A 50,697-nucleotide genomic window follows, 5' to 3' on the forward strand; every position below is an offset into this window, starting at 1 on the left:
TCATAAGATAGCCTTTACAATCTAACCTATATCGGAAAGGCCCTAATAAATACAAGAAAGAGGTGTGTTTATGTCTAGGAGCATCCAATGGAATGTAGTGGCATATATGATTATCGCGGCGCTGCTTGCGTCGTTCGTCCTTTCTTTTAACCATACGTTTAGCTTGTGGAGTAGCCGATCCGCCGATACGATATTCCAGCAGAAGTACATTTCGAATAAACCGATGATGATGGAACACGTAGTGCCCTCCTCGATTATCCCCAAATCGGCGTTTCAGCCGGTTACCGTCGTGAAGAAAGCGATGCCGACTCCGGCTATCGCTGCTCCGATCCCCGCCACTGAAAAGAAGAAGCCTGTCGCTATTGCGAGTGCAAAGCCCCTTTATACATATAAAGTAACGTCATTTTATCTCAATGTCCGTTCAGAACCGAATGCGGATTCCAAAATCATGTATGAGGTCAAGCAAGGAACACAGCTGATTGTGTTGTCAAAGGATGATGCCGGCTGGCTGCTGCTAAAGAGCGGTGGTTATGTCCATGGCGGATATGCAACAGTGATTGGCATGAAGCAAACGCCGGCAGAAGTAACCATCGAATCTGCTGAACCTGCTGAACCTGCTGTCTCTGCTGAATCTGCGGTAACCTCGGCAGTTACTTCAACTAAAGCTCTGCAGAGCAAGTCGCTACAGATGGATGTTAGACCCAAAGTACATACGATGAACGTTAAGGTGAGCAGCATTGAAGAACAAGATAAAATGTCATCCGTAGATACGAGTATTGCGGAGGATGATAACGGGAATCCGGTTAAACCGACTTCCAGTGTGAATACGGACTCTGGCCTATCCTCGAAGCAGATTGCACAGCTGCTGAAAGGGACGAAGTTATCGGGCCAAGGGCTGGAGCAAGCGGTACTCAGCATCGAGGAGGAGTATGGCATTAACGCCTTCTTCACGATTGCGGTTATGAAGCTCGAGAGCGGCAACGGGAAGAGCAGGCTGGCGAGGACCAAGAACAACTTGTTCGGCTTGAATGCAACTTCCAGCAATCCGTATCGAAAGGCGTCTTACTTCGAAACGAAAGGGGATTGCGTTAAGAAATTTGGACAACTATTATCGGACAATTATGTGGAGCGGGGCTATACGACGATTGAGAAGGTGGCGAGGAAATATTGTCCCGTAAATTCGAAATGGGCGTCACATGTCCGAAGTATCATGCGAAGCGATTTCAGTAAACTTGCATAATCGAATGGGTGTAATCGGCGGTTGACATTCATAAACTTCTCATGTAACATTCCAAGAAGTGAAACACAAACCGCATACGAAATTCGTATAACCTCACATCAGGGTGGGGGTTTCTACGGGAAGCCTTAACTTCCTAACTACGAATACGGAATTATCTTCATTGATAATTTTGTATTTGCGGTTAGGAATTTTTTATTGCTCGGAGGGGGCAGCTTAGATATGAAATACTTGTTGTCTGTTTTTCTAGGTGCGGTTAGCTACGGCATTCTATCCACAATTGTGGTTCATGCGTATGATGCAGGCTACGATCTCGGTGAAGTCGTCGGGACGCAGCTGTTGATCGGATTTATACTATCATGGCTTATGGTTCTGTATATGAAGGCAAGGAATAAGCGCCAAGTGGCAAAAGAATCTGGTGCGATAAGAGAGAAAAGCCTTACGTGGAAGCAGCGCTTCATGCTGATGTCCGCAGGTATTCCAACCGCACTGACTGGCTTGCTGTATTACCAGTCGCTTCGATACATTCCGAACTCGCTTGCGATCGTGCTGCTGTTTCAATTTACGTGGATGGGTGTTCTTATTCAAGCGATCAGCTCACGTAAACGGCCAAACGGCATTATGCTGCTGACGCTCGCCATCTTGTTCGGCGGGACGTTGCTTGCTGCCGGTATTATGGAGCAAGGCATGGCGGACTTCGACATGACTGGTGTCGTGCTCGGATTGCTTGCAGCTGTGAGCTATTCGTTGTTTATTCTGTTCAGCGGCAAAGCGGTGCCATCCGTACATCCGGCCTACCGCAGTGCATGGATGATTACGGGCGGACTTATCTTCGTTTTCATTCTCTTCCCGCCAACATTCTTGTTTAACGGTGTTATCTGGAGCAGTTTGCTCTTATTCGGTTTCCTGCTCGGTTTGTTCGGCGCATTCATTCCACCCGTGCTGTTCGCCATCGGCGTGCCGCATATCGGCGGCGGCATGGCAGGCATTGTCGGCGCTGCCGAGCTGCCTGTAGCTGTTATGCTCTCAGCAGTCGTGCTGCATGAGCATGTGAGCATGCTTCAGTGGGCAGGGGTTGTGCTCGTCCTGCTCGGTGTTGCGCTCCCAGAGCTTATGAGAAGCATTTCTGGCGGCGGACCGAGAATGAGCCGCAGAACGCGTCTGACGGAAGCGACATCAACGATTCATTAGCATAAGTGAAGCCCGATTCCGATTGTTGCGGAGCCGGGCTTCTTTTTGTCAGTTGTGAATTAGTTTATTCGTTCTCTTCGAATGCATCTGCCGCACTTGCAGCAGCCTGATTCGCGCCATTACTGTTCTCGAACGCTTCTGCAGCTTCTTCAGCAGAGAATTCCGTGTCAGCCTCGCCAGCTACGGGTAGCTTGTTAAGTTCTGTGGATTGGACTTCTGCTTTCGATACACCATTACGCTGTTTAGCCATGTGTATTAGAACCTCCTGCTTCATGTAAGTTTTTTAACAAGCGTTATCGTGCCCGGTATTGGGGTAAGAATATACATTTTGAATTTGTAAATTTTTCCTTGACCCATTTTCCTCTTAACGCATATAATCTTGAACAGGAATAAATGGAGAGGAGAGATGCTGCTTGATTACGAAGAAGCAAAGATGCAACCGTCCAGCAGCGGCAATACGTTCTTTCCTCCAATATTTCGTTCAATGTATTCGCGAAACACTAAAGCCTATGTGCTTTAGTGTTTTATTTTTTTAAGGGGGCTGATGTGCTGATGAGCAAGTACAAGCGCGTGTTAATCAAGCTAAGCGGCGGGGCAATTGCAGGCGAGAGTGCGTTCGGATTCGATCCGGAGCGTATGGAGCACATCGCAAACGAGATTATGTCGGTGGTGGAAAAAGGGATCGAGGTATGCCTCGTCATCGGCGGTGGCAACATATTCCGTGGGAACATGGCTTCACTATGGGGAATTGAGCGCGCCGAGGCAGACAACATCGGGACGCTCGCCACCGTCGTGAACAGCTTAATGCTTCGCGGGGTTCTCAAGGCAAAAGGCAGCCATGAAGTCCGCGTCATGACAGCTATTCCGCTGACATCCGTCGCTGAGCCTTACATTCGGCTGCGAGCCGTTCATCATCTCGAGAAAGGGTATATTGTCATCTTCGCCGGCGGCAATGGCCAGCCGTACGTGACGACGGACTACCCGTCTGTCCAGCGGGCGATAGAAGTTAGCTGCGATGCGCTGCTTGTCGCAAAGCAAGGCGTGGACGGTGTTTTCAGCTCCGATCCGAAGAGAGATGTCAATGCGCGGAAGTTCCGGTCGCTGCATTACAACGATGTGCTGAAGCACGATTTGCGCATTATGGATCAGGCAGCGTTCATTTTGGCGCGGGACTACGAATTACCGATTCATGTGTTCAACTTCGATGAGCCTGGCACCATGAGCGCGATCTGCGAGGGAAAGCATCGGGGAACAGTCATAAGCAGCGAATCGGTGCTCGCGTATGAAACGGTTGAGAAAGAGGCAGAACGCAATAAAGCACCGTCCTGATGAGGACGATGCTTTAGAGTTACATAGGTTGATCGCAACTTTTGACCAATGAAGTTCGCAGTACTGATTGATTAGAGGCTAGCAGCTCTTTCCATCATTATTATTCGCTGGCACATTATCGCTATTCTGCGACAACCGTTCGCCGTATTGATCTAACCGACCGGGATGCGAGGCAGGACCTTTATTCTTCGGCTTGCTGTTTCTTCCTGTCATGAGCTTCTCACCTCCGTCCTCCATAACATGAACGGGGAGAGAGGATTTCATGCGAGCTGAAATAACGTAAGGAAGGCGAGAGGACCTGTTTAACCCATATCAACCATAGGCGTTTGTTGCGCGTCTGCAGAGTTCGATACCTTCGGACGCTTCAGCGTCATAGCAAGTATCAAGCCGAAGATGGCGAGCCCCGCCAGTGCAAGATACGTATCATGAAAAGCATGCGACATCGCGTCTGGCATCGGCTTCTCGCCAGCAGCAGCATGATGATTAGTGCGGCTAACAATTAATGTCGTTAATCCTGCCACTGAGAACGAAGTGACGACCTGCTGCGCAGCGCTAGTCAGCGAAGTGACTCGGCTAACGAGATTGCTTGGCGCAGATTGTATCAGATGCGTGTTCAGCGCCAGGAATGAGAGCCCCATGCCCATGCCTAGCAATGCGCGTGGCAAGAGGAACATAATTGCGTTGTCGCTCGGATCGATGCGCGAGATGAGATAGGCGCCGACGGTTACGATCGTTAAGCCGGTAAGGACGAGCGGCCTAGCGCCGATGCGGTCATACAACCGTCCGCCGATAGGCATGAACAAGCCAGCGGCAATCGCTTGCGGCAGCGTCCACATGCCGGCATGGAAGGCGGTCATGCCCATCAGTTTCTGCATGAAGAACGGGACGGTGAATATAATGCCGAACATAACGAATTGCAGCACCCACTGCACAATAATGCCGCGCGTGAAGAGCGGGGAACGGAAGACGCGAAGCTCGAGCAGCGGCTCTTTCTTCCGAAGCAGCTCGACGATAATGAATCCGATGAGCGAAGCGCCCCCGACAACGAGGCCGATTATCGTTTTGTCCGACGACCAGCTCGTTGAGCCTTCACTAAGACCATAGGACAAGCCAGAGAAGGCGAGAGGTCCAAGAATAATGCCCAATATGTCCAGCGACGTGGACGCCTTCCTCGGCAGCTTTGGCAGAAGCAAGCCGACTAGAATGACACCGAGGATGCCGACAGGGAGATTAATGAGGAAGATCCATTCCCATTTGACATAGTCGACCAAATAGCCGGAAATAATCGGACCAAGCGCTGGGGCGAGGAGAATTGGCATGCCCATAAGGCCCATAATCGAGCCGGCTTTCTCTGGCGGGCTTAGCCGATACGTCATGGCGAATGCGATCGGAGTAACCATACCGCCGCCAAGACCCTGAAGGACGCGGTATGTAATGAGCTGATCGACTGTCGTCGCTGTTGCGCACAGCACCGATCCGATCGTGAACAGGACGAGGGACAGGAGGAATACTTCCTTCGAGCCGAACCGGTCGGTCATCCATCCAGCGAGCGGGATGACAGCCGCCTGTGCAAGCGCATAGCCGGTTACGGTCCACTGCACCATTGTCAGCGTGCTGTGGAAGTCATCCACGAGTACTGGAATGGCGACGTTAACCGCAGTGCTGTCGAGAATAACCATGAAGATTCCCACGATAATTGCGATGAGCGGGCCTACAAGTTGACGCATCGAAGTAAATGGCAATTCTGGAGCTTCAGATTGCATAGGTAATTACAGCCTCCTCAAGTATATCTGTCTTATCTTTCCACTTTACTGAAGTCAGGAGCACCATGTCAAAGAGATTTAACGAACAGTCTGGAATGGCGGAATAAGCCACTATAGACATAACGGGTGGGGATGCTTAGCCGATCAAGTTCAGTATTTCACACCGACCACGCTCAGGAAAAATAAGGGAAAGAATCAGTGAGAGCGGAAAAAAACTCTCTCAACACAAGCCGAGCACCAATGAACAAACAAGAGCGGGAAAACTCTCTCAGCGTCCAAACGCGGGCAATTTCACTAGAAAGCATCACTGAGAGCGGAAAAAAGCTCTCTCAAAACAAATCGAGCCCTCAATGAACAATCAAGAGCGGGAAAAGCCTCTGTCACCGGACAAACTCTGGCTCTTGCGTTTGGGCTGCGCCACACCAAGTTGCCGATTTAGGCATTTCTATAGCTGAGAGTGCTGAATCTGCACTCTCGGAACTTCAAACGGCCGATCATAGTGCTGAGAGTGATTATTATGCACTCACAGAGCTTCAATCGTCCGATTTTCGCACTGAGAGATCAAATCTGCACTCTCATATGTTGTTTAGTATGGAGAGAGCCGCTAACCGCGCAAAAAAACCCGCCGTTTAATAAAACGCGGGTTCCTCTACATCTTTATTCCTCACTATTGCTGTCGCTATCACTATGGCTGCGGAAGGCTTGATTATAGCATCTTCTGCATACCGGCTTATAGTCCTCGTTGCCGCCGATTTGGATCTGTTGCCCTGCATTTACTGGCTGGCCGTCGCGGAACCGGATAACCATCGTAGCTTTGCGGTCGCAGTACCAGCAGATCGTCTTAATCTCTTCGATCTTGTCCGCTTGCACAAGCAGATTGTAGCTGCCTTCGAACAGCTGGTTCTGGAAGTCGTTTTTCAGCCCGAAAGCCATAACCGGAATGTTCAATTCATCAACAACTTGCGTCAGCTGGATAATATGATGTTTCTTCAGAAATTGAGCTTCATCAATAAGGACGCAGTAAATTTGCTTCGGTCCAGAAGTGGAGAGATGTGACTTCACGCTTTCATACAGATTCGTCTGCTCATCAACCGGAATGGCCGCCCGCTCGAATCCGACCCGGGAGCCGACAAGCTCTGCGCCGTCTCTTGCGCTGAATGATGGAGAATAGATGAGGACCCTTTTGCCTTGCTCCTCGTAGTTATGTGCCACTTTAATAATTTCGAACGATTTGCCGCTGTTCATAGTTCCATATTTGTAATAGAGCTGTGCCACGAATGAATCTCCTCCAAGCTATATCATCTATACTCTTTTAACATATTCGAGTGCTTGTGACAAGGAAATGATCTGGACAAAAAAAGGCGCTTAGGAGCAGTCGGCTAGTCCTTAAATGAGAGGATTGTTTTGTTGTTGTTTTAACATGTGGATTTTCGGTAACGGCTTGACCCGCTTCTTGCCGTACCTTCGTTTAAGATTTCTTAATAGATAGACGAGGATCTCAAGATTTCTTTCAATATTGTTAGCGGAGAGTTAAATCTTGCAGCGAAGGATTGAATTGTATTTACGTGCAAGTTATGCTGAACAAAGCAACATGAACTAATATTAAAACCACAATAAACCAAACACCTCGAAGGAGGCATTAACATGGAAAATATGGTATTGATCGACCGCAGCAAGCCTATGTACAAAGGCAATCTTCATCTTCATACCACATGGTCGGACGGAAGGCTGCCAGCGGCTAAAGTCGTCGAGGCGTTTAAGTCGAAAGGCTATCATTTCATCTGTATGAGCGATCACGATATCTACACACGAACAGATGAGTTCGATACCTCCAATTTCATACGATTCCAGGTATGGAACGAGGTGAGCTGAACCCCGTGCGAGAAAAAGATCCCGGTTACCATTTTGGCGCGATTGATGATCCGACGGAAGAGCCGGAGCTTGAGCGTTACGAGCATTTGCAGCAATTCCCGGTGCCGATTCCGTGGGCTGGGGACCATTCGCCTCAGCTGATGATTGATGAATTGCGCGCGTATGGCAACCTCGTTATTTTCAACCATCCAGAGTGGCATCTTACGAGATTCGAAGACATGGTGAAATACGATAACTTCTTCGCGATTGAAATCTACAACCATGCAACGGAGTGGTCGACGGTCAGCTCATACGGCGCAGCATACTGGGATCATGCCCTTCAGAATGGCAAACGAGTCTACGGAATCGCAGCGGAAGGCGTTCCCGCAACGTGGTCCATTCCTCGGCCACTTCGATACCGCCGCTCCGATGACGGAAGCGTCTATGAATATTGAAGAAGACATGACTTATATTCGCGTAGAATGTATCGACTTTGAAGGCAATGTGGCATGGACGAATCCAGTGTTCGTTGCCGACTTGCTTGCAGAATAAGAGACGGATAACTATGACGACGATCATCTATCTAGACGGCAGCAGATGCAAGTTCAAAGGTAATTTGCACACGCACTCCACACGCAGTGACGGCCAATATCCGCAGGAAACTGTCATTGAAGCTTATAAGTCACGCGGTTACAACTTCATCTGTCTAAGCGATCATGAAATCTATTGGAAGTCGGACGCGTTCGACGACGAGCAGTTTATTATGCTGGATGGTTATGAAATGGCTTGCGAGATGAGCTGGCGGGAGACAGGGCAGCAGTACCATATCCACGGACTTCTGGACCGATCGCTCGGCTCGGGTAATGAATTCGAGCACGATGAAGAGCATGTCAAGCCGGATTACGTCAATCTAGCAACGATACAAGAACTGATTGATGAGATGAAGGAGAAAGGCAATCTCGTCATCATGAATCATCCGGTCTGGTCGCGGAATAAAGAAGAGGATCTGCTTCAGCTAGATGGCTATTTTGCAGTTGAAATCTACAATCACCAATCCGAGCTGGACGAAGCGGTCGGCTACGGCGTGCATCACTGGGACTATCTGCTTAAGCGCGGACGCAAAGTGTTCGCAGTAGCGGCAGACGATGCGCATGGCGGACCGATGCATTCGCCGATCTCCGAATTTTTTGGCGGCTGGATCTCCGTGGAAGCAGATGAGTTAAAGCAGCAATCGGTTATTGATGCGATGAAACAAGGGCGATACTACTCGTCAAATGGGCCGGAGATCTACGACATGCGCGTGGAAGACGGCTACCTGAAGGTCGAATGCTCACCGGTTAAGTTCATCAAGTTCATTACACATCCGTTTAACGGACGCAATGTGTTCAATCGGGACGCCTCGCCGGTAACTAGCGCTGCGTTTCGAGTAGATGGGGAAGAAAGCTACATTCGTGTGGAATGTGTTGACTTTGAAGGGAATGTCGCTTGGTCTAATCCCATCTTTCCAGGTGAATGGAAGGTCAGCTCGAAGCAATGACACTCAATAGGAGGTCGCACAGATGGAAATGAAATCATACATGCGAACAGAAGGGGATATTAATTTATCCCCGGAGCGCCAGCTATGGCAGGATCGGCATTTGAGTGAGGATACGTTTGACATCTTGGAGGAAGACAGCCGCTATTTCATTCATCAGTCGATGTCGACGCCATGTCTGAATGTCATTGTGAATGCAGAAGGTATCTATCTGGAAGATCAGGATGGACGCAAATATATGGATTTCCACGGTAACAGCGTTCACCAAGTAGGCTATAAGAATCGTTACGTGCTGGATGCCGTCATGAAACAGCTCGAGGAGCTGCCGTTCCTGCCGCGCCGCTACACGAATCCGGTAGCGATCAAGCTGGCGAAGAAGCTGGCAGAGCTTGCTCCAGGTGACTTGAATAAGGTGCTGTTCACACCTGGCGGCACGAGTGCGATCGGCATGGCACTCAAGCTGGCACGCAAGGCGAGCGGCAAATTCAAGACAATCTCCACATGGGATTCATTCCACGGAGCGAGCCTGGATGCGATTTCGGTCGGAGGAGAAGGGGTGTTCCGCAATCATATCGGCCCACTCCTGCCGGGCACAGAGCATATGATGCCGTTCAATTCCTACCGCTGCATGATGGGTGACTGCGACAGCTGTGGACTGAAATGCCTCGATTACTTGGAATTTATGCTGGAACGCGAAGCCGATGTCGGCGCGATTATCCTGGAGCCGATTCGCAGCACCGATGTGCAAATTCCACCTATCGCTTACTTCAAGCGACTTCGTGAATTGTGTGACCGCTACGGCGTGCTGCTCATATTGGATGAAATTCCGACCGCCTTCGGACGGACCGGCACCATGTTCGTGCATGAGCATTATGATATCATTCCAGATATCGTCGTTATCGGCAAAGGCTTCGGCGGCGGCGTCTTCCCAATGGCAGGGATCATCGTCCGCGAAGGGCTTGATGTCGCTCAAGAGATATCGCTTGGTCATTATACGCATGAGAAGAGCTCGGTCGGCTGCGCGGCTGCACTGGCAACGATCGAATACATCGAGAACAACGGGCTGCTCGAGCATGCTCAGCAGATGGAGCTGTTCCTAAAGGAAAAGCTCTCCGAAATGATGGCGAAGTATGAAGTGATCGGTGACATGCGCGTGAAGGGGATGCTAGCTGCGATTGAGCTGGTGACCTGTCGTACGACCAAAGCGAAAGCAGTAGAAGGCGCCGAGAAAGTGATGTATATCTGCATGGAGCGAGGGCTCAGCTTCAAAGTGTCGAATGGCAATGTGCTCACGCTTGTTCCGCCGCTCATTACAACCAAGGAGCAGCTGGAGTGGGCACTGGAGCAGATCGAAGAGGCGATATCAGCAGTATTTTCGAATAATGTCACATAAAACAATATTAATCATCAACAACAACACAAAACATTAACGTTGATTTAGAAGGACAGTATGACTAGCCAGCCATATCCTGCTATAATTAATGCAATGAAGAATTAACAAGGGGGTTAAAGCTTGTCCCTTGCAGGTGAAGAGCGGAAGAGAAGAATTATAGCAATGCTTAGTGAGCATGGCAAAGTCAATGTAAGCGAGCTGTCTCGGCATTTCGAAGTGTCGACGGAGACGATTCGCCGCGATCTTGATGAGCTGGAGAAGGACAATAAGCTGAAGAAGGTCTACGGCGGCGCCGTTAAGAATAAAGCAGATATCGAGCTCGCTTACTCAGAGCGAGAGATTATTCACGCTGAAGAGAAGCGGATTATCGGCGCATTGGCGGCGAACTTAATCGATGATAACGACGTTATCGTCATCGACGAAGGCAGCACTGCGATGCAGTTGCTCCATTGCCTCGAAGGCAAGCGGAACTTGACGATCTTCGTCTGTTCGTTTCCGACGCTAACACTGCTGATTGACTATTATAATCGTGGCTCGTTTGAAGGCAAAATCATTTTTATCGGCGGTGAAGTGAATCCGAAGCATCTGCGTGTCTCAGGACCGATCGCTGAGAAAATCATGGAGGACTTCTACGTAAACAAGTCTTTCATCTCCGTGGACGGCGTGTCGCTGGAGAATGGCCTCACTAGCTACGATTATGATCGTGCGCTGTTCACTCGCAAGCTGATCCGCAGTGCAGAGACTGTCATTGCGCTGGCGGACGAGTCCAAGATTGGCAAGAGGACGGTCGCGAAGATCGCTGAGCTAGGTCAAATCGGATATGTCGTCTCGAATATTGCTCCGCCTAGCGGTTGGCGGCAAGGGCTGCAAGATTTAGGCATATCGTGGATCCACCCGGAATAGAGATAGATATCGTTAGAACGGATTCAAGCTCCCTGTGTGCTAGCTGTTTAAGCACAGAGAGCTTTTTTTGCATTTGCTATGTATTTCGGTAATCAGGATTGGACTTTTTCGGCTTTATCTGACTCCAAAACCGTTCGAACAGCTCGACAGTCACAAAGTCAGGTTGGCGTATCATGAGGTGTACCAGTCATCATCCTAATAAGTAAAGCTTGTTGTTACACCAATTATAGAACAAATGTTCGCATATAACAATCTCAACCACGTTGTTTATCATATCCTAGTGCATTAAAAAAACAAGCTGTCGGTGCATCGGCAGCTTGCTTCAAAATTAACATGGAATTGTGAGTGCTTTAAGTGTTCGCCTATCTGTTTACAATTTGTTCTTAAGATCCATAAAGTACTTGAATACAACTCCGAATGCGCCGACGTAGTACGCGGTTAACATGATCCAACCCGAAGTGTCGAAGGAAGCATCCATGTTCGCCATTAAGAACAATGGGAGCACATAGTACATCATGTCTTTCAGATACATTGTGAACATGTCGCTAGTCATGCTGCCTGCCATCAGTCCTTTGTAGAGACCAAGCAAGAAGTTCAGACCCATCATGCCAAGAACAACCCACATCGAATATTGCATCCAATCTGTAAGTGCAAATGTCATTTAGAATCACCTCCCCCTGAGGAAGAGTGTTAATGCATACGTTATCATATGTGGGATAGTCCGAACGGGTACGGGACAACGTCCTAAATGCTGGAAAAAGAAACTTTGTACAGGCAATCGTCGTATAAGCTTTCAAATCACTTGAAGAGGTGGGGGCAGAAAATGGAATCGAACAAAATCATTTCAGCTTTATGTTATTTCAGCATCTTCTTCGCGGGCTTCATCGTACCGGTTGTCATCTACTTTGTAACGAACGATTATGAAGTGAAGCAGCACGCCAAGCGCGCTTTATTCTCCCATCTCATCCCTTTGATCGCGTTGCCGCTGTTCTTTGTTTCGATTTTCGGAGGACATGTTGGGTCGATATTGTTCGTTGGACTAATAGCGGCACTATTAGGCTTTACAGTTGTGATCTGGAATGTGGTGATGGGCATTCGCGTGCTCAGTCGGTAATTCAAGATATACAAATGGAGGAAAATGACAGAAGTTGACGAATACTATCGAAGCACGTCACTTTATGAGGAACGCATAGGAGGACTAGAGCATGGCAAACCTATTAGGCGGGTTGTTTGGCAACTATTCAGAAGTATCCGTACCCGAGTTAACGAATCAATATGGCGTGTACTTAATGCCGAATGAAAAAATCCAAATGGGCTTTAAGCTTGTTCGGGACTCGTTCATCATTACAGATGAGCGCCTTATCTTCATTGATCATCAAGGGGTTACGGGGAAGAAGACGCGAGTCGCTTCAATCCATCTGGATTCCATCATTGATGTGACGATGGAGACCGGGGGCACGGGCTTCGATGATAGCGAATTGACGATACATTACATCACTTCGCCATATTACAAAACAAACAATTTGCAAGTCTCCAGCTATAAGTTCGAGTTCGGCAAGAAGTTTAATTTGCAGCCGATCTATGTGAATTTCCTAACACTCGCGCACCAAAACCACAAACGTTTAAACGGTTAATAAGGAGCAAGAGCAGCATCATGGCAGAACAAACTTTACTAGAAGCGTTTCATGCAGCACCATATCCAGTTACAGGTAACAGCAAATGGAATGTCAATCAATTGCTTGAGGCTTTCCAGTCCGTAGATGGGGAGCAGGACAGTGATATTTATGGAACAGGCCGGATTATCGAGGAGTTCCAAGCGAAAATAGCTACATATCTAGGTAAGCCATCGGCGGTTTTCTTCCCGAGTGGAACAATGGCGCAGCAGATCGCACTTCGTATTTGGAGTGATGGCGCGGGCAATAAGAAAGTAGCCTATCATCCGCTGTGCCACCTGGAGATCCATGAACAGAACGGCATTCGCGAGCTGCATCATCTGGAGCCGGTGCTTATAGCCGATAAGAGCAGAACGATAGGACTTGCAGACATTCAGCAGCTGGATGAGAAAGCAGCTTGCATACTGCTGGAGCTTCCGCAGCGTGAAATTGGAGGCACTTTGCTGCCGTTCAGCGAGCTTGAAGCGATCTCGGCTTATTGCCGCGAACGTGGAATTAAGCTGCATCTGGATGGAGCGCGGTTATTCGAAGTGCTGCCATATTATAAGCGTACCGCAGCCGAAATCTGCCAGTTGTTCGACAGCGTCTACGTCTCGTTCTACAAAGGCATCGGCGGCATTGCAGGCGCCATTCTCGCAGGTGACGAGTCATTCACGGCCGAGTCGAAAATATGGAAAAGACGCCATGGCGGCGATCTGATCAGCTTATATCCGTACATCATCAGCAGCGATTATTATTTCGAGCAGCGTCTGCCGAAGATGGAGCAGTACTACCTCGCCGCAGTTGAGCTTGCTGAGCTGTATAACAGCTGCCAGCATATCGAGACGAAGCCGCAGGTGCCGGTCTCGAACATGTTCCATGTTCATGCCGCAGTGCCGAAGGAGAAGCTGGAGCAATTGTTCAAAGCGATCTATGCGGAGACAGGCGTCGGTCTAACACGCTATATTCGTGAAGTGGACGAGAATAACAGCTACTACGAAGTTAGTCTCGGTGACCGCTATTTGGACTTGCCGAAGGGCAAAATCCGTGAGGCGTTGCAGCTGTTGGATATGCGACTAGCAGAGTCGAAGCAGTAATCGTTGATTGAGACATGTGATCAAGAAGAGTAGGGCTGTCCCAAAAGTCACGAAAGTGACAGAGGGATGGCCTTATTCTTTTTTGTGCACAAATCGGCTCATTTCGCTAATAATGCTCGCCAATAATCCGCCAAATGAAGTCCACAAAACCAACTACATTTTCTCATCCTCCGTTCTTGCGCCGCTCGGAAGTGGCTTCCTTATCAAATTTTGGATAAATAGGACTTAAGAAACAGGAATTTCCTTATAAATGTCGAATCATGTGATGCTGTGGTCATGCCTAGCCAATCATACCTATACCACGGATGGAGGATTCTACATGTTTTGTGTACAATGCGGAAACCGCCTGCTGGAGGAAAGCAGGTTTTGCAGCAAATGCGGTAATCCGGTTCCAGCGAGTGAACCGATACCGCCTGAGGTGCTTGAAGAGCTGTCATCGGGCGAGAGTGAGGCAGCAGCGTCACTTGCAATTGCGAGTCCAGCTTATGAGGATCAACCCAAAATTGAAGAGGCGGATGCGCCTGTCGAACGGAAACAAGCGACTATAGCCAAATCGCGTACAGTGCTGTGGGTGCTGCTTCCAATACTGAGCTTCCTGCTCGTCTCGATCGGAATCGCAGGGGACTACTTGTATCAGCAGCATATTACGAAACAGGTTGATGCGATGATCCGAACAGCGGAGCAGCTGTCTTTGGATGGCAAGTATGCCGAAGGCCAGCAACAGATCGAGCTTGCATTGAAGAAGCGCCCCTCCCATCCGGTGCTGCTGAATGATCAAGCTGTTTTGGCTGATGTTCAGAAGCTGGTTGGAACCATGCAATCTATGGACCGCCAAGCGGAAGCAAAGCAATATGAGCAAGCGCTCAAGGCAGTCTCGGAACTGAAGAAGACTATTGCCTCGCGTAGTGGCGCGGTGTATACACGACTTGCCGGCCAAGCTTCACTCAAGGAAGAGACGGTTACCGTTTTGCAGGTGTCTGACCGCCTTGCGAAGCGGAAAACAGTGACTGAGCTTGTGCCGCTGCTTGCGGATCTCAAGCCATACTCTGGGGACGCAGCGAAGAAGGCAGTACAGCAAGTGAAGCAGAAAATCGTCGACCTCTCCTATGAGAAAGCGTCAAAGGAGCTGCAAGCGAAGAACTTTGAACAAGCGCTGCAAACTGTCGATGGCGCGCTCAAGCAAGACGCCCAAAATGCGAAGCTGCTCTCGCTGCAGAAGATGATAAATACAAAGCAGAAGGCATTCGAGGAAGCGGAGCAGCAGCGAATTCAGAAGGCGATTGAGGCATCGACGAAGGAGGATGTGCGCAATCGGACAGAAGGTGTCCAATTGGTAGATATCCACACCGGCGTTGATGATTACGGCAACTTCGTAGTAAGCGGTACGGTTAAGAACGTCGCGACAAGATCTGTCAACTACGTGACTGTTTATTACGACATCCTCGACAATTGGGGGAATATCCTCTACAGCGATACGCTGTATGTAACGCCATACGATTTGCCAATAGGCGAGCAGGGCAGCTTCACGAATAGCTATTATAATGACGGCTCATTAACATCGGTGAACGTAACTCGCATCGAATGGCAGTTGGAATAGGAGGGGCATGCAACATGAGACTAAGAAGCTGGTTATCGTTATCAATATCTGTGTTTATCTTACTGGGAGGCACAGCAGCCGTATATATGCTGGACCAGAGATGGGACAACCCTGTTGTGGAAGCGGCGTCGGCGCTGGGCAAGCCGGGGGCGAATCCTTCTGCGGCTCAAGTGAAGCATAGTTTAAAAGAATTGATCCAAGAGGATCAGAAGAAGGTCGTCTCCATCGAGGTGAACGTGGAGGAAGGCAAGGCAACCGGCTCGGGCTTTATCTATAATGACAAAGGCGATATCGTCACCAACGCGCACGTGGTCGAGGATGCGACCGGAATTACGGTCAAAGCCTCCGACGGTAGTTTGTATGTGGGCAAGTTAATCGGGATTAATCCAGATAAGGATATCGCGCTGCTTCGTGCCGATGGGCTTGCAGGCCGAGAGCCGCTTGCGATCGATGCGGAGACGAATGTCGACATCGGCGATGAAGTGATGGCTTTCGGCAGCCCGCTCGGGCTCGACAATACTGTGACGACGGGCATCATAAGCGGAGTCGACCGGGATTTCGAGATTGAAGAGACGAAGTATAAGGGGCTTTATCAAATTTCCGCGCCGATTACGCATGGTAATAGCGGAGGACCGCTTGTCCTGCAGGCAAGCGGCAAAGTGATCGGAATTAATACGGCTGTCCAAGAGCAGGGGGCGATCGGATTCAGCATCCCAATCGGGCAAGTCAATGCGCTGCTCGAAGCGTGGAGCCAGCATCCCGATGAGGAGTTGGCGAAACAGTCAACTGCGACTTCGGGTGCGGGCGACACAGATAACGAAGCGTATACGAAGGAAACGATGTCGGATGGAGCGGATTATATCGTCCAACGATTTTATGAGAGTATTGGAAGCAAGGACTACGTGAACGCGTACAGCTTGCTCGGTAGCGATTGGCAAACGAAGACGGATTACGAAGCTTTCCGAAAAGGCTACCTGTACACGCTCGAAGTCTACATAAAGAATATATCGGTTTCATCGGCTGACTCGCAATCCGCGATCGTCGATGTCATTATTGAAGCGACGGAAGATAAGCAGGGCAGCGATGTTGTTGTCAACTCCTACAGCGTTCAATACACAGTTAAACCAGAGAATGGGTTGCTGAAAATCATTTCTGGAAAAGGGAAGAAACTATAAAATAAATCATTCGCAGACCGCCACTAGTTGGCGGTCTGCTTGCATTTTACGAATAATTTCCAGCTCGAATTGGCACAATGAGGAAACGGATGGAACGATCCTGAACACGAAGGATGGTGGAGCGACTGTGGAATTCTTTTTTCGTTTATTCAAGTTATTAACTCACCGCCAAATCATCATAGAGAGACAGTCTAGAGAAGACCATACGCCGGATCGCGGCACAGTTGAATCAAGCTTGAAGGCAAATCTGGTTCAATTGCAGACGATCTTCAGTAAAGCGCCAGATCTGATTATAAGGACGTTTATCTATAAACAAACCGGACAAAAGGCGGCACTCGTCTATCTATGCGGCCTCGTTGACAAAAATTCGATCAACAACAATGTGCTCTACCAGCTCATGTTCGAGCCGATTGTGGGTGACGAGCAAATAAACCATTTGCCCATTACGATCGGCGATCTGAAGTCGACGACGCAGTGGAGCAACATTGAGCTCATGCTGCTTGAAGGGCATAGCATTCTGTTTCTGGATGGCACTGAGCTGGCGTATTCACTTGACACACAAGGCTGGCCGCAGCGTGCAATTTCCGATTCGCAGATCGAAGCATCGCTGAAAGGAGCGCATCAAGGCTTCATCGAATCTGGCTGGCAGAATGTTGCTTTGCTGCGCCGCATGATTAGCACGAGAGAATTGAAGATGATTGAGCTTTATGTCGGCAGCCGGGTGCGCAGCAAAGTGACGATCCTTTATTTAGAAGATGTGACTTTGCCGCAACTCGTCAAAGAGATGGAGAAACGATTAAGGTCATTAAACATCGATTGCATCCTCAATACAGGTGAGCTTGCGGAATATATTGAAGATCGGCCGTTCTCGCTGCTGCCGCAGCTCATTACAACGGAGCGTCCAGATACTGCAGCATCGCAGCTGCTTCAAGGGCGAATATGCGTTGTCGTTGACCGATCATCGAGCGTGCTGATCGCCCCGGTCGGCATTGCTGCCTTCTTCCAAGGTATTGATGACTACAGCACGCGCTGGCCGGTTGCATCCTTCATGCGAATATTGCGAGTCATCGCTTGTTTTGTCGCTGCTTTTCTGCCAGGAATCTATATCGCTTGTATTTCGTTCAATGTGGAGGTAATTCCGCTAGATCTGATTCTGTCGATTGGTCAGTTTCGGGCAGCCGTTCCTTTCCCCCCATTGGTTGAAGCACTCTTAATGGAGCTCATGCTTGAGATGCTGCGTGAAGCCGGTATTCGACTGCCTGCGCCTGTCGGTCAAACAGTCGGCATTGTCGGAGGTATTGTCATTGGGCAAGCCGCGGTCCAGGCAGGGATCGTAAGCAACCTGATGGTCGTTGTCGTATCGTCAACCGCGGTAGCTTCCTTCATTTTGCCGAACTACGATATGGCTGCCGCAATTCGGCTCATCCGTTTTCCAGTCATGCTCATTGCATCCTTGTTTGGAATTATTGGAATCGTCGTTTGCTTCATGACACTGGTTATACATCTCATTCAGCTGCGTTCGCTTGGCGAATCTTACAGCTCGCCGATCGCGCCAATGCGCATTAGTGACTGGAAGGACGTGTTCATCCGGCTGCCGTTATGGAACATGAAGAAACGGCCGGAAAGCGTCCGATCGCAGCAGAAGACGAGAATTGGACCCAAACATCAGCTTAAAGGTGATGATGATTAGATGGATGCAGCACTGAAACCAAGTAAAAGCACTCAAATTACGACGCTGCAGTTTATTCTCATTATTCACAGTATGCAGCTCGGGGTCGGCATCCTCTCTTTGCCGAAGGATCTTGCCGATATTAGCGGTACGGACGGCTGGATCGCGATTATTTTAGGCTGGCTTCTCTCAACATCAGCCAGCTTAATCATGGTATTGATTATGAAGAGGTATCCGAACGGCACCATTATCGAGCTGATCGAGCATTTTTTTGGCAAATGGATCGGGAAGCTTGCTATGGTGGTGTATGGCATCTATTTCCTCTTATACGCTTACCTAATCTTTGACCGTATGGTACTGCTAACTCAAAGTTGGATTATGCAGCAGACTCCAACCTGGGTAGTGATGCTGCTCTTCGTCATACCTGCTTATATGCTGATCAAAGGTGGCGTTCGAGATCTCGGACGCTTTGCGGAAATTACGTTTCTTGTCTCCATTTGGATGGTGTTCGTCATTTCCACTTTGTTTAATGATGGCAATCGGCTGCACTTGCTGCCTGTACTCAAGGAAGGCTGGATGCCGGTCATTCGTTCGGTCAACACGACAATCGTCTCCTTCCTCGGATTCGAGTGTATCTACTTCATATATCCGTATCTCGAGAAGAAGCAATCAGCTACCAAGGGTGTTATCATAGCCAATTCGTTCACGATGCTTGTCTATCTCTTCATAACTATTATTTGTTTTCTTGTGTTTAGCCCCGATGAGATTACCTATTTCAATGACACCGTCATCTCTGCTGTGAAGATTATCGAATTTCGATTCATTGAACGCTTCGATCTCGTGATGTTGTCCTGTTACTTAATGGTCATTGCGAAGACATGGATTACGGCACTCTATATGTCGGTTTATTGTTCAAGCAGGTTGCTTATCGGAAAATACTATGTGCATGCCGGATTGCTATTGGTAGCAATGGTTGCGTACAACTACGTTTGGAATGGTGGCTGGGTTGCGAGTATAGATGCGACTGCCATGTTTAGCAAACTTGGACTTTGGGTTGCTTTTATATCACCCGTTTTCATATGGCTGATTGTTCTTATTATGTCGCAATTTAAGAGGTGGCAGAATTGAGTCATATAAAGAGGACGGCACTACTGCTGATTACGGTTAGCCTGCTGCTTACTAGCTGCAAGGACCGGCTAGATCTTGAGAATGTCACGCTCGTCCTTATGGAAGGTATTGACCTCGATAAAGACAACAACCTGCTTATCTATATGTCCAGTCCGGTTTTCAGCAAGGAAGCGAAGAAGAAGAATGAGGAGACGGTTGTAAAGGCGATGTCGCCTCGGGATGCTCGTGGTTATTTTGAAGCGAAGGTATCTGCATTAGTGAGCACCGGCAAGCTTCAGAACTTGCTTGTTGGCAAGAAGCTGCTGCAGCATCCCTATTGGTACAAGCTGCTGGATGTATTATTCCGTGATGCAAAGGTGCGGGCGAATGCAAGAATTATTATGGTAGACGGCAATGTAGGTGACGTCATGTTCTTCGAGCCCGAGGACAAGCGCAGACTACCGCTTCATATCGCCAAATTAGTCGATACGGCCCATATGCGCAATCTTGTTGAAAAAACGACGTTATTTTCAATGCAGAGACTGCTCTATGAGAAAGGCGTTACCCCTTATATCACAGAGCTGCGCAAGGAACCGAAGGAAATTCGATTAAAGGGCACGGCGCTATTGGATAATGATGGGAAGTACGTGACGAGCCTGAATTTGGTGGAGAACGAGTTGCTGCAGATTTTGCAGGATGAGAAGTTCCAAGACCTGACGTTGACTGTTGTTCTTCCGGAGAAGGATAAGCCAGGTACTGTCTTTCATATGGGCACGGTGAGCTTCTATATCAAGCAAGTGAACCGCAAGATCAAAACCTCCTACAAAGACGGCCGCTTCCAGTTTAAATATGACTTAAGTCTTCCTATACAAATTACGGAGAGGTTATTCGATTATAATATCCAGGATGATGCGAACAAGCTCGAGAAAATGATTGATCAGCAACTGACTGAGGAGCTGAAGAAGCTTGTGAGCAAGTTACAGAAGAACAAAGTGGACCCGATTGGACTGGGGCTCTTCGCCCGGGCGTATCAGTATCACAATTGGAAGAAGGTTCAGGACGAGTGGCCAGAAGCTTTCGCGGAAGCGAAGATCGATGTACGCGTGCACACGGGCATTAAAGATTATGGTGAAATCAAATAGTGGGCACCTTCGCACTTCGCGTGGGTTGCCGATTGGGAAGCCGCGTGAGCTGCTGAGAGTGACGGAACAGCCCGAAGCGACGCAGAAGGAGAGGATCTGTGCGGCTCGGGTTTTATTTTCGTAGGTTCGGGCGAATCTCGTTATTGAGTTGCCAAGCGCATGACGCTATAATAATACGAGAAAAACTGTGAAGTTACAAAAAGTCTAAGCAGAAAAGGTGCAATTATGAGCATATTAAACGTAGAACGACTTAGCCACGGCTTCGGTGATCGGGCGATCTTTAATGACGTCTCGTTCCGGCTGCTGAAAGGCGAGCATATTGGACTAATCGGCGCGAACGGCGAAGGCAAGTCCACTTTCATGAACATTATTACAGGCAAGCTTCAGCCGGATGACGGTAAGGTCGAATGGTCCAAACGGATGCGCGTCGGCTACCTCGATCAGCACGCGGTTCTGAACAAAGGAATGACGATCCGCGATGTGCTCAAAGGTGCTTTCCAATATTTGTTCGACATGGAACAAGAGATGAACGACATGTATGGCCGCATGGGCGAAGTGACGCCAGAAGAGCTTGAGCAGATGCTCGAGGACGTCGGTACGATTCAAGATACGTTGACGAATCAGGATTTCTATATGATCGATGCGAAGATCGAAGAGACGGCGCGCGGTCTCGGCCTCACTGACATTGGTCTTGACCGTGACGTTCATGACCTCTCCGGCGGTCAGCGGACCAAAGTATTGCTTGCGAAGCTTCTGCTTGAGAAGCCGGACATCCTTCTTCTCGATGAGCCGACGAACTATCTCGATGAGCAGCATATCGAATGGTTGAAGCGTTATCTGAATGAATATGAGAATGCCTTCATTCTCATCTCTCACGATATTCCGTTCCTGAACAGCGTTATTAACTTGATCTACCATATGGAGAATCAAGAGCTGAACCGTTATGTAGGCGATTACGATCACTTCATGAACGTACATGAAATGAAGAAGCAGCAGCTAGAGTCTGCGTTCAAGCGCCAGCAGCAGGAAATCGCTGATCTGAAAGACTTCGTTGCGCGCAACAAAGCGAGCGTAGCGACACGGAATATGGCGATGTCCCGCCAGAAGAAGCTCGATAAGATGGATGTCATCGAGCTTGCGAAGGAGAAGCCGAAGCCGCAGTTCAACTTCAAGGATGCGCGGACTTCCGGTCGACTGATCTTCGAGGCGAATGACCTCGTAATCGGCTACGACTCCCCGCTCTCGAATCCGCTGAACCTGCGCATGGAACGCGGACAGAAGATCGCCCTTGTCGGTGCCAACGGTATCGGTAAGACGACGTTGCTTCGCAGCATTCTTGGCGAGATCCAAGCTCTTTCCGGCTCGGTACAGCTTGGTGAGACGCTGCATATCGGCTACTTCGAGCAAGAAGCGAAGGACGCGAACTACAATACATGTATCGATGAGATTTGGAACGAGTTCCCTTCCTTCAATCAGTTTGAAGTACGTGCTGCGCTCGCGAAGTGCGGTCTTACGACTAAGCATATTGAGAGCAAGATCGCGGTGCTCAGCGGTGGCGAGAAGGCGAAAGTTCGTCTCTGCAAGTTGATTAACCGTGAGACGAATCTACTCGTGCTCGATGAGCCGACGAACCACTTGGACGTAGATGCGAAAGATGAACTGAAACGCGCGCTCAAGGCGTACAAAGGCAGCATCCTGATGATCTCCCACGAACCGGAATTCTATCGCGATGTCGTAACCGAAGTGTGGAACTGCGAGTCTTGGACGACGAAGGCTTTCTAAATGGTATGTATAGCGGCGGCTCCGATGACCTGGCCTGAATGGCCCGGCTCTTCGGAGCTGTTTTTTTATATGTAGATATGAAATAAAGGTAATTTGGCGCGTATTCGCTTGACGGTCGATCGGGCAAAAAGCTACATTGTCATTATGTGGAGAGGGGGACGAGTATGTTGAAGCTTCAATATGACAGAGCAGCAAACGTATGGACGGAAGCGCTTCCAGTTGGGAATGGCCGACTCGGCGCGATGATATATGGCGGTGTTGAGCAAGAAGAATTGCAGTTGAACGAAGATACGTTATGGTCCGGTTATCCGGCTGACGGTACGAATCCGCGTGCGCGGGAGGTGCTCCCTGAGGTACGCAAGTTAATTGCAGAAGGTCGTTATGTAGAGGCAGATAAGCTGTCCAAAGAAATGATGGGACCGTATACGCAGTCGTATTTGCCACTTGGTCATCTGCGGCTTAAGTTTGAGCATGGTCATTGCTATACCTCCTATGAGCGTTCGCTTGACTTGGAGGAAGGAATTTCTCGGGTTCGTTACTCGATTGGATCAGTAAATTACACGCGTGAAACGTTCGCATCCTATCCAGATGGCGTAATTGTGATGCGATTAGAAGTAAACGAGCCTGGTCGACTGAGCTTCCATGCGCAGCTGGACAGTCTGCTTCGGTTCGAGACGAAGCGGGACGGTGACCGCTACGTAATCGGTGGCGTTGCTCCGGAGCATGTCGCGCCAAGCTATTATCCGGTTGATTATCCAATCGTCTATGCGGAGGATCCCGCTTCGTCGCGAGCGGTCGCTTGGGAAGGCGGACTGAGCGTCAGTCTTGGCAATGGAGGAGGGCGGTGGTCGATTGACCAGAACGGGCTGCACGTTGTCGGTGCAACGAAGGTCACGCTCTATTGGAGCGGGGCGACGAGCTTTGAGCGGTTCGATGTTGTACCAGGCAGTGGAAGCAGACAGCCTGGGCCAATTGTTGCTGCTGCGCTGGAGGCGGCTGCTGCAAAGCCGTATGAGGAGCTGCGCGCGCGGCATATTGCCGATTATCAGTCGCTCTTTGGTAGAGTGGAGCTGAAGCTCGGCTCAGCTGCTGCGCCGATTGGTATGCCGACGGATAAGCGCATTGCGCAATACGGCGCGGAAGATCCTGCACTCGTGGAACTGCTCTTCCAGTATGGGCGTTACTTGATGATCGCAAGCTCTCGCGAAGGAACACAGCCAGCAAACCTGCAGGGCATCTGGAACAAGGAAACACGGGCGCCTTGGAGCAGTAATTATACGATTAATATTAATACCGAGATGAATTATTGGCCCTCGGAAAGCTGCAATTTGGCGGAATGCCATGAGCCGCTGCTTACCTTCGTGAGCAATCTCGCAGTGAACGGCGCGCGGACGGCGTCCGTTAATTATGGTGCGCGAGGTTGGACAGCGCATCATAATTCGGACATCTGGGCTGGAGCGGACCCTGTCGGGGATTTCGGGCATGGCGATCCGATTTGGGTGAGCTGGCCGATGGGTGGAGCTTGGCTCAGCCGGCATCTGTGGGAGCATTACGCATATGGGCGAGATGAAGCTTATCTGCGTGAGAAAGCCTATCCGATCATGAAGGGAGCGGCACTATTCTGCCTCGATTGGCTGATCGATAGTGGCGAAGGCAGGCTCGTTACAAGCCCATCGACTTCGCCTGAGCATAAGTTCCATACAAAGGATGGGCTGGCTGCCGTCAGTGCAGGCGCAGCGATGGATTTGGAGATCATCTGGGACTTGTTCACAAACTGCCAGGAAGCAGCGGCTGTGCTAGGCGGCGATGATGAATTCAGCTCGCAGCTTGCCAAAGCGAAGGAGCAGATGATGCCGCTCCAGATTGGCCGTCATGGTCAGCTGCAAGAGTGGACGAGCGGCGATTTCGAAGATGAGGACGTACATCATCGCCATGTATCGCATCTGTTCGGCGTATTCCCTGGGCGGCAACTAACAGAGCATGCTGCGCCCGAGCTGTTTGGCGCCGCTAAGCGAGCGCTTGAACGCCGCGGCGACGATGGAACAGGCTGGAGCTTAGGCTGGAAAATCTCACTTTGGGCTCGCTTTGGAGATGGAGACCGTGCACTGAAATTAATCTCGAATCTGCTAACAGTCGTACGTGAGAACGACCCGAATGGTCATCATGGCGGAGGCATCTATCCGAACCTATTCGACGCGCATCCGCCATTCCAAATCGATGGCAATTTCGCTGCTACAGCGGGTATTGCGGAGATGCTGCTGCAATCGCATCAATGCGCCTTGCAGCTGCTGCCTGCGCTTCCTAGTACTTGGACGAGCGGCTCAGTGCGGGGGCTGCGTGCACGCGGAGGATTCGAAGTCAGTCTCCGGTGGCAGGATGGGGCATGGACGGAGATAGAAGTATTTTCAGTTAGCGGTGAGGAGTGCGTAATGGCGTTAAATGCGGACGATGTTACTGCTGCTTTGTCCGTGCGAGCATCGGGTAAAGATGGAGAAGTGGCGACACGAGTCGTTAACGAGGGCCGCATATCGTTCGATACGGTCGCAGGCGAACGGTACGTGCTACAGCGTAAGTAGTGCGCAAGTCATGCACAGATAAGAAGAAGCAAGGAGCTTGGCCTCTCTCGATTGCTCGAGATGAGACCACTCGCTCCTTGCTTCTTTGTTTCGTTACCGCGCTTCCGTTTTAGCGTGTAAACCATAAATCGCGGAACCTTACCCAGCCGAGCGATTCGAGTGAAATACCTCGGATTGAAGGATGGAACGCGGTCTTCAGATGCTTGCGGTAAAGAAAGAGCAAGCTGTGCGATTCCAACAGCTGCTTCTCGAGCTCCATGAAGGAAGCTGCTCTGCGCGAGAGCGAGCGTTCGGTCAAGATGTCCGCGATCTGCTTCTGCAGCAGCAGCTGCATATGTGGCCTCCTGTGATTCTGCATGCTTGTATACAGATCAATGAGCCGCAGCTCGCGGTGTTCATCGAGCATAATGGCGAACAGCAGCAGGTCAGCGCTTAGCCGCTCCTCGCCTTTGAACTGCTCCGCGGCAATGAGCTTAATCGCGATAGCGATGCCGGCGTCCGAGCAAACTTGCTGCACAATGAGGGCATCGGTCTCATACTGTGGAATCGTAGCGAGAACGATGGGCTCGCCTTGATAACCGGAGGCTCTCACTCGTTCTTTAATTGCCTCTAGGTCAGCGATGGCGATTGTGGCGTCCACGCTGCTTTCAGGCGAATCCATCTGCGTATCAGCAGCTTGCGGCCAGAAGCTGTCGGCACGCTCAATGACATCGCCGGACAGGCGAGTAATGAGCTCTGAACGGTCAAGCGCGACATCGAGCGCCTCACGAACTGCCGCAATCGAGAGCGGTCCGTCACGCAGCTCGTTAACGGTAATGAATTTGCAGGTCATGCCGGATTGGCGCACTTGCTGCCACCTGCTGGCGGCAGACTTCGACAGGCGCACATTATGCATCACTTGAAACGAGGTCAGTTCTTCCGCTTCATCCAGCGGCTTGTCCCCAGGCTGCGTCCATACTTCAACCCGGTCAAGGAAGCCGCGTCCTTGGAAGTAGGAGGGAAATGCTTCGAGCACGAATACGCCGCTTACTTGCTCCACTAGTCGAAACGGTCCCGTACCAATCGGCTGCGTCCCGATACCGCTGTATTGTTGCTGGTGTAGGCCATCCTCCTGGACTCGATTTGCAGCCGGAACAATGGAGGCGCGATTCGTCGTCAGGAAAGCGAGGAACAGCTCATTCGGCTCGGACAACGTCATGCGCACCGTTCGTTCATCGGGGGTCTCGATACGAATAATCTTCATATAGACCCAGTTGAATAAACCTTTCGGTGCGAGCGTCTGAAGCCGCTCCAGCGCATATTTCACATCGGCTGCGAGCATCTCTGTACCGTGATGGAACAATACGCCTTTGCGGAGGTAGAATGTCCATACCGTCCGGCTGTCGTCGACTTCCCATGCATGGGCGAGATGCGGCTGAATGGCATCACCGGCAGCGCTCATTCGGACAAGCCCATCATAGAGCTGATTCGCCAGATGGCTCTCTCCGGAATAGTGGATGCTTGCAGGATCAAGCGAATGAATGCTCTGAGGCAGCGGGAACCGCAAAATATCCAAGCGGCGCTCACCCTGCAGCTCCGTATGAAAGCCAAACCGTCCCGATAGCCACTCCTGAAATTGTTGACGCAGCACGTGCGTACCTTCATCCATCGTCTGCAAATACGAGATAGCAGATTGCAAGTCCTGCTTCTCGGCGATTTCCTGCGCCTCTTGCAAGGCGATATCTTCCTTGCGCGCTAAAAATTGCAGCACAGAGCGATTGCCGCGCCCGCGTCTCGACTCCCAGCTTAGCCACTGTTCCTGTTGCATCCGCTTGAGCAGCAGCACCATATTGCGGTGTGTACAATCGAGCGCTTCAGCGAGCTCGAGCGTCGTAATCTTAAGCGGCTCCTGCTCCTTATATTTCGGATAGTAATTTCGGAGCGCTAGATAATGCTGCCGAATCTTCATAACCTTCCCCCTAACAAACAAACGCCTAAAATTCGAAATTTCTTAAAAAAATCTTACACTTTATGTTCTTATTTTATAGGCTACAATAAAAGGGAGTAAATCACAATTCGATTCCAGCAAGGCGAAATTCTAGGAGTGAGAGAGCATGAGAGATCCGGCGCCATGGCAGCGCAGATATGAGCGAATCGCTCTGCTGTCCCTGTTGTTTGGCTTAATTAGTCAATATTTATTGATCGGGCATTTCTTTGGCCTTAACGTGCCTTTGTTTACAGCTCTGTTCTATGGGTTATTCTTCTTTGCCGTTAAGGGGAGAATAGGCGGATTCGATAAGTGGCGAGGCCAGTCCAAATCCGGCTGGTTGCTCAGTCTGCCCATTGCGCTGCTATCGCTAAGTTACGTACTCTTCGCGAATCCGATGTTTCAATCGCTTAACATCATCCTTCTCCCAGCGCTTGCAGCTGCTCAGACGGTGCTGCTCACCAGAAGCAGCACGAAGCCATGGTATCGAGCGGCTTTTTATCATGATGTCTTGTACGTTTCTCTGTTTAAACCAATTACGTATATGACAGTTCCTTTCGGACTGCTGGCAGCACGCTTCTTGCCGGAGTCCGTCACGCGCGAAGGGAGTAGTCCAGCCGCAAGTACATTAAAACGCGTTATGCTTGGCCTGCTGCTCGCCGCTCCGCTGCTGCTCATAGTCACGTTGCTGCTCGCTTCCGCTGATACTATTTTTCAAAGCTTATTAAATCGAATTCCTAACCTGTTTGGCGATGTCTCCGTTGGCAATGGAATCGTACGGTTTATCTTCGCTATTGCTATCGGGCTGTATGCCTTCTGTTATCTATGGACACTGTTGTTCCGAAGGATGGAGAATCAAGTATCAACACCATCCATTCGAGCTGGCAAAAGATTCGATTCCATTACAGCTACGACACTGCTCATGAGCTTTAATTTCGTTTACCTGGTGTTCGCCGGCATTCAATTCTCCTGCCTATTCGGCGCTGCGTCGGGCTTATTGCCCGAAGGGGCTGCTTATGCCGAGTATGCCAGACAGGGCTTCGCACAGCTCGTCGCTGTCTCTCTGATCAACCTTGGACTGCTGCTCGCCGGACTTCACCTTGTGAAACGAGAAGGGCAAACGGCAGAGATGGTCCGTAAGCTGTCGCTCAGCATGCTAGTCGGCTGCACCATCATCATGCTCGTATCTGCCTTCAGCAGGCTCTCGCTCTACGAACAGGCTTATGGCTTTACGCAAACACGTCTACTCGTGCATGGATTTATGCTATTTCTTGGTTGCATTCTGTTAGTATCGCTCTTCCGCATATGGAGGGAGCATTTCTCGCTCGCCAAAGCTTATATCGGTCTTGCGGTAGCGGCGTATGTTATCATGAACTATATCAATATTGATGCCATAGTGGCGCAGAGCAATAGCGAACGTTATGCCTCCACTGGCAAAATCGATCTCGATTATTTAGCTACATTATCTTCAGATGCGTTGCCTGCTCTTGTAAAACTGCAGAAGGAACAGCAGGGGAATGGTGAACTGGCCATATTGCCGCATATTATCGAAAGCATTCGAAAAGATGCAATCGAGCACGACAGCTGGCAATCCTGGAGCTGGCCGAAGCAGCGGGCACGCGATTTGGATAGGTAGTTAATAAGATTAACTGATGTTGGCGCGAGACGATTTATGGCATTAATTATCGTTCGAGAAAGGAGGGATATGGCAAATGAAACAGGATGCTGCTGCGAAGAATACGCTGACTGATATCCCGTCTGGACTATCGAAGCCGGCGCTTCGCGCGCTGAGCAATGCAGGGCTGCATAGCTTAGCCGATATCGCGAACATGAGTGAACCGGAGTTCAGGAAGCTGCATGGCATCGGCCCAAAAGCGGTGGATCTGATCGTTGCTGCTTTCGAGGCGAAAGGAATTGCTTTTGCAAACCGATAAATGACACCCAAGTTGATGGCTACGAGAGGCGGCATATACGATGAACCTCACATTTCCACGAGTGGAATCAGCGGAACAAATTACAGAACTAGCTCGGTTAGCGGCAGAGATTTGGCGTGAATATTACGTCTCCATCATTACGATGGAGCAGATTGACTATATGATCGATAAATTCCAATCCACCCAGGCGATTGAGGATCAGATATATCATCAGAATTACGAGTATTATTTGATTCAGCAGGATGGTTCGGCGGTCGGATATATGTCGGTCAGGCAAGAAGAGGAGAAGCTGTTCCTGAGCAAGTTCTATGTCGCCAAGGAGCATCGAGGACGTGGCTATGCCAGCGAGGCAATGGCATTCCTGGTGAAGCTGTGCCAGGATCGGAAGCTGGGCCATATTTGGCTTACGGTCAATCGTCATAACGAGTCAAGTATTGCGGTTTATGAGAAAAAGGGTTTTCGGATCGTGCGGGAACAAGTTGCAGATATTGGAAACGGTTATGTGATGGATGATTATGTGATGGAGAAAGTAATTGACTCGTTAGTTGGTAACTTAGTTACATAACTATAATTATGTAAACCAATGATGATTTAGAAAAATTTCGAAACGTGAACATAATCAATAAGGAGCTATCCCATCATCGGGAGAGCTCCTTTTTTACATTCGCGGATTATAGCGCCATACTGCGAATTTACGTACATGAGCTGGAAACGATATGGAAATTCTCATTTTAGTTAACATAATTATAATTACGTATACTTACTGAGAGATTAATGTCGCTCGTCGTAATATGCCTGTTGACTTCTCTCTCAAGTTGTTGTAATTTATTTGACAACAAATTGAACGACACTGATCAAGGATACGCGCTCTATTCGTTTGTCTGCGCCCAGAGAGGAAGCCTTAAGCTGAGAAGCTTCCCGCAGCTGCTAGAGTCGCCCAGCCTTGTAGTCGCTGCAAGGAACTCGCCTTCGTATTTGCAGCCGGGTCATTCCCGTTATCAAGAGCAAAAGAGCCTTTTTTTCGGCTGAATTTTGGGTGGTACCACGAGAGCACGCACTCGTCCCTTAACCAGGGATGGGTGCGTGTTTATTTATTTGGGAGGGGACCTGTATCCAATGAGACAAAAACATGCTTTCGTTCCAACGATGAGAGAAATACCAGCAGATGCTGAAGCGATCAGCCATCAGCTGCTCGTAAAAGGCGGTTATATCCGCCAGCTGACAGCAGGCGTCTATTCGTTCCTGCCGTTTGGACGCCGTGTACTTCGCAACATTGAAGCAATTGTGCGTGAGGAAATCGACCGTACCGGCGCGCAAGAGGTGCTGCTGCCTGCATTGCAGCCGGCTGATCTCTGGCAGCAATCCGGCCGCTACGAGGTGTATGGACCAGAGCTTGTCCGTCTGCAGGATCGCAGTGGGCGCGAGTTCGCTCTTGGTCCAACGCATGAGGAAGTCATTACGCAGCTTGTGGCTGGGGAGATTTCGACGTACCGGAAGCTTCCGGTTACACTCTATCAGGTGCAGACGAAGTTCCGCGATGAACGCCGCCCGCGGTTTGGCTTGCTGAGGTGCAGAGAATTCGTCATGAAGGATGCTTATTCCTTCGATACGGATTGGGAAGGGCTCGATCAGACATATCGCGCGATGTACGACGCATATCACCGGATATTTGAACGATGCGGCCTTCAATTCCGCGCCGTAGAAGCGGATGCCGGTTCCATTGGCGGTGAAGGCGGCACCCATGAATTTATGGCGATTGCCGAGTCAGGCGAGGATGACGTCGTCACATGCAGCTGCTGTACGTATGCCGCGAATATGGAGAAGGCGTTTAGTCGAGAGACGGTAGCTTTTGCATCAGACGAACTTCAGTTGTCAGCTATTGCGCGGGAGTCAGCTCCACTGGAGCAATTCCATACTCCTGGAATGCGAACCATAGAAGAGTTAATCGAAGGGCTTGGCGTCAGTGGTGCTGAGCTGATCAAGACGCTGCTCTATGTGGCAGATGGCAAGCCAGTTGCGGTCCTCGTACGCGGTGATCACAGCATCAATGAGACGAAAGTGCTCAATGCGCTCGGCGCCATAACGCTAGAGCTTGCAGATACGGAAACGGTGAAGCGTATAACCGGAGCTGGAACCGGCTTCGCAGGTCCAGTCGGACTGACGGTACCGCTGCTCGTCGATTACCAAGTAAGCATTATGCCGAAGGCGATTGCCGGTGCGAATGTGACGGATTACCATAGCCGCAACGTCGTGCCTGGTCGTGATTTTGCACTCGCACAGGTCGGAGATTTCCGTAATGTTCAGGAAGGCGATTCCTGCCCGAGCTGTACAGAAGGCAAGCTTACGATCATCCGAGGCATCGAGATTGGGCACGTCTTCAAGCTAGGGACGAAGTACAGTGAGAAGCTTGGCGCGCAATTCGTCAATACAGCTGGCGAATCGAAGCCAATGATTATGGGCTGCTACGGAATTGGCGTGAGCCGCTTGCTCTCAGCGATTATCGAACAAAATAACGACGAGAATGGTATGATCTGGCCAGCATCAATCGCTCCATACACGGTGCATGTAATTCCTGTTGCTCATCAAGACGCTGCACAGATGGAGGCGGCTGAACGGCTGTATGGGGAGTTGACGGCAGCTGGTATTCAAGTGCTGTTAGATGACAGAGAAGAGCGGCTTGGCGTAAAGCTGAAGGACAGTGATTTAATCGGAATACCGCAACGTGTTGTGATTGGAAAAGGGATCGCGGATGGTGTGGTCGAATGGAAGGAACGCCGCAGCTCAGCACAAGCAGAAATTATCGCGATTACGGACGTGAATGCTTACATTAATGCCCATATAATACAAGCCAACCCGATCAAATAAAAACGAAAACAGCCCGTTTCCTTAATAGAAGGAAGCGGGCTGTTCGTTTGTTACACTACACGAGGCGCACTGATGCTCACCGTCCTAAAAACTCTAGGTTTGCAGTAGGAGGGAGTATCGGCTGGATGGTCATCATGGCTTCCTTTTTAGCATGATCATTGACGTGGGTATAGATTTGCGTTGTGGAAATGTCAGCATGACCAAGGAGCTCTTGCAGCGTCCTCAGATCAACCTTGCCCGTAGCAAACAAGTTAGTTGCAAATGAATGCCGCAGCTTGTGGGAAGACAATGAGACATCTTTATATTGTTCATAGTCTTTTTTAAATGCCTCGAATGTTTTCTCAGCTACATTCTGAATGGCACTCTTGGAGATTCGGCGGCCAAGACGAGAGATGAACAATGCTGTTTCCTGGCATCTCCTAGGCTGCAATCTTTCTGCAAGGCAATTACGCAGTAGATCCATTAAAGCAGGCGGAAGGGGAATGTATCTCCATTTCCGTCCTTTACCGAGAACAGCAAGATGAACGGCCTTCTCATTAAAGTCATTGATGTTCAGTCGGTGGATTTCCCCTACGCGGAGTCCGCAATATGACATAAGGGCAAGAATCGTGATATCTCTAGTTTGATAGCGGGAGTTGACCCTCTGAAGGAAATCCCCTAGATCATCTTGTGCAATGTAGACAGGGACTCTATTCTTTTCTACTTTCGATTTTTGAACGTCTATAGCCGGATTTGTTTGAACCCGATTGAATTCGATCATTACTTTGAAAAAGAGACGTATGGAAGACAACGCCCGGTTACGAGCGCCATCACCAGCCCCGCCGTTCCGAATTCGAGTAAGGTGCGCCATGATGTCAATTTTTCGCAAAGATTCGAGTGGCTTCTCGGAGACACTGCGCAAGAAGGATCTTACATCATGGAGATATCCTTTTTGCGTCTCCTGAGAATAGGATCGATCTTTAAGCCATATTAGAAACATTTCCATGTCTTCATCATGTTGAGTTGCGATGTTCATTATGTCCGCTCCTGTTTCGACTAGGTGATTTAATAAATGGATGAGAATTAGTAGTAGATTAGAGGTCGTTTTCCTAAAATAAAATGGCACACAGACCGAACTCTATTAAATATGGATTTAGTGCAGTTCAATGCATGAATATATTCGTTCAAACTTGTTGTAATCCTTCTTTTCTTTGATTTGTTTATTTCTTAATCTATTAACTGCTCAGATGGGGGGAGTTGAACCTACTGCTCAAAATAATCTACTTGAGTTACATATTAAGGGAATGGGTTTGGTGCTGATGCTGATGGTCATATCCAAATATTACATTCCACTTTTTACATAAACATCTTATACTTACCATGTTGGACAAATGATGGGTCTGAAGGCCCATAAACACAAAGGGGAGATAGATAAGTGGCATTCTTGGGATTTGCAAGTATCATTGCTTTATTAATTAGCGGTATTGCACTGTTTTCACAGAAAATGCGGGCTAAAGTGTTTGGGAATCCAGGAAGGAAACGTCCACTGATAGCCAGTTTACTAGCCATAGTAGTCCTTTTATTAGCTGCTGAAGATGCAAGCATGGCATTCTTGGGATTTATTAGCTTATTTGTGTTGCTGATCAGTATTTTTTCGTTGCTCTCGAAGAGATTGCGAACTAAAGTGTTTGGAGAAAGCGCTTCAAGGAAACGTTCACTTATAGTCGGTGCCATTGCTCTAGTAACAGTAATTGTTGCTTCGGCTAACACACCTGAATCAATTGATACACCACCTACTGCAGCATCAGTTGATGCCAAAGTAGTTGAAGCAGACGTCGCTCAAGTAGACACTGCTGATTCAACAGCTAAACCGGATGCTGAAGCAAAGGCAGAAGCGGACAAGAAAACCGTAGAAAAAGCGGAAGCGAATGCGAAGGAACAAGCAGATCGTAAGGCAAAGGAAGAAGCGGACCGTAAAGCAAAGGCGAAAGAAGAGGAAGATCGTATAGCGAAGGAAAGAGCTGATGCAGAAGCTAAAAAGAAAAAAGCTGAAGCAGAGGCCAAGAAGAAGGCTGAAGAAGCGAAAATTCCGAAGATTGGCGATACATATCAAGTTGGTGATGACCTCTTTCGTGTGAACACCATCAACATAAAGAAGTCAATCGGAAACGAGTTTCTAAGCACCAAGGCTGATGGCAGATTTCTTGTCGTGAACATATCAGTAAAAAATGGTGAAAAAGAAGCAATCACCATGGATGCCAGCTACTTCAAGTTGGTAAGAGGTGACGTGGAATACTCCCCCGTCACGGTATTTGAAATGGACGATTCCATCATCTTTGAACAGATTAATCCTGGGATCACAATCCACGGCAATGTAGTGTTCGATGTTCCTGAAGACGTGGCTATCGCTGGGGATCTGATGTTGAACGTACAGACAGGATTCTGGGGCACCGAACAGGGGCAGATTGCTTTGCAGAAAAATAAGTAGTCGGTTGAATAGTTCGCATGGTTCTCTACAAACTAGAAACCGCCCGATATAAGGGCGGTTTTATTAATTGGTGAGTAGTTATGCTTCCTTCTGATGGTCGATCGCCTCAGCCATCGTTTTGTCCGTCAGATGCGCATAAATTTGTGTGGTCTCTGGTGAAGCATGGCCCAGCTGCTCTTGTGTCTTGTAAAGATCATTACGCAAATAATAATCGGTTGCGAACGAATGGCGCAGCTTATGTACAGACAAGTATGGCTTGCCGAACCGCTTCGCATACTTGATGACCATCTCTTGAATGGCGCGCTTGGTCATGCGTGCGCCTTCCTTCTTGCCATTGGCTATGGCGAGGAAGAGTGCTTTCTCCCGCTTCGGTGCTTTGTACTGCGAATCCCGCTGATTAAGATAGAGCTGCAGATCGCGAATCGCTTCTTGGCGGAAGTACACCGGCGTCTTGAACGTATCGTCGTTCTTACCTTTTCGGTAGACGTAGAGAAGCCGTTTCTTCATATCGAGATCGTCCACGTTCAGATTGAACAATTCCGATACACGAAGACCAGAATTGAGGATAAGGCTAACAATTGTCGTGTCTCTCGTCCGGTTTTTCTGATAGGAGTAGAGCGCCTGCTTATTCGTCGCAACCTCAGTACCGTAATCTTCGTTGATATAGCGGATAAACTCGTCGATCTCCTGCTCCTGCAGAAGCTTGCCCTCCAGCTTGGCTGCAGTATCCTTCGGCTTCGCCGTCCGTTTAATGGATACTTTCGCCATGACGTTACGCTTCAGAAGCGGGTAGAACTGATCGTCCTCGGCAATTTGGCTCAAGTAATGAAAGAGCGAGCGAAGCGAGGAGAGCTTGCGAGAAATCGTCGTTCTGCTGTTGGACGATTCGGGACGCGTTGCAAGATGCATTTTGAACGAGTCAACGCTGTCCATATGCAGCTTCTCCAGCTCTTCTAGCGTCACATCGCGAATGGTAGGTCCAGCCGCTAATCCTTCTGCAATAAGCCAACCTAGGAATGTGTCGTAGTCACGCACATATTCGAGCAGCGAGGACGGAGACAGGTCCGGCAGCTTATAGCCGATAAACTTCTCAATATACCAAGGCATCGAAGGTGTTCTGCGGTCGAGCTCCTTACGGTCTTTCACTTTAATAATATTCAAGCTCGGTCAACCTCCTAACGGCCATGAAAAGATTACGTACCGGGATATGCTATGTATATTCTTTATTGTAATCATTATCCGCAATGCTGCGCAACATTCATCCAGCTGTAAGCGTCAAAGGAGTATGGCATGTTCGCAGACAGACAATTAATATGAGAGATAGGAGGAGACTTTTCCAATGAGACAGTATCGCAGTCGCTTCGCTCGGAAGCCCATTATGACGCTGTTCATGGTATTCATGCTGCTGGCAAGTTCACTTCCGAGTCTTGCACTCGCAGAGCAAGCACCGACAACTAAGCCTGCCTTTACACAAATTATTGCAGGTACATACTATTCCACTGCGCTGCGCAGCGATGGAACAGTGTGGGGTTGGGGACGGAACTTATGGTCGGAGCTCGGCATCCAGGAACAGATGGTATCGACTTCAATTGCGGCTCCAGTGCGGCTTGCAGGATTGACGGACATTGTTGCGATCTCGACAAACAGAAGCGGGTACCAGCTGGCCGTGAAGAAAGACGGTACCGTCTGGGAGTGGGGAGCTTCGCTTGCGGATGTGAAAAAAGGAATACTCCCGAGACAGCTGAAGCCATTGATCAGTATGAGCCAAGCGACAGCCGGATCCAAGTTCGGGTATGGCCTCCGCTCTGACGGTACGGTCTGGGCATGGCCACGCAGCACGGAGCCATCTGCGGGTGGAGCTGCAGTCACAGTGGTGCCTACACAAGTAAGCGGGCTAACAAATGTGAAACAGATTACATCGGTTGATGATACTGTCTATGTGATAAAATCAGACGGATCGGTTTGGCAGTTTGCGGCAAAGCTGGATTCCGGTTCAGCAACAGGATCAGCATCGAATCCGGCATCTGCATCGACTGCGCAGGTTAGTCTGACATCGCCTGCCCGAATCGCTGGACTTCCGGCGGTGCAGCAGTTTGTCCCGAATTATTATGGCGCATTTGCCCTCGATCTGAAAGGCCAAGCTTGGGTGCTATCATGGACGTCTGGTGTAAAGCCGAAGCTGTTCCATCCAGAGCTGAAGTTGAAGGCAATTAGTAGTGGCTCCTACGCCTTGACGCTGCTGTTAACGCAGAGCGGGGATGTGTACAGCATCAACATATTTAACAGTGCGGACAAAGGGAAGAAGATCCGCCTCTCTTCACCGATACAGGCGATTGCAGCCGGCACATATCACGGATTAGCGCTGGATGGAGAAGGCCATGTCTTCGGTTGGGGAGCTGACAATTGGAACGAGACTGGTGGCCCGGCTGCCTCGCCGGATCATATGGTGTATGCTCCGATGCAAGTGCGTCGTGATATTACGATGAATGCAAACGGCAAGCCTCTAGCTACAATCTTTCCTGCTATTATGGTAGGCAGCTCGATCTCCGTACCGCTTAAAGATACTCTTCGCAGCCTCGGAGGCGATTATAAGGTGACGGTAAATAGCGATGCGCAATCCGTCATGGCGATTATATATAGAGGCAAACAGTACGAAGTGCGGTACCAAGACTCTCAGGTTCTGCTAAACGGCGTAGCTACTGGCGTGACGGTTCCAGCGAACTTCGGTGCGATCTCCGGCGTCACGATGATTCAATGTGGTGTTTTGAAAAAGATCGGCATTGGCTGCACATGGAACTCGCAGACGGGTACACTCAGTATTACGGGTTAATGAACGGTAGACGAAGCCGCACTCTTTAGGGAGTGCGGCTTTTTGCTGTGAACACGATCAGCGCTGCGAATGGCTCGGAGAGTTGCCCGTGTGCGGCAAAAGCTAACTCGCTAACGATCCTATTAACGCTATTTCGCGATTTTAGCGTTGTTCTAGGAGCTATCGAATCTCAGAGACACTATTTCATCATTTCAGTCCGATTTCACTCCAAGATCTCCCCAATAACGTCGCTGGAGTTCGTTAAAATTTGCAAAAGACGATTTTGGTGCAAATAAGCGCCATAAGATTCGTTAGCGTTTCCGGTGAGAACGGAAGGCCGCAGCCGGCAAAGCTTCCTACCTGGAGCGGGTGATAAGCCAGCTAAGCAGTGTTTGGTAGATCCATAACAGCAAACCGCTTATGCCGAATAACAACGCGATTGACGCGGCTACTTGCATGCTTGAAGTGAAGATCAGCAATACAAAGAACGCGAGGGCGCTAGGGACGATGAAGTAGCCAATTAGCGCAGCCAATTGCCTTTCAATGCCGGGGAAAGGAATGAGTCTCGCTGCGCAAGCGTCCGCGAAAAGCGAGAGCGGCAGAATAATTAAAACGGTAACGGCAAGCATCAATAATGAACCAACCGTCAACTGCCGCTCGAATGAATAGAAATAATCCAGCTCAGCAATTACCTCATCGTGACCCCATAGTGCAGTTGTAAAAGCAAGTGTCAGTGCGGTTAGGAGCGAGGCTATCCATTTGCTCATCCAGGTCAGCTCCTTGTATATAAGTTGTTACGTTAGTTAGGAATCGCTGGGCATTAGCGGAAAATAAATTCGATCCATTGACATCAGAGCTAAGTTGCTTATATAGTTAGTTACATGAGTAACTAACCAATGTGGTGGTGCGACAAACAATGGCCAATCAAATCGACGACAGTCGTCCCATCTTCGTGCAGATCGCCGAACGAATTGAGGATGACATTCTCGGAGGCGGACTGCCGGAAGAAACGCAGGTCCCTTCAACAAACCAATTTGCCGCTTTCTACGGCATTAACCCGGCTACGGCAGCCAAAGGCGTCAATATGCTTGTAGATGAGCAAATTCTGTACAAGAAACGAGGAATCGGTATGTTTGTAACAGCTGGAGCCAAAGCGAAGCTGATGGAGAAGCGGAAGGAACAGTTCTACGAGCAATATATCATAACGATGATTCGAGAAGCCGAGAAGCTCGGCATTACAACGGAACAATTGACCGAAATGATCCATAAGAGAGGATGAGTACAATGAATGCGAAAGTCGTAGAAGCTATTCATTTAAGCAAGACGTACGGCAATATCAATGCGGTGGACGATGTCAGCCTTTCCATTGAAGCGAACAAAATCTACGGTTTGCTTGGCCGCAATGGAGCGGGTAAGACAACCATCATGCATATGATTACCGCTCAACTGTTCCAGACGAGCGGCGAGCTTCGCGTCTTCGGTGAAGCGCCATACGAGAATAACAATGTGCTGCGCCAAATTTGCTTTATTAAAGAAAGTCAGAAGTACCCCGATGCTTTTCGCGTGGTTGATGTGCTTGCGACAGCTGCTTTATTTTTCCCCAACTGGGATGCGGCCTATGCCCTAGAGCTTCTTGAAGAGTTCCGCGTACCGCTGAAGCGCCGGATGAAGAAACTGTCGAGAGGGATGCTCTCTTCAGTTGGCATCGTCATGGGTCTTGCAAGCAGGGCGCCGCTCACGATCTTCGACGAGCCTTATTTGGGGCTTGATGCGGTAGCGAGAAGCCTGTTCTACGACCGGCTGATGGAGGATTACGCTGAGTATCCGCGGACGATTATTCTGTCGACGCATCTGATTGATGAAGTGAGCCGGCTGCTCGAGCATATCATCGTCGTTGATGGCGGGAGGCTGCTGCTGGATGAAGAAGCGGACCTGCTGCGTGGGCGAGCATATTCCGTAACAGGGCCAGCTGCGAAAGTGGATACGTTCGTTGTCGGCAAGAAAGTGATTCACGACGAGCTGCTTGGCGGCTTCAAGTCGGCTACGATTTATGAAAGCCTGGTTGCGAGCGAGCAGCGGAAGGCAGAGTCGCTTGGGCTTGATTTTGCGCCAGTGACGATTCAGCAGCTTATTGTTTATTTAACGAATAACAGCAAATCACGCAAGGAGGCTATCATCTAATGCATCCTGTACAAGGCGTTGTCAAAATGTATTTGAGAGAGAAGATGGGCTGGGTTCTGCTCCCGTGGATTATTCTCACTTCAAGCTTCGTCATCAATCTGTTTATTGCTGCACTTATTCCGATGGACGACAAGGTGACGACTGGCGGTCTTGCTTCGATCTTTATCTATATGGGCGTAATTGGCATCATGTCTATGTCCCAGACCTTCCCGTTCGCGCTCGGGCTTAGTGTCCGCCGGAAGGATTTCTTCGCTGGCACGATGCTCATGGTTGTTCTGGTTAGCTTCTGCACGTCGATCGTCCTGTATCTACTCTCGTATATCGAAGGATTTGGCTTGGTTGGGTGGGGCGTAGAGCTGTATTTCTTTCATTTGCCATACTTAAGCGACGGGAATGCGGCTGAGCAGATCTTCGTATTCTTCTCTATGATGCTGTGTCTGTTTGTCGTAGGCTTCACCATCGGTTGTTTGTTCCGTCGATTCGGCAAGACAGGCATGACCGTGCTGACAATCTGTAGTATCGCGTTGCTCACACTGTTCTCCTATGCTGCCAATTATCTGGACTGGTGGATATCGATAGGACATTACTTTGCTGATCATTCGGCTGTACAGCTGGCGTACGCTCTGCTTCCAATCACAGCTTGCTTAGGCATAATCGCCTATCTCTTAGTGCGTAGAGCGACGGTATAGCAAGAGTCCGCTTACCTCAATCTGTAAGAATGAGAGATTTTTTAGATGATTAGAAATTCCCCTTAAACCGCATGGCAGGCGCGTGAGATGCTACAATCAGCGTCATACCAAACGTTATGAGAGGAATGAAGCAACATGTTTAAACAGAAAAGGATGGCGGCACTGGCATTCGTCACGTTTGTAATGGGAGGCTCTATTCTCGCAGAACAAGCACCAGTATCCGCAGCAGCTGCCCCAGTACTCAAACAAGGCAGTCAGAGTGGCGACGTAGCAGACTTGCAATTCCGGCTGCAAACGCTCGGCTATTATAAAGATAAAATCACGACCACATATGGCATGACAACGCGTAGCAGCGTCGTTAATTTTCAGAAAGCTAACGGCATTAAGGCAGATGGCATTGCCGGCCCTCAGACGTGGGCGAAGCTGAAGAAGCTCTCTGTCAACAAGCCTGAGCTCTCGAAGCTCGCACGTATTATATACTCCGAAGCACGGGGTGAGGTGTACAAGGGCCAGGTTGCTGTTGGAGCCGTCGTTATGAACCGCCTGCAGTCGCCCCTCTTCCCGAAGACGCTTAGCGACGTTATATTTGAGCCTTACGCGTTCACTGCCGTAGCGGATGGCCAGTACTGGCTCATTCCTAATAATTCCGCGTTTTTGGCTGCGAAAGATGCGGTGCGCGGATGGGATCCGACGAAGAACGCGGTCTATTATTACAACCCGACTACCGCGAAGTCGAAATGGATCTTGACTCGTAAAGTCACGACGAAGATTGGCAGCCATGTATTTGCGATATAGTCTTGAAATTGTTTATCACTCGTTTCGATGAATCCGCCTTCGGGCGGATTTTTTTCGTTGCAGCCGCAACTTAATAAGCGAGCGGCTCGTTTGGAGTGTAAGGAGAACGCGATACCAGGAACTTGGCATGGGGGACTTACATTTAACACCATTAAAAACATATTTTTCTAAAACACCCCCCGAAAAGTAGCATGAGATGACGAAACGTATCTATAGTGGAGCGTTTTCACTAATTTATGGTGTTGGGAGAGAAGCACATGAAGAAGTGGGCAGTCGTCATGCTCGTCCTATCGATGTTTGCATTCACAAGTAGCACCGCTCTAGCACATGGCAATGATCATAAGGATGACTGGAACAAGAGTAAGCTGCAATCCTGCAACGAGGTGGTCGCAAGTCTGAATGTCACGCTTAGTAAGGTGAAGAATGATTGGACCCGCACAGTCCTCAAGCGGATGATCGCGAATTTCAAGGCGGAATGTACACAGGGCAGCAATACTGGCAACCAGAACGACTCCAATATCGTGAATGCTGATAAATCGGCTCTAGCGCTTACTTTCTTGGGCAATGATAATGCGAACTCGGTTACGCTGCCGATTATTCTACCGCAGACGGGCAAGAACGGCTCCAGCATTAGCTGGGTTTCCAGCGATCCAAACGTCATCTCGAATGACGGCTTGTCGATTCACCGTTCAAGCAACGTCGATATCGCCGTTAATTTAACGGCTTTCATCAAGCGTAACAGCGCATCGGTCAGCAAGACGTTCCGTGTCGTTGTAAAAGCGAATCTGCCGCAAATGACGGACGTGGAGCGCGTTCAGAGGGATTCATCAGCCCTTGAGATTACTTTCGGCGGGTCTGACACCATTAACAGCGTAACTCAGCCGTTAAAAGAGCTGCCTACTAAAGGCGTGAATGGCTCGACGATCAAATGGACTTCCATGCTCCAATCTGTAATCTCTAGTGATGGTAAAACCGTCGTTAGGCCGAATTATGGTTCAGGTGATGCAGTCGCTGTGTTCACAGCAGATATCAAGTCAGGCAATTATTCCGAGACGAAGATATTCGTGCTTACCGTAAAAGCAGGCCTTCCGGATGCACAGCGAGTTGCGGCTGACAAGGCAGCGCTGCAAATCACGTTTGGCGGTAGCGATACAATCAATCGCGTTACAAGACCTGTCACTCTACCAAGCGTCGGCGTAAACGGCTCGAAGATTACTTGGACGACGAGCTCGCCTACGATATTGTCGGCGGACGGCAAGACGATTCATCGTCCAGCAGAAGGATCTGCAGTGAGCTACGTGGCGCTGACAGCGGTTATCTCCAGCGGTTCCTCCACCGATGTGAAAGTATTCGTACTGACGGTAAAACCGCAATTTACGAGCGCGGAGAAGGTTGCTGCTGATAAAGCAGATCTCGCGATCAGCTACAAGGATGGCGACAGCGCCTCTAGCGTCACTGGAGCGATCACATTGCCGACAAGCGGTTACTATGGCAGCAAGGTCGTCTGGTACTCTAGCAACCCATCGTTGCTGTCTGACAACGGAACTGTACTCTATCGTCCAGCGTACGGTCAGAGCGATATAAGCGTCACGTTGACCGCCTTTATCAGCAATGGCGACTCCGGGGATATTAAGACGTTCACGGTGAAAGTAAAACATCTGTAATAAAGCTAGGTTCACTTGGATTGAAATGGTTGAACTCTGCAAGACTCGGAGCTATTATATACGAGAGCAGTATTCGCATTCTTCTATTCCAATTTGAACCGGGAGACTAATAAGCCATGGAGATTAATTATTGCATGACCTGCGGCGCTCCGCTTGAGGTGCGTGACGTAGACGGTACACCTCGTAAAGCGTGTACGGCAGAAGGCTGTAACTTTGTACACTGGGGCAATTATAGCGTCGGTGTCGGTGCGCTAGTTGTTCGGCAGGAGAAGGTGCTTCTCGTTCGCAGAGCGCAAGAGCCGGGCAAAGGCTACTGGACCAATCCAGGCGGTTATATCGAGCAGCATGAGCTCATTCACGAGACGATCCGCCGCGAGGTAAAAGAAGAGTCCGGCATTGATGCAGAGGTTCGCAGCGTCGTTGCCGTACGTGATCATCCGAGAGGCATTCATAACGTGTATATCGCTTTCGCGATGGATTACGTTGGTGGCGAGCCGGTCCCGGATGGCATCGAGGTTGATGCGGCTGGCTTCTACAGCTTGCAGGAGATGGAAGCGATGAATGTCGCCGGCTTCACGAAGTGGCTGGTCGACGTTGCGCTGCACCGTAATGGCGAAGGATTAACCGAGGACAAGGATCCGATCGTGAAGTTTGACGGGTACGGATTGTTCCGAGTCTAACCTCGCAGCTTGCGTAAGAAGCACGAAGAGCTGGATTGAAATCGGTGCTCCATGCACTCATTTCATCCAGCTCTTCTTTGATTCTTGCATTAGTTTCTTTAACTCATTACTCTTCTTGCGGTTACATAAGCGCTCTTCCAATAGCTCGAGTTCATGTCCGAGATTTCAACGCCCTTGTTCGCGCTGTGCAATATCTTGTTATTGCCTGCATAAATCGCAACATGGCTGATGCCATACCCGTTTGTTTTGAAGAAGACGAGATCGCCCATGCTCAGGTAACCTTTTGCCACCTTCTGGCCTTTCAAGGCTTGATCTATGGAAGTGCGTGGTAGGTTGATATCGAAGTTATCGTAAACATATTGCGTGAAGGATGAGCAATCAAATGCGTTCGTCATATAAGGAACTGCACCGTAAAGATAAGGCGTGCCTATGTATTTCTCACCGTACGAAATCAGTTCAATTGCTTTCTCCGTTGCGGCAGACGCTTGCGTCGCCGTGCTAATTGTTAGTGCTGTAAATCCGATCGTGGCGCAAAGGCTCACACTTAGGACGCTCTTGAGTAAACGTTTGTTTATCCATTTCATGTTTAATCCCTCCAGCTTCTACAAGGTGCCATTTGTCATTTACCCACTATAACACACGAAAAACCACCCGTTTTTTCTCATTAGGAGTCGAAAGCGAGCGTTTACAAGGGTCTGGATTGGTTTATGAGAATTACGTGAGAAATTTCTCATTATTTCCGTGAGAAAGATGAGAAGACATGAGATGACATGAGAAACTGTACATTTGGAAAGTTCGGGCAGCTTGAGTTATGATAGAGTTATGGAAACATTCGATTAAGAAAGGTGATTAGACCTATGCATAAGGATGAGAGTCAAGTTGATAATGGGCAAGATAATCGCTTCGAAAAAGCGACTTTCGCAGGTGGATGCTTCTGGTGTATGGTAACTCCTTTCGATGAGCAGCCGGGTATCGAGAGCGTCGTGTCTGGCTATACAGGCGGACATACGGTAAATCCGACATACATGGAAGTGTGTACAGAGACGACTGGTCATGCGGAAGTGGTACAGATCACGTTCGATCCTGCTATTTTCCCCTATGAGAAGCTGCTTGAAGTGTATTGGCGCCAAATTGATCCAACAGATGCAGGTGGACAGTTCCACGACCGTGGCAGTTCCTATCGGAGCGCAATTTTCTATTATAACGAGGAACAACGCATTGCAGCTGAACGTTCCAAAGCAGAATTAGCGGCTAGCGGTCGCTTCGATAAGCCGATTGCTACGGAGATCGTGCCAGCAGCGCCTTTCTATCCAGCTGAAGAGTATCATCAAGATTATCATCATAAGAATCCGCTTCGATATCGGATGTATCGCCAGGGCTCAGGCCGGGATGCTTTTATCCAGCAGCACTGGAATACGGAGGCGGATCGTGAATCAAGACGCAGTCAGTTGACACCTATTCAATATGAAGTTACGCAAAATAGCGGCACCGAGCCGCCATTCGCCAATGAATATTGGGATTTCAATGGGGAAGGGATCTACGTCGATATCGTCTCTGGCGAGCCGCTCTTCAGCTCTGCGGATAAATTCGATTCCCACTGCGGATGGCCTAGTTTTACGAAGCCTATTGTGAGCTCCAATGTGAAAGAAAAACAGGATCTGTCCCATCGGATGATCCGGACGGAAGTGCGCAGTGTTTCAGCAGATTCCCACCTTGGCCATGTGTTCGACGACGGTCCAGGACCAACCAAGCTGCGATATTGTATCAATTCGGCAGCGCTGAGGTTTATTCCGAAGGAAGAGATGGAGAAAGAGGGATACGGGTATTTTTTGAAAGAACTGTAGGGATAATGAGTTGTAATTAATGTGGTTAAATATAGCTAAAAGGGAAAGGGACCATGGAGTGAATTAATTACTCCATGGTCCCTTTTTTTGCGATGCATGACTCGGCGAGCCCTTGAAGCAAGCACAAGTATTACTCTTTATCAATTGTAGTGATCGTGTCTTCCTTGTACTCAAACTTTACTTTCGTTCCTTGTTCCCATTTGGATACCTTGTCGGCTAGCTCAGCGCTGATCTGATAAGATAGCGGCCCAACGCCGGTTTCGATCTCAATGGTCTTGTCGGCATTAATTCCGTTGAATACGCCAGACATAACGACAGGAGCATCTTCCTGCGACACAGCTTCCTCAGTCGACGAACCATTGTTCGGAGCAGCCGAATTCGATGCGTCGTTGTCAGAAGCAGCATTGTTACCAGCAGTATTAGAATTCGAAGCGTTTGCCGTAGTGTTATCAGCGGCATTGTTGTTGCTGTTACCGCACGCCGTTCCAATAATCGCTAAGGAGAGAACGACCGCAATGATGGCCAAATTTTTAACAAGATTGTTTTTCATGATTTTCACCTCCAGACGGTTAAACGTACAGGCGGTTGGAAAAGTTTCGTTGATTATTGTTAAGAATATGTAAATCGAGCTGGAGAACGCAACTTAACTGAAACATCATTGATGGAATGATAAATTGAGATGATAACAGCGATATTGTGGATAATTCAGGATACAATTGGTTAATATAATAATAGTTATGTGGACTTATTTGAAAATTGTGTTGTTTGATTGGAATCAGACTCAATCCAAAATCTGCACAACTGAAAATGAAACAAAACTAATGAAATGAAACAAAACTAATAAGTTCAACGATTAAAAACGTAAATATAAATTCGTAGCAGATTGATCAAACGCAACACAAACGCGAAATAACTGAACGTAAAAGTTTGAAAACTGGCCATTTGTATCTGTATTACTTTTACACAAAACCCGTATTTTATACATATGTTTTATTTAATAGAAATGTTGTTCAAAAGTAGCCGACTAATAATAATCGGCTGTCGGACGACAAGAACTTCTATACAAAAACGACAAGAACTTCTATACAGGTCCGCGTTCCCTTCTCACTCTTCGCCAAAACAATAACAGCGTTGCCGTCCTACCGGTCAACGCTGTTATTGTTTATATTCTTAAACGTGCTATGTACTGGTCAACATATTTTTTATATTGTTTGTTTTCACTGGTTGGATTCGAATATGAATCCATAGCCACACGTAATGGATCGTATGTTCTCATCGTCTAACAACTCGAATCCTTCTCGTGTGTTTTCAAACGTAATTGCCTTTCCAAACTCGACTCCACGGTTATCTTGTGCGCGAGCCACATGTTTGAACTTGGCGATGTCCACACCGACAATTAAGGTAACAGAACTGATTTGATTAATTCGTTCATTTTGAGTAGAATGCATGTTGTAGTCTCCTTGGTTTGTTTTTGGATCCGACGCTGGCCAGCATCTGGGACCCCTAAACATCATACCAAGGAGCTTTTCTTTTTCTCAAACCTCGTATTTCTTCATAATAGGAATGCTGCCCGTTCGTATTATGAGGTCACCAGATCTTTCTGGTCGACCTCTTTTTTACATGGTCATAAGATTGCGGTAGCCGGGGATCGAACCTTCCTGCCCGTGGGCCTAAGATCCCGAGAGCTATTCTGTTCGTCCCCCCTACTTGTTAAACCATGATTAGGCTAGTTGGGGCAAGACCCCGAATCACATGCGATAATGTGGACGACAAGAAGGTTAGGGGTTACCGGTGAATTTTATACAAGGAGTGGTTATATGAATCCTGTCATTGGACTGGATGTTTCCAAAGGTGAAAGTCATGCTCAAGCATTCATTAATCGGGGTATCCCACACGGAAAGATTTTTCGCTTTGAACATAATCTTGAGGGGCTAGCCTCTTTCCTAAATTATGTGCAAGATCTCGAATCCTTTACCGGACTACGTCCGGCAGTAGTGTTAGAAGCAACTGGGCACTATCATAGCCCTGTCATTCAGTTTCTAGATGAGCATCAATACTTGTATATCGTCATTAATCCTCTCATCTCACATCAAGCAAAAAAAACCAATTTACGTAAGGTGAAAACGGATAGTGCTGACGCATACCAACTTGGGGAATTGTTCTACAAAGAAGAGTTGGAGCCGTACAAAAAACGGGGGCAATTCTTAATGAATTTGCGCTATCTAACAAGGCAGCATGATGCTTTAACAGATATGTATGTGCAAGCGAAGCTGCAGTTTCAGGCGGTTCTTGATCAGGTCTTTCCGGAATACCGCGGTGTATTTGGAGATCTGTACTCGAAGGTGTCCCTTCGTTTTCTTGCTCGTTATCCTACATCCGCATCGGTGCTGACCAGGTCTATTAACGACATCACAGCGACGATACAATCTCTTACCGGTCGGGTAAATTCCACTTGGGCGGTTGAAAGAGCGCTGAAATTAGTAGCTGCTGCGGAACGAAACCCTTTCAGAGAAACAGCTTTTTCAAGCCATCTCATCTCTCTGGAACTGCTCATTAATCTCCTTCTACAGTACCAAGAGCATCTAGCCAAACTCGAACAGTCGATAGATGCTCTGGCCGCAGAATTACATGAGTATGAATTGATCCAATCGATACCCGGCATTGGCACCAGAATTGCAGCAACAATTCTGGCTGAAATTGGAGAAATTGATCGATTTGATCACGCAAAAAAGCTCGTTGCATTTGCCGGCATTGATCCAAGCGTGTTCTCTTCCGGTAAGTTTACAGCAACTCGAAACACGATAACAAAACGCGGTTCACGAAGGTTGCGAACAACCTTATATCTGGCTGTACGTTGCGGTCTGCGCAGCTCACGGAACCAGAAGCTCCGCGCCTTTTACGATAAGAAGCGTGCCGAAGGTAAGCCGTTTAAAGTGGCTGTTATTGCCTGCGTGAATAAGTTGATCCACTGGATATTCGCTATTCTGACCAACAAGGAAGCATTTCGCCTAAGCTATCCCGCAGCTTTTTGTGCCTTCACATTCTCTATTCTGTTTCTCACGCTTTGTATGTTTCCGAAATATTTGATGATTACTAAATCGACTAAGAGAAGGAGATACATTAAAAAAATATACTTTGCTCTAATGATTTTAAAGACTAAGGACATAACTGCCTCCTTTTCAGTTGGGTACGAAGATGTCATGCTTTTTAAACAATATACTCTTCCAATGGCTGGAAAGTTGCGCAAATCTGCCCGTTAATTCAATGAAAAACGGCAGCCGATTCTCTGGCCGGCTGCCGTCGTGTCATGTTTGCACTATCCGTACCCGTTAGCGGAACGAAGGGTAACTTATCATCAATTATTTTGGGAAGCAAAACCTACGCAGCCCAGGTCTGAATTATTAGTTAGTTAATCGATGTCGTGGTTATTATACCTTGTAACATCTTCCCACATGCCAAAGTCACCTTTTGCATTAGCGCCACATCCCGAAAGTGCAATTACCTCGCCACGTTCAAGCTTGAACGTTTGAAACCCCTTACAAGTCGCCTTATAAATACCGGGATCGCCCCCCAAGTGATCTCTTGTATTATCGAAACTATAATAAATCTGCTTACCATCATAAAATAATTCTTCGATAATGAAGCCGCCTTCCATGGTGTCCTTGGTTATACGAACTTGAGTGGGAGTTTTTTCATTATACTGTTTTAGGAATTGAATCCACTTGTCAATATTATAACTGCTATCAGCGGCACCCCAAATAACCACATCACCATTCTGAGCTGCTTTTTCTCTTCCATAAGGTTCAGATATTGGAGTGAACTCGCCATTGGCATGTTTAACATTCTCTTGCTTACCGCATGCTGGTAGAAAAATAATCAAGAGAGAAAACACCATTAAAAGAACTCTACTCATATTACCCCTCCCTAAAATAATATAGAACAGCGCTTCATAGAGGTTGCGCTAAACTGCCCCGTTAGCGCAACAGGCTGCGGTGTAAATCGGCAGCCTGTTCTTAGTTGTGCTATTGTCTACCGTTTGCTTAATCAAATAAATAAGAGAATTTCCTAATGTCAGCAGTTGCCCGTGCTGGGTAGATTAGCTCTGCTGACATGTCAATAATATTAATCCTTATTTTTTCTCCTACAGTGGAAGCATCGTAATCATCTTTGCCCACAGATAGCCAGATTACATCAGGTTTAGCGTCATTCAATATTTCGTTAAGTGGCGATTCAAAATTAGCAGGCTTGTCACGCACCACAATGACTCTCCCACTTTCTTTAAATACAACAAAGCCTTTCTTGTAATCCCAAACTTCGTTTGTTTTACTATGTGCGCATCCTGTCATTAGAGTTAAAACAAGTACCATTAAAACAATAACTTTCTTAGCCTTCATTATATACATACCTCTTCAAACACTAGATTCATACTTCTAGCCGTATGATACCTTTTTTTGTTATACAATCCAATTGGTAGATAGTGGAGTTCAACCTTCCTGCCCGTTAGCGGAACGAGGCCACCGATTGAATCCTCGGCAGCCTCGTGATGTAGTTTATTCAACTCTTGTGTCCCGTTAGCTGAATGATTTAGTTCCAATCTAGCCTATGTGTATTACTGTGTCATCCCTTCGAAATGCTAAGGGGAGTTTTTTAACTAACAGATCAATACGGTCAAGGATATGTGTTTGGTTTCCTCCAGATAAGTTACTCCTTGACCATTCTTTTATTTGTAATAGTTCGTGCATGACCTCATTTAAGTCTTCTTTTCTTAGATCAATCCCAGTAGAGAAATGCTCAACCCAATGCAACTTTAATGCATTAACCGCAGGGGCCCAACATTCGTTAAAGAATGATTCAGAAGCCACTGGTATTGAGAGCCCTTTTTCATATTCGTCGACAGGATCAATAATAAAAGCTAGAACTGACAAGATAAGTCCTCCTTTGGGTTGGCTCCTGCGCAATAGTGCCCGTTAGCGTAACAAAGTTACCGACACCGACAGGGTCTCGGTTTGTCAATTATCACATAATTAATATGAACGTTACTAAAGGACAATCAAAGGCGGTTGCCGTAGCAACCGCCTCTCTATCCTATTCAGTGTTTTATTTTTGCCGTATCCCGTGCAGCTATAATGTTCTCACGTTGGGATACCTCTATTCTCGATCTTCGCTTAAAGCACACAAGGCAACCTCACGAGGGAGATTATTGCCCGCCCCCAAATATTATTACATATCCATCTAAATCCTTTACTTTAAAACTCCTCCATAGTCTGTTTCCCATAGGTCCAACGTTCAGTTCAGAAGCAAAGATTGCCCCTTTTGACTGAAATTCCTCATACAATTGTCCAACACCATCATAATTACTATAAAAATATGAATCCCATTCATTTGCGTTAGGGCGGACATCTTCAGACTTTTCAGCTTGTTGCAGAATAAAGCCTAGATTATTACCCCGTTCAGCATGACCAAAATCATCAACATTGAAGCCAAGTACATCTCGGTAATACGTCTTGGCTTTTTCATGATCAGAAACTAATCTTACCTGAAGGAAATTTTTAAGATAAACAGGATCATTACTCAAAGTTTACACCTCATTATTTAGTAAATATTGATTTCTACTAAGTTCTACATTCACCATAAATATCCTTTATTTAGGTGTGTTAGTCCCACTAATCTGCCCGTTCGTATTATGAGGTCAGCCAGTTTTTACTGGTTGACCTCTTTTGTCTTTAAGAGGTTTAGTACGGGTAGCCGGGGTAGAACGTCTCTGCCCGTGGGGCTCGACCCCGTGCGCTAAACTGTTCACCCCCT

At 48.5% G+C, this 50,697-nt stretch carries 46 protein-coding genes, 2 pseudogenes and 1 riboswitch; of the genes and pseudogenes, 32 read left to right on the forward strand and 16 right to left on the reverse strand.

Going from position 1 to position 50,697, the window contains the following annotated elements; genetic code table 11:
* Positions 1-70 precede the first annotated feature (70 nt).
* Positions 71-1,240, forward strand: a complete 1,170-nt coding sequence (locus AC0LWF_RS04805) for an SH3 domain-containing protein (RefSeq protein WP_474650391.1) — start codon at positions 71-73, stop codon at positions 1,238-1,240.
* Positions 1,241-1,303: 63 nt separating this feature from the next.
* Positions 1,304-1,400, forward strand: a riboswitch (purine riboswitch).
* 59 nt (positions 1,401-1,459) lie between these two features.
* Complete coding sequence (locus AC0LWF_RS04810) at positions 1,460-2,428, forward strand: EamA family transporter (RefSeq protein ID WP_474650392.1); 969 nt, start codon at positions 1,460-1,462, stop codon at positions 2,426-2,428.
* Between the two features lie 64 nt (positions 2,429-2,492).
* On the opposite strand, the gene AC0LWF_RS04815 is transcribed toward AC0LWF_RS04810, so the two are convergent.
* Complete coding sequence (locus AC0LWF_RS04815) at positions 2,493-2,678, reverse strand: hypothetical protein (protein WP_474650393.1); 186 nt, start codon at positions 2,676-2,678, stop codon at positions 2,493-2,495.
* Positions 2,679-2,980: 302 nt separating this feature from the next.
* Here AC0LWF_RS04815 and pyrH point away from each other — a divergent pair, with 302 nt between their 5' ends.
* Positions 2,981-3,757: a UMP kinase gene (pyrH, locus tag AC0LWF_RS04820; RefSeq protein ID WP_474650394.1), complete on the forward strand. Its 777-nt coding sequence runs from the start codon at positions 2,981-2,983 to the stop codon at positions 3,755-3,757.
* Between the two features lie 78 nt (positions 3,758-3,835).
* Here pyrH and AC0LWF_RS04825 read toward each other — a convergent pair whose 3' ends face one another.
* The 3 genes from AC0LWF_RS04825 to AC0LWF_RS04835 form a co-directional block, all read right to left on the reverse strand.
* Positions 3,836-3,970, reverse strand: coding sequence for a hypothetical protein (locus AC0LWF_RS04825; RefSeq protein WP_474650395.1), 135 nt, complete (start codon positions 3,968-3,970; stop codon positions 3,836-3,838).
* An 89-nt stretch (positions 3,971-4,059) separates the two neighbouring features.
* Positions 4,060-5,520, reverse strand: a complete 1,461-nt coding sequence (locus AC0LWF_RS04830) for an MDR family MFS transporter (RefSeq protein ID WP_474650396.1) — start codon at positions 5,518-5,520, stop codon at positions 4,060-4,062.
* A 657-nt stretch (positions 5,521-6,177) separates the two neighbouring features.
* Positions 6,178-6,795 carry a thymidine kinase gene (locus tag AC0LWF_RS04835; protein ID WP_474650397.1) on the reverse strand — a complete coding sequence of 206 codons (618 nt, stop codon included), beginning with the start codon at positions 6,793-6,795 and terminating at the stop codon, positions 6,178-6,180.
* 369 nt (positions 6,796-7,164) lie between these two features.
* Between AC0LWF_RS04835 and AC0LWF_RS04840 the strand changes: the two genes are divergently transcribed.
* From AC0LWF_RS04840 to AC0LWF_RS04860, 5 genes are all read left to right on the forward strand, one after another.
* Entirely contained in the window at positions 7,165-7,392 is a 228-nt protein-coding gene (locus AC0LWF_RS04840) for a PHP domain-containing protein (RefSeq protein ID WP_474650398.1), read from the forward strand.
* 5 nt (positions 7,393-7,397) lie between these two features.
* Positions 7,398-7,826 carry a hypothetical protein gene (locus tag AC0LWF_RS04845; RefSeq protein ID WP_474650399.1) on the forward strand — a complete coding sequence of 143 codons (429 nt, stop codon included), beginning with the start codon at positions 7,398-7,400 and terminating at the stop codon, positions 7,824-7,826.
* A gap of 110 nt (positions 7,827-7,936) precedes the next feature.
* Complete coding sequence (locus tag AC0LWF_RS04850; protein ID WP_474650400.1) at positions 7,937-8,908, forward strand: CehA/McbA family metallohydrolase; 972 nt, start codon at positions 7,937-7,939, stop codon at positions 8,906-8,908.
* Positions 8,909-8,930: 22 nt separating this feature from the next.
* Positions 8,931-10,298, forward strand: coding sequence for an aspartate aminotransferase family protein (locus tag AC0LWF_RS04855; RefSeq protein ID WP_474650401.1), 1,368 nt, complete (start codon positions 8,931-8,933; stop codon positions 10,296-10,298).
* A 120-nt stretch (positions 10,299-10,418) separates the two neighbouring features.
* Positions 10,419-11,201, forward strand: coding sequence for a DeoR/GlpR family DNA-binding transcription regulator (locus AC0LWF_RS04860; RefSeq protein ID WP_474650402.1), 783 nt, complete (start codon positions 10,419-10,421; stop codon positions 11,199-11,201).
* A 370-nt stretch (positions 11,202-11,571) separates the two neighbouring features.
* On the opposite strand, the gene AC0LWF_RS04865 is transcribed toward AC0LWF_RS04860, so the two are convergent.
* Complete coding sequence (locus tag AC0LWF_RS04865; RefSeq protein WP_474650403.1) at positions 11,572-11,862, reverse strand: hypothetical protein; 291 nt, start codon at positions 11,860-11,862, stop codon at positions 11,572-11,574.
* 162 nt (positions 11,863-12,024) lie between these two features.
* Here AC0LWF_RS04865 and AC0LWF_RS04870 point away from each other — a divergent pair, with 162 nt between their 5' ends.
* From AC0LWF_RS04870 to AC0LWF_RS04915, 10 genes are all read left to right on the forward strand, one after another.
* Entirely contained in the window at positions 12,025-12,315 is a 291-nt protein-coding gene (locus AC0LWF_RS04870; protein WP_474650404.1) for a magnetosome magnetite crystal formation protein family, read from the forward strand.
* A gap of 91 nt (positions 12,316-12,406) precedes the next feature.
* The gene (locus tag AC0LWF_RS04875; protein ID WP_474650405.1) at positions 12,407-12,835 is read left to right on the forward strand and encodes a PH domain-containing protein; all 429 of its coding nucleotides are present in this window, start codon (positions 12,407-12,409) and stop codon (positions 12,833-12,835) included.
* Between the two features lie 20 nt (positions 12,836-12,855).
* Positions 12,856-13,950 (forward strand): threonine aldolase family protein, encoded by a 1,095-nt coding sequence (locus tag AC0LWF_RS04880; protein WP_474650406.1) that lies wholly within the window; start codon positions 12,856-12,858, stop codon positions 13,948-13,950.
* Positions 13,951-14,269: 319 nt separating this feature from the next.
* Positions 14,270-15,547, forward strand: a complete 1,278-nt coding sequence (locus tag AC0LWF_RS04885) for a zinc-ribbon domain-containing protein (protein WP_474650407.1) — start codon at positions 14,270-14,272, stop codon at positions 15,545-15,547.
* A 14-nt stretch (positions 15,548-15,561) separates the two neighbouring features.
* The gene (locus tag AC0LWF_RS04890) at positions 15,562-16,722 is read left to right on the forward strand and encodes a S1C family serine protease (protein WP_474650408.1); all 1,161 of its coding nucleotides are present in this window, start codon (positions 15,562-15,564) and stop codon (positions 16,720-16,722) included.
* 127 nt (positions 16,723-16,849) lie between these two features.
* Positions 16,850-18,412 (forward strand): spore germination protein, encoded by a 1,563-nt coding sequence (locus tag AC0LWF_RS04895; RefSeq protein WP_474650409.1) that lies wholly within the window; start codon positions 16,850-16,852, stop codon positions 18,410-18,412.
* Positions 18,413-19,519 carry a GerAB/ArcD/ProY family transporter gene (locus AC0LWF_RS04900; RefSeq protein WP_474650410.1) on the forward strand — a complete coding sequence of 369 codons (1,107 nt, stop codon included), beginning with the start codon at positions 18,413-18,415 and terminating at the stop codon, positions 19,517-19,519.
* Entirely contained in the window at positions 19,516-20,640 is a 1,125-nt protein-coding gene (locus AC0LWF_RS04905) for a Ger(x)C family spore germination protein (RefSeq protein WP_474650411.1), read from the forward strand. Before AC0LWF_RS04900 ends, AC0LWF_RS04905 begins: the two co-directional genes overlap by 4 nt.
* Before the next feature lie 225 nt (positions 20,641-20,865).
* Complete coding sequence (locus AC0LWF_RS04910) at positions 20,866-22,422, forward strand: ABC-F family ATP-binding cassette domain-containing protein (protein WP_474650412.1); 1,557 nt, start codon at positions 20,866-20,868, stop codon at positions 22,420-22,422.
* A 164-nt stretch (positions 22,423-22,586) separates the two neighbouring features.
* Positions 22,587-24,998, forward strand: coding sequence for a glycoside hydrolase family 95 protein (locus tag AC0LWF_RS04915; protein ID WP_474650413.1), 2,412 nt, complete (start codon positions 22,587-22,589; stop codon positions 24,996-24,998).
* Positions 24,999-25,107: 109 nt separating this feature from the next.
* On the opposite strand, the gene AC0LWF_RS04920 is transcribed toward AC0LWF_RS04915, so the two are convergent.
* Positions 25,108-26,946: an ABC transporter substrate-binding protein gene (locus tag AC0LWF_RS04920; protein ID WP_474650414.1), complete on the reverse strand. Its 1,839-nt coding sequence runs from the start codon at positions 26,944-26,946 to the stop codon at positions 25,108-25,110.
* A 145-nt stretch (positions 26,947-27,091) separates the two neighbouring features.
* Between AC0LWF_RS04920 and AC0LWF_RS04925 the strand changes: the two genes are divergently transcribed.
* From AC0LWF_RS04925 to AC0LWF_RS04940, 4 genes are all read left to right on the forward strand, one after another.
* A complete protein-coding gene (locus tag AC0LWF_RS04925) occupies positions 27,092-28,600 on the forward strand; it encodes a DUF4153 domain-containing protein (RefSeq protein ID WP_474650415.1) in 1,509 nt (502 codons plus the stop codon).
* A gap of 76 nt (positions 28,601-28,676) precedes the next feature.
* Complete coding sequence (locus AC0LWF_RS04930; protein WP_474650416.1) at positions 28,677-28,898, forward strand: helix-hairpin-helix domain-containing protein; 222 nt, start codon at positions 28,677-28,679, stop codon at positions 28,896-28,898.
* Between the two features lie 40 nt (positions 28,899-28,938).
* Positions 28,939-29,463, forward strand: a complete 525-nt coding sequence (locus AC0LWF_RS04935; protein ID WP_474650417.1) for a GNAT family N-acetyltransferase — start codon at positions 28,939-28,941, stop codon at positions 29,461-29,463.
* A gap of 551 nt (positions 29,464-30,014) precedes the next feature.
* Positions 30,015-31,763 carry a proline--tRNA ligase gene (locus tag AC0LWF_RS04940; protein WP_474650418.1) on the forward strand — a complete coding sequence of 583 codons (1,749 nt, stop codon included), beginning with the start codon at positions 30,015-30,017 and terminating at the stop codon, positions 31,761-31,763.
* Positions 31,764-31,839: 76 nt separating this feature from the next.
* On the opposite strand, the gene AC0LWF_RS04945 is transcribed toward AC0LWF_RS04940, so the two are convergent.
* Positions 31,840-32,778: a tyrosine-type recombinase/integrase gene (locus AC0LWF_RS04945; protein ID WP_474650419.1), complete on the reverse strand. Its 939-nt coding sequence runs from the start codon at positions 32,776-32,778 to the stop codon at positions 31,840-31,842.
* Positions 32,779-33,177: 399 nt separating this feature from the next.
* Here AC0LWF_RS04945 and AC0LWF_RS04950 point away from each other — a divergent pair, with 399 nt between their 5' ends.
* On the forward strand, positions 33,178-34,230 hold the full coding sequence (locus tag AC0LWF_RS04950; protein WP_474650420.1) for a DUF4352 domain-containing protein: 1,053 nt from the start codon (positions 33,178-33,180) through the stop codon (positions 34,228-34,230).
* Between the two features lie 78 nt (positions 34,231-34,308).
* Here AC0LWF_RS04950 and xerS read toward each other — a convergent pair whose 3' ends face one another.
* Positions 34,309-35,391 carry a tyrosine recombinase XerS gene (xerS, locus tag AC0LWF_RS04955; protein ID WP_474650421.1) on the reverse strand — a complete coding sequence of 361 codons (1,083 nt, stop codon included), beginning with the start codon at positions 35,389-35,391 and terminating at the stop codon, positions 34,309-34,311.
* Positions 35,392-35,569: 178 nt separating this feature from the next.
* On the opposite strand from xerS, the gene AC0LWF_RS04960 reads away from it, so the two are divergent.
* Complete coding sequence (locus AC0LWF_RS04960; RefSeq protein WP_474650422.1) at positions 35,570-37,060, forward strand: RCC1 domain-containing protein; 1,491 nt, start codon at positions 35,570-35,572, stop codon at positions 37,058-37,060.
* A gap of 335 nt (positions 37,061-37,395) precedes the next feature.
* Here the strand turns inward: AC0LWF_RS04960 and AC0LWF_RS04965 are convergent, their stop codons facing one another.
* A complete protein-coding gene (locus AC0LWF_RS04965; protein ID WP_474650423.1) occupies positions 37,396-37,806 on the reverse strand; it encodes a hypothetical protein in 411 nt (136 codons plus the stop codon).
* A 149-nt stretch (positions 37,807-37,955) separates the two neighbouring features.
* Between AC0LWF_RS04965 and AC0LWF_RS04970 the strand changes: the two genes are divergently transcribed.
* From AC0LWF_RS04970 to AC0LWF_RS04995, 6 genes are all read left to right on the forward strand, one after another.
* Positions 37,956-38,318 (forward strand): GntR family transcriptional regulator, encoded by a 363-nt coding sequence (locus AC0LWF_RS04970; protein ID WP_474650424.1) that lies wholly within the window; start codon positions 37,956-37,958, stop codon positions 38,316-38,318.
* Between the two features lie 5 nt (positions 38,319-38,323).
* Complete coding sequence (locus tag AC0LWF_RS04975; RefSeq protein ID WP_474650425.1) at positions 38,324-39,220, forward strand: ABC transporter ATP-binding protein; 897 nt, start codon at positions 38,324-38,326, stop codon at positions 39,218-39,220.
* Positions 39,220-39,909: a hypothetical protein gene (locus AC0LWF_RS04980; RefSeq protein ID WP_474650426.1), complete on the forward strand. Its 690-nt coding sequence runs from the start codon at positions 39,220-39,222 to the stop codon at positions 39,907-39,909. The genes AC0LWF_RS04975 and AC0LWF_RS04980 overlap by 1 nt, the downstream gene beginning before the upstream one ends.
* A 135-nt stretch (positions 39,910-40,044) precedes the next feature.
* Positions 40,045-40,704 carry a cell wall hydrolase gene (locus tag AC0LWF_RS04985; RefSeq protein ID WP_474650427.1) on the forward strand — a complete coding sequence of 220 codons (660 nt, stop codon included), beginning with the start codon at positions 40,045-40,047 and terminating at the stop codon, positions 40,702-40,704.
* Positions 40,705-40,961: 257 nt separating this feature from the next.
* Positions 40,962-42,368, forward strand: a complete 1,407-nt coding sequence (locus tag AC0LWF_RS04990) for an immunoglobulin-like domain-containing protein (protein ID WP_474650428.1) — start codon at positions 40,962-40,964, stop codon at positions 42,366-42,368.
* A gap of 116 nt (positions 42,369-42,484) precedes the next feature.
* Positions 42,485-43,048 carry an NUDIX domain-containing protein gene (locus AC0LWF_RS04995; protein ID WP_474650429.1) on the forward strand — a complete coding sequence of 188 codons (564 nt, stop codon included), beginning with the start codon at positions 42,485-42,487 and terminating at the stop codon, positions 43,046-43,048.
* A 98-nt stretch (positions 43,049-43,146) separates the two neighbouring features.
* On the opposite strand, the gene AC0LWF_RS05000 is transcribed toward AC0LWF_RS04995, so the two are convergent.
* Positions 43,147-43,632, reverse strand: a complete 486-nt coding sequence (locus tag AC0LWF_RS05000) for a C40 family peptidase (protein ID WP_474650430.1) — start codon at positions 43,630-43,632, stop codon at positions 43,147-43,149.
* 273 nt (positions 43,633-43,905) lie between these two features.
* Here AC0LWF_RS05000 and msrA point away from each other — a divergent pair, with 273 nt between their 5' ends.
* The gene (gene msrA, locus AC0LWF_RS05005; RefSeq protein ID WP_474650431.1) at positions 43,906-44,892 is read left to right on the forward strand and encodes a peptide-methionine (S)-S-oxide reductase MsrA; all 987 of its coding nucleotides are present in this window, start codon (positions 43,906-43,908) and stop codon (positions 44,890-44,892) included.
* A 130-nt stretch (positions 44,893-45,022) separates the two neighbouring features.
* Here msrA and AC0LWF_RS05010 read toward each other — a convergent pair whose 3' ends face one another.
* Both AC0LWF_RS05010 and AC0LWF_RS05015 read right to left on the reverse strand, forming a co-directional pair.
* Positions 45,023-45,442: a hypothetical protein gene (locus AC0LWF_RS05010; protein WP_474650432.1), complete on the reverse strand. Its 420-nt coding sequence runs from the start codon at positions 45,440-45,442 to the stop codon at positions 45,023-45,025.
* A gap of 736 nt (positions 45,443-46,178) precedes the next feature.
* Positions 46,179-46,340, reverse strand: a pseudogene (locus AC0LWF_RS05015) (IS110 family transposase); the annotation flags it as partial.
* A gap of 369 nt (positions 46,341-46,709) precedes the next feature.
* On the opposite strand from AC0LWF_RS05015, the pseudogene AC0LWF_RS05020 reads away from it, so the two are divergent.
* Positions 46,710-47,900, forward strand: a pseudogene (locus tag AC0LWF_RS05020) (IS110 family RNA-guided transposase); the annotation flags it as partial.
* 401 nt (positions 47,901-48,301) lie between these two features.
* Here AC0LWF_RS05020 and AC0LWF_RS05025 read toward each other — a convergent pair.
* The 4 genes from AC0LWF_RS05025 to AC0LWF_RS05040 form a co-directional block, all read right to left on the reverse strand.
* Positions 48,302-48,805 carry a DUF4362 domain-containing protein gene (locus tag AC0LWF_RS05025; RefSeq protein ID WP_474650433.1) on the reverse strand — a complete coding sequence of 168 codons (504 nt, stop codon included), beginning with the start codon at positions 48,803-48,805 and terminating at the stop codon, positions 48,302-48,304.
* A gap of 127 nt (positions 48,806-48,932) precedes the next feature.
* Entirely contained in the window at positions 48,933-49,286 is a 354-nt protein-coding gene (locus AC0LWF_RS05030) for a DUF3221 domain-containing protein (protein ID WP_474650434.1), read from the reverse strand.
* A gap of 201 nt (positions 49,287-49,487) precedes the next feature.
* Entirely contained in the window at positions 49,488-49,817 is a 330-nt protein-coding gene (locus tag AC0LWF_RS05035; RefSeq protein ID WP_474650435.1) for a hypothetical protein, read from the reverse strand.
* Positions 49,818-50,089: 272 nt separating this feature from the next.
* Complete coding sequence (locus AC0LWF_RS05040) at positions 50,090-50,467, reverse strand: VOC family protein (protein WP_474650436.1); 378 nt, start codon at positions 50,465-50,467, stop codon at positions 50,090-50,092.
* Positions 50,468-50,697 lie beyond the last annotated feature (230 nt).

Source organism: Paenibacillus sp. sgz302114 (assembly GCF_056120345.1).

What these genes read in the sequence shown, in the direction of transcription:
- AC0LWF_RS04805 (WP_474650391.1), top strand. Translation starts at nt 71, where the DNA reads ATGTCTAGGAGCATCCAATGGAATGTAGTGGCATATATGATTATCGCG.
- AC0LWF_RS04810 (WP_474650392.1), top strand. Translation starts at nt 1,460, where the DNA reads ATGAAATACTTGTTGTCTGTTTTTCTAGGTGCGGTTAGCTACGGCATT.
- AC0LWF_RS04815 (WP_474650393.1), bottom strand. Translation starts at nt 2,678, where the DNA reads ATGGCTAAACAGCGTAATGGTGTATCGAAAGCAGAAGTCCAATCCACA.
- pyrH (WP_474650394.1), top strand. Translation starts at nt 2,981, where the DNA reads ATGAGCAAGTACAAGCGCGTGTTAATCAAGCTAAGCGGCGGGGCAATT.
- AC0LWF_RS04825 (WP_474650395.1), bottom strand. Translation starts at nt 3,970, where the DNA reads ATGACAGGAAGAAACAGCAAGCCGAAGAATAAAGGTCCTGCCTCGCAT.
- AC0LWF_RS04830 (WP_474650396.1), bottom strand. Translation starts at nt 5,520, where the DNA reads ATGCAATCTGAAGCTCCAGAATTGCCATTTACTTCGATGCGTCAACTT.
- AC0LWF_RS04840 (WP_474650398.1), top strand. Translation starts at nt 7,165, where the DNA reads ATGGAAAATATGGTATTGATCGACCGCAGCAAGCCTATGTACAAAGGC.
- AC0LWF_RS04850 (WP_474650400.1), top strand. Translation starts at nt 7,937, where the DNA reads ATGACGACGATCATCTATCTAGACGGCAGCAGATGCAAGTTCAAAGGT.
- AC0LWF_RS04855 (WP_474650401.1), top strand. Translation starts at nt 8,931, where the DNA reads ATGGAAATGAAATCATACATGCGAACAGAAGGGGATATTAATTTATCC.
- AC0LWF_RS04865 (WP_474650403.1), bottom strand. Translation starts at nt 11,862, where the DNA reads ATGACATTTGCACTTACAGATTGGATGCAATATTCGATGTGGGTTGTT.
- AC0LWF_RS04870 (WP_474650404.1), top strand. Translation starts at nt 12,025, where the DNA reads ATGGAATCGAACAAAATCATTTCAGCTTTATGTTATTTCAGCATCTTC.
- AC0LWF_RS04875 (WP_474650405.1), top strand. Translation starts at nt 12,407, where the DNA reads ATGGCAAACCTATTAGGCGGGTTGTTTGGCAACTATTCAGAAGTATCC.
- AC0LWF_RS04880 (WP_474650406.1), top strand. Translation starts at nt 12,856, where the DNA reads ATGGCAGAACAAACTTTACTAGAAGCGTTTCATGCAGCACCATATCCA.
- AC0LWF_RS04885 (WP_474650407.1), top strand. Translation starts at nt 14,270, where the DNA reads ATGTTTTGTGTACAATGCGGAAACCGCCTGCTGGAGGAAAGCAGGTTT.
- AC0LWF_RS04890 (WP_474650408.1), top strand. Translation starts at nt 15,562, where the DNA reads ATGAGACTAAGAAGCTGGTTATCGTTATCAATATCTGTGTTTATCTTA.
- AC0LWF_RS04900 (WP_474650410.1), top strand. Translation starts at nt 18,413, where the DNA reads ATGGATGCAGCACTGAAACCAAGTAAAAGCACTCAAATTACGACGCTG.
- AC0LWF_RS04910 (WP_474650412.1), top strand. Translation starts at nt 20,866, where the DNA reads ATGAGCATATTAAACGTAGAACGACTTAGCCACGGCTTCGGTGATCGG.
- AC0LWF_RS04915 (WP_474650413.1), top strand. Translation starts at nt 22,587, where the DNA reads ATGTTGAAGCTTCAATATGACAGAGCAGCAAACGTATGGACGGAAGCG.
- AC0LWF_RS04920 (WP_474650414.1), bottom strand. Translation starts at nt 26,946, where the DNA reads ATGAAGATTCGGCAGCATTATCTAGCGCTCCGAAATTACTATCCGAAA.
- AC0LWF_RS04925 (WP_474650415.1), top strand. Translation starts at nt 27,092, where the DNA reads ATGAGAGATCCGGCGCCATGGCAGCGCAGATATGAGCGAATCGCTCTG.
- AC0LWF_RS04930 (WP_474650416.1), top strand. Translation starts at nt 28,677, where the DNA reads ATGAAACAGGATGCTGCTGCGAAGAATACGCTGACTGATATCCCGTCT.
- AC0LWF_RS04935 (WP_474650417.1), top strand. Translation starts at nt 28,939, where the DNA reads ATGAACCTCACATTTCCACGAGTGGAATCAGCGGAACAAATTACAGAA.
- AC0LWF_RS04940 (WP_474650418.1), top strand. Translation starts at nt 30,015, where the DNA reads ATGAGACAAAAACATGCTTTCGTTCCAACGATGAGAGAAATACCAGCA.
- AC0LWF_RS04945 (WP_474650419.1), bottom strand. Translation starts at nt 32,778, where the DNA reads ATGAACATCGCAACTCAACATGATGAAGACATGGAAATGTTTCTAATA.
- AC0LWF_RS04960 (WP_474650422.1), top strand. Translation starts at nt 35,570, where the DNA reads ATGAGACAGTATCGCAGTCGCTTCGCTCGGAAGCCCATTATGACGCTG.
- AC0LWF_RS04965 (WP_474650423.1), bottom strand. Translation starts at nt 37,806, where the DNA reads ATGAGCAAATGGATAGCCTCGCTCCTAACCGCACTGACACTTGCTTTT.
- AC0LWF_RS04970 (WP_474650424.1), top strand. Translation starts at nt 37,956, where the DNA reads ATGGCCAATCAAATCGACGACAGTCGTCCCATCTTCGTGCAGATCGCC.
- AC0LWF_RS04975 (WP_474650425.1), top strand. Translation starts at nt 38,324, where the DNA reads ATGAATGCGAAAGTCGTAGAAGCTATTCATTTAAGCAAGACGTACGGC.
- AC0LWF_RS04980 (WP_474650426.1), top strand. Translation starts at nt 39,220, where the DNA reads ATGCATCCTGTACAAGGCGTTGTCAAAATGTATTTGAGAGAGAAGATG.
- AC0LWF_RS04985 (WP_474650427.1), top strand. Translation starts at nt 40,045, where the DNA reads ATGTTTAAACAGAAAAGGATGGCGGCACTGGCATTCGTCACGTTTGTA.
- AC0LWF_RS04990 (WP_474650428.1), top strand. Translation starts at nt 40,962, where the DNA reads ATGAAGAAGTGGGCAGTCGTCATGCTCGTCCTATCGATGTTTGCATTC.
- AC0LWF_RS04995 (WP_474650429.1), top strand. Translation starts at nt 42,485, where the DNA reads ATGGAGATTAATTATTGCATGACCTGCGGCGCTCCGCTTGAGGTGCGT.
- AC0LWF_RS05000 (WP_474650430.1), bottom strand. Translation starts at nt 43,632, where the DNA reads ATGAAATGGATAAACAAACGTTTACTCAAGAGCGTCCTAAGTGTGAGC.
- msrA (WP_474650431.1), top strand. Translation starts at nt 43,906, where the DNA reads ATGCATAAGGATGAGAGTCAAGTTGATAATGGGCAAGATAATCGCTTC.
- AC0LWF_RS05010 (WP_474650432.1), bottom strand. Translation starts at nt 45,442, where the DNA reads ATGAAAAACAATCTTGTTAAAAATTTGGCCATCATTGCGGTCGTTCTC.
- AC0LWF_RS05025 (WP_474650433.1), bottom strand. Translation starts at nt 48,805, where the DNA reads ATGAGTAGAGTTCTTTTAATGGTGTTTTCTCTCTTGATTATTTTTCTA.
- AC0LWF_RS05030 (WP_474650434.1), bottom strand. Translation starts at nt 49,286, where the DNA reads ATGAAGGCTAAGAAAGTTATTGTTTTAATGGTACTTGTTTTAACTCTA.